The organism is Micromonospora sp. NPDC093243, assembly GCF_044753725.1.
Taxonomy (GTDB): Bacteria; Actinomycetota; Actinomycetes; order Mycobacteriales; family Micromonosporaceae; genus Micromonospora.
This window is the reverse complement of sequence record NZ_JBIVNT010000011.1, coordinates 1-57,671: the sequence shown is the minus strand read 5'-3', so window position 1 is coordinate 57,671 and position 57,671 is coordinate 1. Positions and strand designations below refer to the sequence as shown.

The window sequence follows — 57,671 nt, the reverse complement described above, 5'->3', positions numbered from 1 at the left end:
CGTCCTCGACGCCGGCTCCTTCGCGCTCAGCGCCGCCCTGCTCGCGGTCATCAGGGTGCGGCACGTGCCGCAGTCGGCGCGCCGGTCGCTCACCGCCGACCTCGTGCACGGCTGGCACGAGGTACGCGCCCGGAGCTGGTTCTGGAGCAGCCTGCTGGCGCACGGCGTGTGGAACGGCGCCGCGGCGGTGCTGATCACCCTCGGCCCGGCCGTCGCCGTGGACCGGCTCGGCGGCGAAGGCGTCTGGCTGCTGATGCTGCAGGCCGGGGCGGTCGGCATGCTCGCCGGGTCGATGCTCGCCGGTCGGCTCCGGCCCCGCCGGCCGGTGCTGCTGGCCAACCTCGGGCTGGCCGGATACGCCGCACCGCTGGTCCTGCTCGCCGTCGCCGCTCCCGCCCCGGCCGTCGTCGTCGCGTACGGGATCGCGCTGGCCGCCCTGGGCTACCTCAACCCGGTCTGGGAGACCGTGGTGCAGAGCCAGTTCCCGCCCCGTGTGCTGGCGCGGGTCACCTCGTACGACTGGCTGGTGTCCCTGGGGGCGACGCCGGTCGGTTACGCCCTCGCACCGCTCGCCGCGCGGGCCTGGGGCGAGCCGGCGCCCCTGGCCGCCGCAGGCGTGCTGGTCCTGATGGCCTGCGCCGGCACCGCCCTGGTGCCCGGCGTACGCCGGCTGGCCTGGCCCGCGCCGGCGACGCCGGAACCGACCGGCGCGACCGTCGCCGCGCGGTGACGCCCGCAGCCCGTGGCCGATCCGTGACCCTCCACGGCGGAGGTACGGGCACCACGGACCGACCGGCGCGGGCCATGATATGGACGTGGCCGAATCCGTAGCCGACCTGGACCACCCGCGTCAGCCGGAGCCCGCACCCGGCGGCGCACCGCCCGACCCGGGCCCACGCGCCCGCGGTCCCTGGCTCGTCGCCGGCGCGGTGAGCGCCGTGCTGTTGCTGCTCGCCAACCGCTACGGCTACCACCGCGACGAGCTTTACTTCCTGCTCGCCGGCCGGCACCTCGACTGGGGCTACGTCGACCAGGGCCCGCTGGTCCCCGCGTTGGCCCGGCTCGCCGACGCCGTCGCGCCGGGCAGTCTGCTGGCGCTGCGCACCCCGTCGGCGCTGATCGCCGGTGGGTGCGTCCTGCTCGTCGCGGCGATCGCCCGGGAGTTCGGCGCCGGCCGGGGCGCGCAGAGCTTTGCGGCGTTCCTCGCCGGCTCCTCCGGCCTGGTGCTGGCCAGCGGCCACCTGCTCAGCACCACCACCGTCGACATGCTCGTCTGGCTGGGCGCGGCGCTGTGCGCGGTGCGGCTGCTGCGCACCGGCGACACCCGGTGGGCAGTCGGCATCGGGCTGGTGCTCGGCCTCGGCATGCTCAACAAACTGCTGCCCGCGCTGCTCGCCGTCGGCCTGCTCGCCGGGGTGGCGATCGCCGGGCCGCGCCCGCTGCTGCGCGACCGACGGGTGCTCGCGGCCGCCGGCCTGTTCCTGCTGCTCGCCGCCCCGAACCTGATCTGGCAGGCCGCGCACGGGTTCCCGCAGCTATCCGTGGCCGCCTCGATCGCCGAGGGCGACAGCTCCTACAGCGGCCGGCTCGACGCGCTCACCCTGCAGTTCGTCATCATCAGCCCGTACGCCGTGCCGATCTGGGTCGCCGGGCTGGTGGCGCTGCTACGCCGGCCGGCCTGGCGGGCGTACCGGGCGATGGCCTGGGCCTGTCTGGTGGTGATCGGCGTCGTGCTCGTCGCGGGTGGCAAGGGCTACTACGACGCGCCGTTGCTGCTGGTGCTCACCGCCGCCGGCGCGGTGGTCACCGCCGCCTGGGCCGCCCGTGGCGCGAGCAGCCTGCGCCGAGGGCTGCTGGTCCTCGGCGTGCTGCCGCTGGTCGCCCCGAACGCGGTGCTGCTGCTGCCCACCCTGCCCGCCGACCGGCTGCCGGCCTTCGTCGTCGAGGTCAACTACGACGCCGGCGAGACGATCGGCTGGCCGGCGTTCGCCGACTCCGTCGCCGCCGTGCACCGGGCGCTCCCCGCCGAGCAACGGTCACGGGCGGTCATCCTCACCGGCAACTACGGCGAGGCCGGCGCCCTCGCCCGCTACGGCCCGGCCCGCGGCCTGCCATCCGCCTACTCCGGGCACAACAGCATGGCCGACTTCGGCCGTCCACCCGCCGACGCCGACGTGGTGATCGCCGTCGGCTGGGAGCGCCCCGAGCGGCTGCGCGACTGGTTCACCGAGGTCGACCTCGCCGGCCGGGTCGACCAGCGGGTCGACGTGGAAAACGAGGAGAACGGTGGCCCGATCTGGGTCTGCACCGGGCTGCGCCGACCGTGGGCGCAGATCTGGGAGTCCGAGGTACGCCACGCCGGCTAGTCACCGATTCCCGCGCGGCGTCGGCACGATCGCGCCGCCGGGCGGGAATCGCCGATCCCGGGACGGGTAACGCGCCCCCCGCCGATAATCCTCGGGGACGCGGCGCCGCGGCCGAGCGGGTGACCGGGCGCGCCACGGCCGCGCCGGCGCCGTCGCGGTACGCGGTGCCGGCGTCGCCCCGCGAGGAGGAAGCGACGGGGCGATGCCGGATGCGGCGGGAGGCCGGGCATGACGACCGGAGGCAGCACCGAGCTGGTGCGCCGACCGGACGGGTCGGCCCGCGCGACGTTGCTGGAGCTGCTCTTCGACGTCGTTTTCGTGGCCGCCCTGGCGCTGGTCTCGATGCTGGTCGCCGAGCGGGAGTCGTGGATCGGCGGCGGGCAGATCCTGCTGACCCTGATGGCGATCTGGTGGACCTGGTCGATCACCGCGACCACCACCGACTTCTACGACCCCGACCAGCGCCCGCTTCAGGCCATCCTGATGGTGACCATGCTGGGTTCCGTGGCGACGGCCGCGGCGCTGCCGCTGGCGTCCGACGGACACGCGCTGATCTTCGCCGTCGCGTACGTGATCCCGCACCTGGTGCGGGGGGTGATCCTGGTCAGCGTCCTGCGCCGGCACCGGCACCGGCTGGCCGAGCAGCGCGCGGCGCGGTTCCTCTTCTGGTTCCTGGTTTCCGGGGGCTTCTGGATCGCCGGGGCGCTGCTGCCCGACCGGCTGCAGTGGCCGCTCTGGATCACCGCGGTGGTCATCGACTACCTCTCGGCCGCGGCGCGCTATCCGACCCCCGGGCTCGGTCGGGTACCTGCCGGGCAGTACTCGCAGACGAGCGAGCACCTGGGCGAGCGGTACCAGCAGTTCATGATCCTGGCGCTCGGCGACATCATCCTGGTGCCCACCCTGGAGATCAGCTCGGCGGGCTTCGCCGCCGCCCGGCTGGCGGCCTTCCTGGTCGCCTTCATCACCATGCTGCTGCTCTGGCAGATCTACGTCTTCGGGGCCAACGCCTTCCTGCACACGTCGTCCGCCCAGCTTCTCGGCCGGGCGACCCGGCTCGGGCCGTACACCCACCTGGTGATGGTGGTCGGCATCGTGTGCACCGCCGCCGGGTTCGACCTGGTCATCATCCGGCCGACCGGGGACACTCCGGTGCGCTGGCTCGTCCTGCTCTTCGGGGGACCTGCCGTGTTCCTGATCGGACGCACCCTGTTCACGTACTTCATCACCGGCGTGCTGGCCTGGCACCGGACCGCCTGGCTGCTGCTCGCGGCGCTGATGCCCTGGGCAGGCGGCTGGCCGCCGGTGCTGGTCGCCGTCGCGGCCGTGCTGGTGCTGGCCGGGATCGCGGTCGGTGACGTGATCATGAGCCGCTCGATGCCGCCCGTCCTGCGTGGCCGACCGGGCTGACCGGGTCGCCGGCCCGCCGGATCACTCTCCGGTCGCGCCGCCGGCCAGCTCCGTCACGATGTCGAGGTGACCGAGGTGGCGCGCGTACTCCTGGAGCAGGTGGAACAGCACCCGCTCCAGCGTCGCGGGCTCCGCGCCGTCCCACCGCGGGCCCGGCGCGCCGACCTCCGCCAGATCGTGCGCCGCCACCACCGCGCTGGTGTGCGCGCCCTGCGCGCGCAGCGCCGCCACCAGCTCCGCCGTGGTCTCCTCGGGCGCGACGTGCCAGCGGTCCCCGCGGCGGTCGCCCCACGGCTCGGCGACCGCCGCGCCCTGGAACCCCCACTCGATCCAGCGCAGCTCGACGTAGCGCAGGTGCTTCACCAGCTCCAACGGGGTCCACCCCGACGGCAGGCTGCTGCGACGCAGCTCCGGCTCGGGCAGCGTCGACACCTTGGCCAGCACCGATTCCCGGAAGAAGTCCAGGTAGCGCAGGAAGACCTCGGTGCAGGTGTCGGCCGGAACGGTGGGCGAGGGGAAGGGCGTCGTCATCGCGTCTCCAGGGTGGTTCAGCCAGCCGGCAGGTCGCGGGCCCGCTGCTGCACGCCCGCCCGGCCGTACGGGTAGTCGCCCACCGCGGGGGTGCTCGCCTCGTCGAGCAGCCGGGTCTGCTCCGCGTCGAGCAGCAGGTCGGCGGCGGTCAGGTTGTCGTCGAGCTGCGTGGTGGTCCGCGCCCCGAGGATCACCGAGGTGACCGCCGGTCGGGCCGCCAGCCAGGCCAGCGCCACCGCCGACATGGACGCGCCGCGCTCGTCGGCGACCTGGCGTACCGCGTCGATGATCCGCCAGGTGCGCTCCTGCGCGTTGCGCGGCGCGTACGCCTCGACACCGCGCTTCGGGTTCTCGCCGAGCCGGGTCGCCCCGACGGGTGCGGTGTCGCGCCGGTACTTGCCGGTCAGCCAGCCGCCACCCAGCGGTGACCAGGGCAGGATGCCGATGCCCTCGTTCTCGCAGACCGGCACCAGCTCGAACTCGACCTCCCGGGCCAGCAGGTTGTACTGCGGCTGCAGGGTGACGATCGGGGTGAGGTTGAGGTGCTGGGTGAGCAGGGCGGCCTTCTGCAACTGCCAGCCGGTGAAGTTGCTGACCCCCGCGTAGCGGATCTTGCCCGCGCTCACCGCGTCGTCGAAGAACCGCAGCGTCTCGGGCAGCGGGGTCAGCGGATCCCAGGCGTGCGCCTGGTAGAGGTCGACGGCCTCGACCCCGAGCCGCCGGAGGCTGGCGTCCAGGGCGCGGGTCAGGTGCACCCGGGACAGACCGGCGTCGTTCGCGCCCTGGCCCATCGGGAACCGCCCCTTGGTGGCGATCACCACCCGGTCCCGCACGCCGGGTCGGGCGCGCAACCACTTCCCCACGATCTCCTCGGAGACACCGGCGGAGTAGACGTCGGCGGTGTCGACGAAGGTGCCGCCGGCCTCGACGAACCGGTCCAACTGGGCGAAGCTGCCCGCCTCGTCGGTCTCCGCGCCGAAGGTCATCGTGCCCAGACAGAGGGTCGACACCACCGTGCCGGTGGCGCCCAGGGTGCGGTAGCGCATGTCTTCCTTCCGGTCGAGGGACGCGCCGATCCTCGCACCCGGCTCGGACGCCCGCCGGACCGCCCCGCCGAGCACTAACCTGATGACGTGGCGCAACGACGTCGTGGCCTGCCGGAGCGGTACACCGTCGACCGGTCGCCCGGGGACGGCGGGCCAGCCCGCCCCGGCGTGGCGCCCGGTGCCCGCAGGTCGGCCGGCGTCGGGTTCGCGGCGCTCTACGGCGAGTTGGCGCGACACCCGTGGCGACAGCCGGACGCCGACCAGGACCCGTACTTCCTCTTCTACACCTCATCGCTGGCGATGGGATGGCTCGACGACATCGGCGCCACTGTCCGGCAGACCGCCGGGGGTTTCCAGGAGAACGAGCTCGGGGCGGCCGGTCTGTGGGGCATGAACGACGCCGGGGAAGCTCACCCGCTCGCCGCTCCCGGGTCGTCACTGGTCGCCTGGTTCCAGGTGGGGTTCGAGCTGGTGCCCGGCGACCGGCCGCTGCCCGTGCAGCCGTTCCTGCGCTGCGCGGGCGACGCGGTGGCCCGGATGGGCACCCTGCGGCTGCGGGCCGTGCAGATGTTGCTGCCCGTGCAGGGTCTCGATCCCTCGTCGCGCCCGCCGTACGCCCCGATACCGTCGCTGCGTACCGCCGGCTGGTTCACCGGCGGCGACCCGGGGTCGAGGACGCCGGTGCGGGTCACGTTGGACAGCGGCCAGGCCGCGTCCATCCCGTCGGCGGCGCCGCAGATGCGGGAGCAGATGAGCCGGCTGGACCAGGACGTGTTCGGGTGCGAGTCGCTCTCCCTCATCGATCACGACCCGCTGACCGTGCGGCCGCCGTTCGACGACGCCCTCTGGAACGGTCCGTCCCGGCACCGGGCGACCTTCCACGGGACGCTCGCCGAGTGGTCGCTGGACGCGCTCGGCTGGCTGGGCGGCTTCCTCGCCGACCTGAGCGCCCGGCACGGGGTCAGCACGCCGCTGCTGGTCACCGCCAGCCGGTCGTAGCCGGCGGAGTTCCCTTCCGGGGCGACGCTCAGCGCTCGCCGAGGTCGGTGCAGTGGGCGATCGTCGCGTCGTCCGGCGCTACCGCGTGGCGCGCCTCGGCCTGCCGGACCCGACGGATGATCTCGGCAGGTCCGCTCGACGCCAGGACGGTCATGACTTCCGGCCAGTCGGCGAGCCCGAACCGGTCCACGATGCGGGTGGCGCCATTGCTGAGCAGGACGGCGCCGGCCAGCTCGGCGACCGGGCAGCTTCCGGTGAGCGCCTCGTCCGCCGCCCGCGGGTCGTCCTTGGCCAGCCAGAAGCCGCCCGGCCGGTTCCGGTTGGCGCGCAGGTCGCGCAGGAGCCGGTGGTACGCGGCGCTGCCCTCGGCGACGGCCGCGAGCGCGGCCTCGTACGACCGGCTGATGATCACTTCGCGGGGGTCGGTGACGACGAGCGGGTCAGCGGCTGCCCGGTCGAGCACGACGGTCGAGTCGCCGAGCACCAGGTGCTCGGCGAGGCCGTCCGACACGCGCAGAATGGCCACGGTCGCCGACGGGCTGATCGGGTCGGCGACGTCGCAGGTGTCGCGGTGATCGTCCGTCACCTGCTCGATGGCCTCGGCGAGCAGCGCCGACAGGCTACGGCCCCGCACGAGCGACAGGAGGCCGAGGAGGCTGCCGCCCAGACGGCCGGCGTACCAGGCCACGCCGTGCCGGCAGATCGACTCGGTGCCGGGAATGCCGGCGCCATCGATCAGCACCGCCGCCGTCGGTACCGCGCCGGTGAAGTCCTCGTTCGTGCGGCCGGTCCGTGCCGCGACGCTCGTCATCGTCACCCGCATGTCGCCAACGCTCTCCCCTGGACCGGACGCCGACCTCGACAACGCCGATGCACCTGGGCCCTGCCCTTCAGAGCCGCCGGACGCGCAGCACGCAGGTCAGCATCGGGAGGGTGAATTCGCCGTCCGCCGTCTCCGGTCTGCTCGCGAGGAAGGCGCGGATCCGGCCGAGCGTGGCCGCGTGTTCCTGTTCCGGCATGACCAGCATCCCCGCCCTGGTGGCGAGTGTCGCCACCAGTGAGTCGGCGGTGCGCCGCTGCCCGTGCGGGAACTCGGCCTGCTCGGGCGAGCCGAACCGGGCGGGCGCGCCGGTCTTCGGAAGGTGCGCGTCGGCCGTCTCGACGCGCCAGCTGGTGGGCGTGTCACGCGGGCCGATGGCCGCGCTCGGGCTGACCCTCGTCAGCCCGGCCACCCAGTCGACCCGGTCGTCCATGACGTTCCACAGGCCGGCGAGGATGCCGCCGGGCGCCAGGACCCTGGCGATCTCCGGTCCCGCGACGGCCATGTCGAACCAGTGCATGGCGTTACCGGCCAGCACGGCGTCGACGGACGCGTCCGGCAGCGGTATCGCCTCGGCGCTACCCGGCAGCGCCCGGACATCCGGCAGGGCGCGACGTAGCTCGGTGAGCATCGCCGGGTCAGGCTCGACCGCGGTGACGTCGGCGCCCACCGCAACGAGCGTGGCGGTGAGCTTGCCGGTGCCGGCGCCGAGGTCGAGCACCCGCAAGCCGGGCGCGGGCTCGAGCGCCCAGCGCACCGCGGCCTGCGCGTAGTCCGGCCGGTGCTCGGCGTACGCGGTGGCCGCCGAGCCGAACGACGAGGCGTGCAGGAGCCATTCGTCCTGTTCCATGCGATTACCCTATCGGCGCCACGCGTCCGGTCTCCTACCGTCGTGCGGGGTCAGGACCCGCCTCCCACATCGCCCGGGTCATCTCATACTCCACCTCACCCAGATCCGCTCCCGGCGGCGGATCATCCCAGAGCGGAAAGTACGTGCGCACGTAGCGCATGCCGACGGCCTGCATCACGCCCCGAGACCCGGCGTTCACGGTCATGGTCTGGGCGATCACCCGGCTCTGCCCGACGGTGTCGAAGGCATGCCGCAGCAAGGCGCGGGACGCCTCGCTGGCTAAGCCTTTCCGCCAGTACCGACGGGCGAGGCGGTAACCCAGTTCCGCGACGGTGGGATCGTCAGGTTGGTCGGGGCCGTGCGCCGGAGGGAGCATCATGAGCCCGACGAACTCGCCCTCGTCCGCACGGGCCGGCGGTGCCGAGCCATGCGCGCCGTCGTCGGAGGCGAACGCCATCCAATAACCCAGGCCGTCCACCTTGTGCGCGAGGGCCATCCTCTGCGCATGGGAGGCGACCACCTGGTCCCTGGATCGCGCCCGGCCGCTGAGGTAGCGAAGCACCTCCGGATCGGAGTCGAGCTGGATCTCCAACTCCAGGTGCCGGTCGGCAAGCGGGACCAGCAGCAGACGGTCAGTGCGCAAGATCAGTTGGGGCATGCGGCAACGATCGCATGATGGCGTCCGCGAGCTGGACACGACCATCGCCGCCGATCGCGTTGATGGACCGCATCGCCGACCTCCAGGCGGAGCACCCCCATCAGCGCGCCGCGCTCCCGACGGCCGCCGGCCCGGCCAGCACCTGGGTCAGGCCCGCCGGATGCTCGAGAAGTACCGCGTCCAGCTCTGGGCCCAGCAGCTCGGCACCGCGCAGACGGTCAGCGATGCCCGCATCCGCAGGATGCTGAGGCCGTAGCCGGCCCTACTCAGCGTCCTGTGCCTCGATCAGGTCGAGGTCGCGGACACAGAAGCCGTGGTGCTCGAAGGTCTCGTTGAGCACCGTGCCGAGGCACTGCCGCACCGAGCGGCCCCGGGCGTACGGCGGCCAGACATCGTCGTCGGGCACCGGCGCTCGCCCTGCGAGCTGCACAGAGGTGACCTCGTCGAGCCAGGCCTCGAGCTCGGCGGCCTGTCCGTCACGCACGCTCACGATCTCGTCGAGGGTCGGATCCAGCGAGAGGTCAAGCCCGTGCGCTGCACGGTAGGGCTCGACGGTCGTCCCGATGCCCATCGGCGTGAACAGCTCCGTCGAGCCCAGGCAGCAGCGGCGGAACCACGAGTCGTGGACGAAGACCAGGTGGCGCATCGTCTGCACAGCCGACCACTCGTCGTTCACGCTGCGGCGCTCGATGCCGGGCGTACGGCGGATTCGCTCGATCGTGGCGGCCCAGCCGGCATGGAGCTGACGCGATGCCTCACGCAGATCGGCAGGGTCCTCGGAGCGAATCAGCACCCGCACCGGATGACGCCGGTCGAGCTCTGCCTCGACGTACTCGGTGACCTCGACACCGTTCACCACGAGGTTGGTGATGAGCCCGTCGATCACGGCATCCTGCATGACGACGCCGATCAGGCGTGCCCCGGTCAGATCGCACTCGCGGAACTCCGCACCCTGCAGATCTTCGTCGACGTACCGCGTCATGCTCCGCATACTAGGTCCGAGCACCGACAAGCCAGCCTCCCCGGCTTGGTCGGGCACGGTGCCATCAGACACCAGTGCGATCGGTGCTGCGGGGATCGATGACCCGGCCGGCGGCGTAGATGTCACCGGCACGTGCGGTGTCTCGCCACGGCCGGGCCTTGTTCAGTGCGATCTCAAGCGCGGGGTCGCCGCGGTCAAGGTCAACGCAGATCACATCAGGTCCATTCGGACGGGCGTGCCGCAGCAAATAGCCGTGCGGGCCGACCACCGCCGACGGCCCGGCCGGCGCGCACCCGGCGGGCAGAGCGATGCTGACCCAGAACCCGTTCACGGCAGCGTGCCCGCGGGCGATGACCTCGAAGATCGGGTCCTCGGAGAACGTGGAGAAGAGCACGCAGTCCACGCCGAGAGACCGCTGCTCCATCCACAGCTCGGGGAAATTGACCTCGATGCAGACCAGGCACCCGAACCGGAACCCGTCCACCTCAAAGGTGCAGGCGTGGTCGCCGGGCGTGTAGAAGCCGGTGATCTCAGCGTGGGACAGCAACCGCTTGTCATATCGGTCGGCCAGTTCGCCACGATCGTTGATCACCCACAGCGAGTTGTGCGGTCGATGATCGCCGGACAACCGGTGGTTGCCTCCCACCACGACCCAGACACCGAGCTCCGCTGCCAGGGCCATCGTGCGGTGCAGCTCCTCGGTAACCGGCGCCCAATCGATACGCCATCCGGCGTAATACGGTTTCGCAACGCCGGCATAGCCGGACAGCGCGCCCTCGCCGAGGTGAACCAGGCGTGCCCCCAGGTCAGCGGCCTCGCGCATCGCGGCTCGGATCGCAGCACCGTTTGCAGCCGGATCCGTGGTGACCTCCGTTTGCGCGACGGCAATCCGAATCTTTCCAGTTCTGCTCACCGCGGCACCGTAACGGCTGGACGGTTGGCGCCGAGGCACACCGCACATAACTGTCATTATGATGTAGTGGCGTTATGTCCGGACTGTCCGTCCACATTATCGAATTACGATTACCGGTAATCCGATAATGTGGACGCAGAGCGCGCCGCTTGGTGTCCGAGGACACCAAGCGACGCGCTCTGTGGTCAGCCGAGCCCGTCGAGGACCGGGACCAGCTGCTCCTCCTCGTACGCCAGGTGGCGTTCGAGTTCGTCGGTGAGCCGCTCGACCTCCCGGCGCACCTCGGCCGGGTCGGCGGTGACGTCACCGACCACCGTCTGGAGCCGTTCGATCAGGACGGCGACCTGGCCGTGCTCGGCGCGTAGCCGCTCCAGGGTCGGGCCGAGGTCGGGACGCTGCGCGGCCAGCCCGACGAACATCCCGTCGTCCTCGTGGGTGTGGTGCTGGTGCAGCCCCTGACAGACGGCCAGGCAGTTCACCCGCAGCTGCACGCCCAGCCGCGGCCCCGACTCCCCGGCCTCGCGGCGGATGATAGCCAGCTCACGGCGGAACGCGTCGTGGATCCTGATCAGGGCCGCGCCCCAGGACGCCGCCTCCGGTGGCCCGCCCGCGACCTGCTCGAGCGCGACCACCGGGATCACCCGGCTCGTCTTCTCCTGGTACGCGGCCCAGCCCGGGTCGGCCTCGACCGCTCGGGCGAAGACCTCGTCGCGCTCCGACCCACCGAGGACCACGGCGCGGGCCTGGTAGGTGAAGATGCCGTCCTCGACCGTGACCTGCGGATCGGCCTGGATGTTGCGGAACCAGTCCGGATGCTGTGGCGCACCGCCCGCCGAGGCGATGACCAGAATCCGGCCGCCGGTGTCGGGCAGGTATCCGACCGGGGTGGTGTGCGGCGCGCCGGTACGCGCTCCGGTGGTGGTGAGCAGGACCAGTCGGGCGCCCACGAAGGGGCCGCCGACGCGGCCCCCGTTGGCGCGGAATTCGTCGATGATCTGTTGGTTGAACTCGTTCGGCATGCTCCGCTTTCAAATGTTCGGCGGTAGACAGGAAGCGCCGACGCCTCGCGCTGCGAGCGCGTGGGCGGCACGGCGTGGAGATGGAGGCGCGGCCGTTGCGGCCGCAAGCCGTTGCGCGACAGGGGCCCGGTCGGACACCGGGCGGCAGGCGACGGCGGGGATGGCGGGCCACGGGCCCGCCGCACGGTCACCCGGCGGCCGGGTGCCTCACTCGGTCGTGGCCAATGGCCGACCCGGCAGTCACGTCGACGACCCTAGTTCGCGTACCGCCACGGGGCAACGGCAATAGCGCGACCGCCCGCGCGACGTGCTCGAGGCGATCACCGCCCCTCGGCCCGTCCGTAGTTCCAGACCAAGGACAACGCCAAGAAGTGAGGGCTGATCAAGCTCTGCCGCGAGCCACAGCGTGCCGTCCGTTTGGTGACGGTCGATGCTCAGGCGGTGGATTCGTGGCGACTCAGGACGTGTTCTCGGCGGAGGTGAGTCTCTTGGCCATGATGTGCTCCCGACGCAGGCCGTCCGGCATGAGGTCGCCGGTTTCACCCGTGTCACGGAAGCCGTTCCGCTGGTAGAGCGCCCAGGCGTTCCTGTTGCCCTCCACCACGGCCAAGCGCAGCGTCCCCGCGCCCACCAGCCGAGCCCACTGCTCGACCGCCCGCACGAGGTGGTCGCCCACGCTCCGGCCACGTCCCACCGGCGCCACGTACATCGAGATCAGCTCGACAACGCCGTCCTGATCGGTCGGCACCCCGCTGGCCATGCCGACGGGCTGCCCGTCGAGCGTCGCGACAACGTTGTACGAGCCGGGGATGGCCAGCCGACTGCGCCAGCGTTCCTCCCGGTCGCCGTCGCCCTGCCAGTCGGCGAGTTGGGAACCGAAGGCGTACGCCGCCTCCGCCAGCGCGGCGAGCCGCAGTTCCCGCCAGACCTTCCAATCGCCCTCGGTCAGCACACGCGTCTCGATCATGCCGCGAAGGCTGCCTCAGGTGTGGGGACCAGGCAACCTGGTTCCCGTCGTAGGGGCAGTGCGTCGGTTCACTTATCTACCGCTGACTGGACCGGCCATCAACGGAATACAAGACCAGGCGGACGGGCCCTTTCGGCAGGTGAAGCCGGGCGGGCCGGGTGGCCCGCCGCGGCTTCACCCCCGTTAGTCCCCGGCCATCACGGTGAAGGTGAAGCCGGCGCTCGTCGTACGGCGCAGCGGAATGTCGCACTTGATCCGGCGCAGTACCTCGGGCCGGCTCAGGCCGAGCCCGTGCGCGATGAGCCGTTCCGGGCGCACCGGTACCGGATCCTCGAAGACGACCTGCACCTGGACCGGCCACGCCTCGTCGAGCCATGCCGGCGGGATGTCCAGCCGCCAGGCCCCCGTCCAGTCCAGCGCGAAGCGGTTGCGCCGGGCGAGCAGCGGATCCAACAACCTGGCAGCCACCAGTTCCGGATCGTTGACGCCGTAGCCGTGGAGCTCGGCCGGATCGAAGGATCTGACCGGCGTTCGCTCGTGCACGGTGAGCTTGCTCGTCCGATCGCAGGATACGCAGCGGACCAGTAACCACACGTCCAGCAGCTTGCCGTTGGCGTTGACGCGGAACCTGCCCTCGCCGGTGGTGGCCGACTCCGAACGGCAGTCCACGCACCGCATCGACAGGAGGGGCAGCCTGGTCCGACGAACGATCCAGGGCAGCACGATATGAGGTTGTGAAGACATGATCTCTGATCTCTCTAGACCTGACACGAGACCGATCAGGCGCGGCCTCGAACGCTGTTTGACCGGGCGCACAAGGGCAGCCCGGCGTAGCCGACGAGAGCGTCGGCTACAGGTGAGCGGAAAAAGGTGTCAGGTCTAAAGAGCAGGCGGGGTCACGCGGTTGTGTCCTCTGTCCTCACTGGGATGGGGTTGGAGGGCAACCTACGGGAACGCGGAAAGAAGGCTCAAACGGTTTTCGCCGGGAGGGTCCGACCGTCTCGGTCTGATCAGTCAGGGCAGAATCTCGACGTACCCGTCGGTTCCGTGCACGCGGATCCGCTGCCCATCGGCGATCAGCCGGGTGGCATCCGCCACACCGACGACGGCCGGCAGTCCGTACTCCCGTGCGATCACCGCGCCGTGAGTCATCAATCCCCCGACCTCCGTCACCAAGCCTGCGATGGCGACGAAGAGGGGCGTCCAGCTGGGGTCCGTGTGGGCCGTGACGAGGATGTCGCCCGGCTCGAGATCGGCCCGTGCCAGGTCCAGGATGACGCGGGCCCGCCCTTCGACGGTCCCAGCGGAGACCGGTAGGCCGATCAGCGCGCCGGCCGGCACGTCGTCGCGTCGGTACGCCCCGGCGATGCCCTCGCCATCCGACGTGAGCACCCGGGGCGGTGTGAGCGCCTGATACGACCTGAACGCCTCCTTGCGCCGGCCGATGAGTTGGTCGTCAACCCGGTTCGTACGCACGACGTCGTGGAGCTCCTGGAACGTGAGGTAGAAGATGTCTTCCCGCTCACGAAGCACGTGGGCCCGCACGAGGCGTTCGGCTTCTTCCCACAAGGCCTGCTTGTACACGAAGTAGCGGCTGACCATGCCGTACTTCGGATACTCCCGGTACCCGATGAAGGTCCGGACTCGGTCGATCATCCGCTTCGTCTCGTCGGCCTTGCCCTCCCCGTCCGGCAGGGCCCGCAAGCGTTCCAGCAGCTCCTGCTCCTTCTCCCAGGCCTCCTGCCGGCCCTGTTCGAAGCGCCGCTCGCCGGCTCCCGGCTCGAAGTTCCTGATGTTGCCGAGGATCATGGGCACGAGCGTGGAGGGGCGTTCACGCCAACGCGGCCGCGTGATGTCGATCTCGCCGGCGCAGCGCATGCCGTACCTGTCGAGCCAGGCCTCGATGGCGTCGCGCGCTTCCCGCCCGCCCGCGAGCTTGGGCAGCTCGTCCAGGAAACCCTCGTCCTCGACGTGCTGCAGAAAGGCCACCACCTCCGGATGTGGGCGGATCACGTCAGCGACGCCCAGCAGCGCCAGCCCCATCTCCGACGTGACGTTGTGGGGCACGGACTGCGTGAGCGTGTCCGCCACGTTCTTCTCGCCCAGCCACGCCTCCAGCTGCTCGTTGAGCCACCAGGTGGCCTCCATCGCCGACATGAACACCTGATGGCTCCGCGGATCGAACAGGATCCGCCTCAGCTCCTGCATGTCCGCCTGGATGAAGTCGAGCAGCGCCTGTCCGGACTTCGTCCGGATCTCGCTTGCCGAGGCGGCGACGGAGGCCTCGCTGCGCGCGATCAGCTCGGTGACGATGGCCGGATCGGTCTCGATCGGGGCTGGCGCGCCGCCAGCCAGTGGCCCGGGGGGACCCTCGTCAGGCAGCGGCCGGATGAAGCCGTCGCGCTCGAGGATGGTCTGCAGCGCGTCCCCGGTCAGTGGATCGCCTTTTCCCACGAGCTCCAGGAAGCCGGCGCGGCTCGTCGGCGAGGCCAGCCGCTGGGTGACGTCGACGAACAGGCGGCCGCCGGCCTCGGCCATGGGCGCCGGGGTCGTCATCTGCCAGAAGGAGAGCCCGAGGGGCTTCATCGGGTCGGTCATCATCTGCTGATGGCCGACGGAGAGGTAGACGCGGTTCTCCCGGTCGCCGGACTCGGGGATGGGGAACAGGGTGGTGATCGGCCGGCTCTGGACGATCCAAAAACCGTCGTCGACCAGGCACCATTCGATGTCCTGGGGCCGGCCGAAGTGCGCTTCGATCCTCCGGCCGAGCCGCGCGAGCCGCACGACCTGCGCATCCGTCAGCGCCGGCTGGTCCTGCCGCTGCGGTTCGATCGCCTGTTCCTGCGTCCCGCCCGCCGGCGCGGCGTGGATGGCGAGCTGCTTGGCGCCGACCGTCCTGGCGACGACCTCGCCGTCGCGGACCTGGTAGACGTCCGGGTTCACCAGGCCGGAGACCAGGGCCTCGCCGAGGCCGAAGCTGGCCTCCACGGAGGCGACCTTCCGGTTGCCCGTGACGGGGTCAGCGGTGAACAGGATGCCGGCCGCCTGCGGGAAGACCATCTGCTGCACGACAACGGCCATGTGGACCATGCGGTGGTCGATGCCGTTGCGCTGGCGGTAGGTCACGGCCCGCTCGGTGAACAGCGAGGCCCAGCACCGGCTGACGTGCTGGAGGATCGCCGCCGGCCCCACGACGTTCAGGTAGGTGTCCTGCTGGCCGGCGAAGGAGGCCGTCGGCAGGTCCTCTGCCGTCGCGCTGGATCGGACGGCGTAGGCGGCCTGCTCGCCGAGCTGGGCGAGAGCGCTGGTGATCGTCGTCGCGAGATCGCCCGGGATGGCGATCCCTTCGATGGTCCGGCGGATCTCCGCGCTGAGCGTGCGGATCGCCTCCCGGTCGTCCGGGCTCAGGCGCGACAGCTGATCGAGCCGATCGTCGATCGAGGGCGCTTGCGCCATGATCCGCCGGAAGGCGTCGGTCGTCACGCAGAAGCCAGCCGGCACGCGGACGCCGTCAATCCGCGACAGCGCCCCCAGGTGAGCGCCCTTGCCGCCAACGACGGCGACCTGCGTCCGGTCAACCTCGTGAAGACCCACCACGTACTGCTCGCTCATCGCGACACCTCCGTGGCAGCCGTGCTCCGTCGACCTGCGCTGGCCGATCAGATCCCCCGCGCCTTCAGCTCCAACGCGCACGTCGTGCCCCCGTGTCTTCGTCCGCTCCTGGTCCAGCCGACGATTCTGCAACGCGACCCGGGTCTTGCGGCAAGCCCCCCAGTCTGCTATATGTTCAAAGTGGCAGGGAGTAGACCTCCTTGCCTTTCCTTTTGGCCGTCCAGGCCCACGGTCTCCTCCCCCGATCCGACCTCCCCGGTCTCACGGGATCGTTCGCGATGGAGCGGGTACGTCGGTCGCGGCGCTGGCGTAGCGGCGGGCCAGCTGCCCGAAGGCGTCCCTGAGCTCGGCCGGACCGACGACCTCGATGTCGGCGTCGAACCTGCCGATACTGGCGGCCAGGCCCCGCCAGGACCACGAAGCCAGGACGAGCCGGCACCGATTCGGCCCTAGCTCCTCGACGACCCCGTCGCGGGTGTAACGGGAGACGGCGCTGGCGGGCAGGTCGAGGATCACCTCGCCGCGGCAGGGCCAGTCGCCGGTGCGTTCGGAGCCCTGGAACCTGCTGGCCACGAAGGCGGCCACCTCGCCCCCGGGCAGCTCGCGCGGGGTGAAGCGGGGCCCGGTGGGGGTACGCGGGGTGATCCGGTCGGCCCGGAAGGTGCGCCAGTCCTCGCGGTCGAGATCCCAGGCGACCAGGTACCAGCGGCCGCCCCAGGTGACGAGGTGATGGGGCTGCACCCGCCGCGGCGGGCGCTGCGCGCTGTCGCCGGGCACCGCCGGTGGGGACGCCGCGGTGTAGTCGAAGCGCAGCACCTCGCGGGCGTGCACGGCGGCGCTGACTGCCATCAGCACGCCACTGTCGACCTTCGGGTCCGGTCGGGTCGACGGTTCGACGGCGGTCACCTGGAGGGTGTCGATGCGGTGGCGCAGCCGCGCGGGCATGACCTGCCGGACGGTGTTCAGCGCCCGCACCGCGGCTTCCTCGATGCCGGCACCGGTGGTCGTGGCGATCTGGAGTGCGATGGCCAGCGCGACGGCCTGCTCGTCGTCGAAGAGCAACGGTGGCAGCTCCCTGCCGGCGTTGAGCCGGTAGCCACCGTCGGGACCCTTGACGGCCGCGATGGGATAGCCCAGCTCCCGCAGCCGGTCGACGTCCCGGCGCACGGTGCGCGGGCTGATCCCCAGCCGCTCGGCCAGCAGCGCCCCCGGCCAGTCCCGGCGCGCCTGGAGCAGCGAGAGCAACGACAGCAGTCGCGCCGAGGTCTTCAGCATGAATCTCATCCTGCCCCGAGAAGCGGCCAATTCCTGGCCGCTTCTGCTGCGACTGTTGTCGCGTGCCAGTCAACGACCGCAAGCTGAAGGGGGCGCACGTCGTGACCGCCCCCGCCCCGTCGACCCTCGACCGCCCGACGAGCTGCTCCGGGATGAGCCGATGACCGTTCTCGACACCCGGGCGCTCAACCGCGCGTCGCTCGCCCGACAGCTGCTGCTCGATCACGCCGACGTGCCGGTCCTCGACGCCGTCGCGCACCTCTGCGGCCTGCAGGCGCAGGAACCGCAGGAGCCGTTTGTCGGGCTCTGGTCCCGGCTGCGCGCGTTCGACCCGGCGGTGCTCTCAGACCTGTTGACCCGGCGCAGCGTGGTGCGGACCCACCTGATGCGCCGTACCGTGCACCTCCTCACCGCTGGCGACGCCCTGGCCTGGCGGGCCCGCCACGACACCATGCTGCGCCAACGGGTACTCGGGACCTACCGCGACGAGCTCGCCGGGGTGGACCTCGACGAGCTGGCCGCCGCAGGCCGGGCGGTGATGGCCGACGACGAGCCCCGCTCGATGACCGAGCTGGCGCGGGTGCTGGCCGAGCGTTGGCCGCAGCCGGGAGCGCGGGCGCTGGGCGAGATGCTGATCGCCGCCCTCGTCCCGATGGTGCAGCTGCCGCCGCGCGGGCTGTGGCGTACGAGGGGCGGAGTGCGCAACGTTCCGCTCTCCTCCTGGCTGGGGCGCGAGATCGACCCGCCGGCTCCGGACGGCTCCGATCCGGTCGGCGAAGCGCTGGTGCGGCGCTATCTCGCCGCGTTCGGTCCCGCAACCACGGCCGACCTGCGCGCCTGGTGCGGGCTCGCCGGACTGCCGGCCGCGGTGGCCGCGATCCGCCACGAGTTGGTCAGCTTCCGTGACGAACGGGGTCGGGTGTTGCTGGACCTTCCCGACGCGCCCCGCCCGGACCCCGACACCCCCGCGCCGGTGCGGTTCCTGCCGGCGTTCGACAACGCGCTGCTCGGCTACCAGGACCGCACCCGGATCGTCGACGACGCCCACCGCGGCCTGTCGGTCGCCGGCGCGCGCGTCGTCCTGCTCGACGGCCGGGTCGCCGCGACCTGGACGGTGACGGCTGGCACCGTGACGGTCACGCCGCTGCGCCGCTTCACGCGAACCGACCGCACGGCGGTGGCCGAGCAGGGGCAGGCCCTGGCGTCCTTCCTCTCGGACAAGGACAGCGACCGCGTCGAGATCGCCGCGTCTCCCGGCTGAGCGCTCGCCCCGCGCGCTGCGGACCGGGTCACCGCCGTGCCGCGACCTCGGCGAGGGCGCGGCACGGCGGGTCGGGGGTCAGGCCACGTCCGGCGCGCCGGTCTCCCGCAGCCGACCGCCGTCGAGCCGCAGCCACCGCTCCACCTTGATCTCGTGCAGGAACCGTTCGTCGTGGCTGACCACCACGAACGCCCCCCGGTACGCCCCGAGCGCACTTTCCAGCTGGGCCACGCTGACCAGGTCGAGGTTGTTGGTCGGCTCGTCGAGCAGCAGCAGCTGCGGCGCCGGCTCGGCGAAGAGTACGCAGGCCAGGGTGGCGCGCAGCCGCTCGCCGCCGGAAAGCACGCCGACGGGCAGGTGTGCCCGGGAGCCGCGGAACAGGAACCTGGCGAGCAGGTTCATCCGCTGCGCCTCGGGCATCGCCGGGGCGAACGCGGCGAGGTTCTCCGCCACGGTGCGGTCGAGGTCCAGCAGGTCCAGCCGCTGCGACAGGTACGCGACCCGGCCGTCGGCCCGCTTCAGCTGACCGCCCTGCGGCTCCAGGTCGCCGTTCATCAACCGGAGTAGGCTGGACTTGCCGGCGCCGTTCGGGCCGGAGAGCGCGACCCGCTCCGGCCCCCGGATGGTCAGGTCGATGCCGTCGCCGCCGAAGAGCTCCCGCTCACCGTGACGGATCCGCAGGCCCTCGCCGGTGAAGACCGTACGACCGGCCGGGACGCTCGTCTCGGGCAGCTCGATCGCGATCTTCTGCTCCTCGCGCAAGGCGCGGCTCGCGTCGTCGAGCCGGGCCCGGGCGTCGCTCACCCGGGCGGCGTGCGTCTCGCGGGCCTTGCCCGCCGACTCCTGCGCGCCCCGCTTCATCGTCCCGGCGAAGATCTTCGGCAGGCCGGCGTTCTTCAGGTTCCGGGAGGCGTTGCTGGCCCGGCGCTCGGCCCGCTCGCGGGCCTGCTGCATCTCCCGCTTCTCCCGCTTGACCTCCTGCTCGGCGTTGCGGACGTTCTTCTCGGCGACCTCCTGTGCGGCGCGGGTGGCCTCGGAGTACGCGGTGAAGTTCCCGCCGTGCAGGTGCAGCTCGCCGCGGTCGAGTTCGGCGATGCGTTCCATCCGGTCCAGCAGCGCGCGGTCGTGGCTGACGAGCAGCAGACACCCGCGCCACTCCTCCAGTACGCCGTAGAGCCGCTGCCGGGCGTCGACGTCGAGGTTGTTGGTCGGCTCGTCGAGCAACAGCACGTCGGGACGCTTCAGCAACTGGGCGGCGAGGCCGAGCGAGACCACCTGCCCACCGCTGAGCGTGTGCAGGCGCCGGGTGAGGGGAACCTCGCCCAGGCCGAGGCGGTCCAGCTCGGCGCGGGTGCGTTCCTCGATGTCCCAGTCGTTGCCGATGGTGGTGAAGTGCTCCTCGCTGGCGTCACCGGCCTCGATGGCGTGCAACGCCTCGATCAGCGGGGCGATGCCCAGGACCTCGGCCACGGTCAGGCCGCCGGAGAGCGGCAGGGTCTGCGGAAGGTAGCCGAGCACGCCCTGGACGGACACGCTGCCGCCGGTGGGCTGGTACTCGCCGGCGATCAGCTTGAGCAGTGTGCTCTTGCCCGCGCCGTTCGGGGCGACCAGGCCGGTGCGGCCCTCGCCCACGGTGAAGGAGAGCTCCTCGAAGACCGGGGTGTCGTCCGGCCAGGAGAAGGAGAGGTTCGAGCAGATGATGGATGCGTTGGACATGCCACAGGCCTCAGGAGGTGGTGGGCGCGCCACGGCGGCCGCCCAGCGGGTGGAAAGAGACGACGGAATGGCCACGGCGGCTGCGCTGTCGCGCGCCGGCCAGCGGCCGAGCACGTCCGGTATCACCCGGAGATGTCGTCGTCACCCACCATGTCTGGTCCCCCTGGTCCCGATCTTCGCTGTTCCCCACGATAACAGCCGGCGGCGTCATGGGGAGGCGGGCTCAGCCGTCGGCGTCGGCCCGGCGTACGTGGCGGTGCCCGTCGCGCGGGAACGGCGGCTGGGCGGGCAGCACCTCCTGGAAGCGGAAGCCGGTCTTCTCGGCCACCCGGCAGGAGGCGGGATTGTCCACCTGGTGCAGCAGCTCCAGCCGGCGCAGCCCGGCGTCGGCGAAGCGGGCGAACGCCCAGCGGCTGACCGCGTCCAGCGCCCGGCCGGCGACGCCCCGCCCCCGCGCCGGGGCGGCTGTCCAGTAGCCGACCTCGGCGTCCGGGCGTCCCTGGGTGACCCGCTTGAGCACCACGTTCGCCACCAGGCGCTCGCCGATCCCGGGGTCCGGTTCGAGAACGGCGAAGCTGAGTTGGTCACCGTCGCGCCAGCCCTGCCGCATCCGGGCCAGCCACCGGTCTGCCTCGACCGTGGTGGTGACCGGCAACCGGGTCCACCGCCGGAGCACCGGATCCTGATAGGCGGCCAGTAGCGCGTCCCGGTCGTCGTCGCGCCAGGCGCGCAGGATCAGCTCGGGCGCGGACCGGGTCGCCGGCGCCCGCAGGATGATCGACACGTTGCCCAGTGTGCCTGCCGGCGGGTCGCCGCTGCTGCCCCGCCTGGGCCTGCCGCGGACGGGGTGTGGCGGCCGGAGTGCGCGCTGCGGGCTCAGGCCGCGGTGCGGCGACGCCAGGGCAGCCAGGCCAGGCGGGGCGTGCTCGCCGAGCCGGTGGCCGGCGGGGGCGTCGGTCGCGCGGCGGCGGCCTGGCGCTCGTCGCGCCAGCGGCGGACCACCTCGTCGACGTTGACCGGCCGCACCACCACCTTGGGGCCGGTCGGCATCCGCAGCCACGCCATGACCTCGGCGTTCAGCACGGCGCAGAAGGCCCGCACGGCCTGCTCGGTGGGCAACTCGCGCACGTCGTGCGGCACCCGCTCGATCTTGCGACGCAGCTGCAGCGGGGTCGGGAGCAGCAGCTCGCTGGGCAGCTTCTCCCGCTCCATGAAGCTCTTGATCCACCACGACTCGTCGTAGGGCTGGTTCCGGCCGGGGATCGGCTTGCCCGCGCCGGGCAGGTTGTCGAATTCGCCGCGCTCCTGGGCGGAGCGGATCTGCGCCTCCACCGTGGCTTCCCACATGTTCGTCATCCGGCGGCACCTCCCTGACACACGGTAACGCGATCGGCCTCGCGGCCGTTCCCGCATCCGGGCCGGTCAGACGGCGGCCGTCGGGCTGATCCCGCGCATGGCCGCGACCGCGAGGTCGAGCCCGACCCGGTAGTAGTGCGCCGGGTCGGTGCAGTAGGCCAGGGTGTCGGCGGCGGCGACGACGTTCGGGTAGCGGCGGGCGGGAAGCCCGGCGATGGTGGCCCGGCGGGCGGAGATGGCGTCCTCGGGGCTGTCCTGATCGGGTTGCGGGTCCACCCGCGGCTCAGCGGTGACCAGCGCCACCAGCGCGCAGATGCTCTGCCGGCCGACCTCGGCCGCCTGCGGCACGTCGAATCCGCCCTCGCGCAGCAGCGCGAGGCAGCGCTCCGCCAGGGCGAGACCCGGGGTCGAGGTGAGGATCCGGGGCAGGGTGAGTCGGGCCACGCTCGGGTGCGGGCGCAGGGCGTCGAGGAAGGCCGCCAGCACCGACCGCATCTGCTCGTGCCAGGGGCGCTCGTCCGGCTCGGGGAGGACGACGTCCGCGAGCAGCCGGTCGGCGAGCGCGTTGAGCAGGTCGTCCTTGTCGGTGAAGTGGCGGTAGAGCGCCATCGGGGTGACCTGGTGCTCCTGGGCGAGGCGGCGGATGGTGACCGCGTCGAGCCCCTCCGCGTCCGCGACGGCGAGGGCGCTGGTCACGATCTTCTCCGGGTCGAGGCCCCGGGGCGCCCTTGTGTTCTGCCTCATGCTCGCCACCCGGCCAGTGTACTACGTACACATCCCGGTATACGTTGTAGATGTACGGCGTAGATCGAATCCGTGTACCGGTTAACAATCCCGAGGTAGGTAATGCGACGCAGCCCCTGGGCCACCCTGGTCGTACTGGCACTCGCCCAGTTCGTCGTGGTGCTCGACGTGACGATCGTGAATGTCGCGCTCCCGGACATCCAGGCCGACCTGAACTTCTCCCCCGACAACCTGCAATGGGTGATCAGCGGCTACACGCTGCTCTTCGGCGGCTTCCTGCTGCTCGGCGGACGGGCCGCCGACCTGCTCGGCCCACGACGGGTCTTCATCGCCGGACTCGCCCTGTTCGGCGTGACATCGCTCGCCGCCGGCCTCGCCACCGACCCGAGCCTGCTCATCGCCGCCCGGGCCGTACAGGGCCTCGGTGGCGCGCTGCTCTCACCCGCGGCGCTCGCGATCCTCACCGTCACCTTCGCCCACGGGCGGGAACGCAACATCGCGATGGGTGTCTGGGGTGGCCTCGCCGGGCTCGGCGGGACGCTGGGCGTGGTCGCCGGCGGCGTCCTCGTCGACTCGTTGAGCTGGCGCTGGGTCTTCTTCGTCAACGTGCCGATCGTGATCGCCCTGATCGCCGTCGTGCCGGCCGTCGTACGCCGCATCGAGGCTCACCGTGACGGCGCCCGCACCTTCGATCTGGTCGGCGCCGTACTGAGCACCGTCGGCCTGCTGCTCCTCGTCTTCGGCGTGGTACGCGCCGAGTCCAGCGGATGGGGCTCGGTCCAGGTGTCGGGCAGCCTGATCGGCGGGATCGTGCTCCTGGTCGCGTTCGCAGCGGTCGAGGCGCGCTCCCCGGCGCCGCTGGTACCCCTGCAGCTGTTCCGCTCGAGGGCGCTGAGCGTGTCCGGCGGCTCACTCGCCCTCAACGGCGCCGCCTTCCTGTCGATGTTCTTCCTGACCGCGATCTACCTACAGCAGGTGCGGGGCGACTCCGCGTTGGAGGCCGGCGTGCACTTCCTGCCGATGGGTGTCGCCGCGATCGTCGGCGCGGTCGTCGCGAGCGCTCTGGTCTCCCGGATCGGCACCCGGACGATGCAGCTGGTCGGCACGGCCCTCAGCGTCGCCGGGCTGCTGTTCCTCTCCCAGGCCGGTGCCGACGGCGGCTACGCGAACGAGTTGCTGCCCGGGCTGCTGCTGTTCGGTTTCGGCATCATGTGGGTCGGGGTACCGGCTCAGATCGCCGCGGTCTCCGACGTCGTGCACCACCACGCCGGCGCCGCCTCGGGCGTGGTGAACGCCGTCTACCAGGTCGGTGGAGCGCTGGGGCTGGCGGTCGTGACCACCATGTCGGTCGGCCGGACCACCGACGCGCTCGCCGAGGGAGCGTCGCAACAGGCGGCCCTGGTCGAGGGCTTCCACCGAGGACTCCTGGTCGCTGCCGCGTTCGCCCTCGCGAACCTGGTCGTGACGCTCGGCGCGCCGCAGCTACGACCGAGCGCCGACGAGGTTGCCGAGGCCTCCGTCGCGGCCTGACACCCAGGCTGTCGGCGCCGCCCACGCGGCGCTGTCCCCGAGCCGCGCCACTCTCCCCGGTGGCGCGGCTCGGGGCTGGTCGGTTGCCGTTGGGTGCCCGCAGGCCACGAAGCCGTCGGTGGCTCTCGGCCGGGACCGACGCGACGCGTAGCGTCGGCCCCGGCGGTCGACGACGGGGGGTTCGGGCCATGGTCGGTACGGGTGCGCTGGTCGGCATGGTGCTGGTGGCGCTGGGTCTGGTGCTCACGCCCGGCCCGAACATGGTCTACCTGGTGTCCCGCTCGGTGACCCAGGGCCGCCGGGCCGGGCTGATCTCGCTGCTCGGGGTGGCTGCCGGCTTCGGGGTCTACCTGACGGCCGCGGTCGCCGGGCTGGCCACCGTGTTCGTCCTGGTGCCGGCGCTGTACACGGCGGTGAAGCTGGCCGGCGCGGCGTACCTGCTCTGGCTGGCCTGGCGGACGCTGCGCCCGGGCGGGCAGTCACCCTTCAACCCGGCCCCGCTGCCCCCCGACCGGCCCCGGCGGCTGTTCACCATGGGCCTGGTCACCAACCTGCTCAACCCGAAGATCGCGATCCTCTACGTGTCGCTGCTGCCGCAGTTCGTCGATCCGCAGCGCGGGCACGTCGCCGCGCAGAGCCTGCTGCTGGGCCTGACCCAGATCGCCGTGGCGCTGACCGTCAACGCGCTGATTGTGCTCAGCGCCGGCACGCTCGCCGGGTTCTTCGCCCGCCGCCCGCTCTGGCTGCGGGTGCAGCGCTGGGTGATGGGCACCGTGCTGGGCGCCCTGGCGGTGCGCATCGCCGCCGACCGGTCCCGTGCGGCGGTCGCCACGCCCTGAGCTGTCGCGCGTCGCACGCCGCGCCGGGCCGCCGCCTGACGGTCAGCCCGGGGCGTCGCGGTGGCGGCGGAGCATCCCGGCTGCCAGCGGCGCGGCGTCCAGGTCGCCGGCGGCGATCCGGGCGGCCACGGTACGGCGTACCAGCCGGTCGGCCAGCCCGGGGGCGTGCCGGGCGAGCGCCAACTCCAGTCGACCCCTGGTGGTGGTGGGCACGTCCCGGGGCGCCCGACGGGCGGTGGCGGCGCGCTGGATGGCCTTGACCACGCCCTGCACCGGCTCCAGCCGGGACACTCCCTGCAGTGACAGCCCGGCCCTGACGGTGCTGTCGTGGATCGACGACTCCACCATGCTCGGGTAGACGACGCTCACCCCGACGTGGGTGCCGACCTCGTGGCGCAGCGCGTCGGCGTAGGCGACCAGGGCGCGCTTGCTGACCCCGTAGGCGGCGGCGAGCGGCAGTGGCAGCACCGCCATCCGGCTGGCCACGAAGATCACCCGTCCGCGTGCGGCGATCAGGTCGGGCAGCGCCGCGGCGGTGGTCCGCCAGCAGGCGAGCAGGTTCACCTCGAGTTGGTGGCGCACCACCTCGTCGGGGGGCAGCTCGGCCGGGGCCGGGCCGCCGATCCCGGCGTTGTTGATCAGCAGGTCCAGCCCGCCGAGCCGGTCGACGGCGTCCCGCACCGCCGGCGGCACCGCGCCCGGGTCGGTCAGGTCGCAGCGCAGCACCGTGATGTCGCTGTCCGGTGTGGGGTGCAGGTCGAGCCCGACCACCCGGGCTCCGGCGGCGCTGAACGCGGCGCAGAGGTGCCGGCCGAAGGTGCCGGTCGCCCCGGTGATCAGGACCCGTCGGCCGGCGAGCCGGGTCACGAGCGGGCTCCGGAGCGGGCGCGCCGGGCACCGGCGGTCAGCTCGCGGCCCAGCTCGGCCAGGTACGCGTCGAAGTCGACCCGCATCGCCGGCCGGCGTTGCCCCCAGCGGGCGGTCGCGGCCCGCAGCTCGGCCCGGCAGGCGGCCCGTTGCGCCTGCGGCTCGGGCAGGGTGTACCGACCGGCGAGGTGCGCGGCGACCAGCCGGGCCTGCGCCTCGACCAGGGGAAACGCCGCCCCGGTCGACTGCATCAGGCCGACGAACGTCAGGCCCGGGGCATCGGGGTGGAACACGTGCCGGTACAGCGGCAGGGTGTCCGCGCCGCCGGCGAGCAGCGCCCGGTCGAGGAACGGGACGTCCACCCGGTAGCCGGTGCACCAGACGACCAGGTCGACCTCGTCGCTGCGGCCGTCGGTGAACTGCACCCGGTGGCCGTCGAAGCCGGCGATGCCCGGGCGCGCCTCGATGTCGCCGTGGGTCAGCCGGGACAGCAGCCCGTCGGAGAGCGTCGGGTGGTCCTGGAGGAAGCCGTGGACCGGCGCGGGCAGGCCGTAGCGGGTGGGGGCGCCCACGGCGGTGGTGAGCATCGCCTGGCTGATCCGTTGCCGCAGCCGCCAGGGCAGCCGCCGGGCCAGTGCCCCGTTGAGGGTGTCCGACGGGCGCCCGAGCAGGTACTTCGGCACCACCCAGACCCCTCGGCGCAGGGAGAGCAGGGTGCGGGTGGCCGCGTACGAGGCGTCGACGGCGATGTCCATCGCCGAGTTGCCGCCGCCCACGACCAGCACCCGGCGACCCGCGAGCTGCTCCGGGCCGCGGTAGTCGTGGCTGTGCAACTGGGTGGCGGCGCAGGTGCCGGGGTAGGCGGGGTCGGGTGGCCTGGGCACCCGGTTGTGGCCGTTGGCGACGACCACCGCGTCGACGGTGACGCTGACCGGCCCGTCGGGTCCGCTGGCGTGCACCGTCCAGGTGCCGTCCGGATTGTGGACGACCCGCTCGACGGTGTGCCGCAGCCGGACGGCGTCGAGCAACCCGAAGCGCTCGGCGTAGCCGGCGAGGTAGCCGGCGATGCGGGTGTGGTCGGGGTAGTCCGGCCAGTCGTCGGGCATCGGGTGGTCGGCGAACTGGGTGCGGCCCCGGCTGGTGTTCAGGTGCAGGGTCCGGTACGCGGGCGAGCCGGGCGAGCCGTACACCCAGAGGCCACCGACCTGGTCGGTGGCCTCGAAGCAGACGGCGTGCACGCCGGCGTCGGCCAGGGCCTTGAGGGTGGCCAGTCCGGCCGCCCCGGCGCCGATCACCGCCGCTGTCGGCTGCGTGCCCATCCGCGTCTCCCCGGCTAATCCAACGTCTGATGGATAATCGTCGGGCGGGGTCCGTCCGTCAAGGGCCGGCGGGGCCGTGCATCCGGTCCAGGAAGTGGTGCACGAAGACCCGGAACTCGCGCCGCTCGCGGGCCGCCGACGAGCCCGCCGCCTGAATGGCCACCACGTGACCGTGCACCGCCCAGACCAGGCTGCGGATGGTGATGTGCGGGGTCGGCTCGACCAGTGCGCCCGCCGACGCGGCGGCGGTGAGCAGCTGCGCCACGAGCTGGTACAGCGGGGTGGCGTACCGCTCGTCGAGGTCGGCGTGCCGGTGCGGCTCCAGCCAGCGGCGCAGCCACAGCGCGGTGGTCTCCGGCCGCTCCTCCAGGAAGTCGACGAAGGTGTCGACGAGGTCGTGCAGCGCCCGCCGCGCCGCCTGCGGCCCGGCGGCCAGCGCCGATCGGGCCCGCTCCGCTGCGGCCTCGAGCACCTCCCGCTCCGCGGCGAAGACCCACGCGAAGCAGGCGTCGTAGAGCTGCGCCTTCGTACCCATGTGGTGCGAGACCGTGGCCACGTCGACGCCGGCGGCCGCCGCGACCTCCCGCAGCCCGACGGCGTCGAAGCCCCGCTCGGCGAAGAGCGCGGTGGCCACCGTGAGCACCACCTCGCGGGTCGGTCGCGTCTCGTCGCGCCGGGGTCGGCCCGGGCGGCGTCGGGGCATGGTCATGGCCGCCATTCTCCCCCTACAATCCATCAACTGTTGGATTGGCGGGCGGGCGTGCCCGGACGGGAGACGGCGATGACCGGGCTCGACCAGCAGCCGACCACCGTGGACGCGACCACCCTGCCCCGCGGACCACTTGTCGGTTTCGCCGCCGGTTCGCTCGGCATGGGTGTCTGGGTGACCGTCCCCGGCCTGCTGCTGCTCTACTTCCTCACCGACGTGCTGGCGGTCGCGCCGTGGCTGGCCGGCCTGGCCCTGCTGGTGCCGAAGGTCGCCGACGTGCTGCTGCATCCCTGGGTCGGGCACCGGTGCGACGTCGAACAGGCCCACCGCGGCGACCGGCAACGGTTGCTGCTGCTCGGCTGCGCCCTGCCGCTCGCCTTCGCCGCGCTGTTCGCGGTGCCCGGCGACCTCACCGGCGCCCCCGCAGCCGCCTGGGTTGCCGTCGTCTTCGTCGCCGGCAACCTGCTCTTCGCCGCCTACCAGGTCCCCTACCTGGCCACCCCCGCCGACCTGCGGATCGGCTACCACGAACGCACCCGGCTGATGGCGTTCCGGATGGTCGTGCTCACCCTGGGCATCCTGCTCTCCGGGCTGCTCGCCCCCCTGCTCACCGGCGGCGACGCCGCGACCCGGGGCGGCTACCAACGGATGGGCCTGTTGCTCGCGGTCGGGATGCTGGCCACCATGCTGGTCGGGGTCGTCGGCATCGGCCGGCTGCGCCGGGTCGCGGCGGCGACGGCGCCGGCGCACGGTGGCGGATGGCGGGCCCTGCGGGTGGCGCTGCGCGACCGGCAGTTCCGCTGGCTGGTCCTCGCCTACCTGGCCATGTCCACCACCACCCACCTGGTCCTCGCCGCGGTCCCCTACTACGCCGAGTACGAGCTGGGCCGTCCCGGGCTGACCACGGTGCTGGTCGGGGCATTCGTCGCGCCGGCGTTGCTGGTCACCCCGGGGTGGCTTGCGGTGGCCCGTCGGGTCGGCAAACAGCGGGCGTTACTGGCCGCGCAGGGCGCGTTCGCGGTCGGCTCGCTGGTGCTCGCGCTCGGCCGTCCGGCCGGCCTGCCGGTGCTGGTGGCCGCGGTGGCGGTGCTCGGTGTCGCGTTCGCCGGCATGCAGCTGCTGCCGTTCTCGATGGTGCCGGACGTGATCCGGGCCGCCGGCACCGTCGGCGCGGGCACCTACACCGGGGTCTGGACGGCCACCGAGGCCACCGGCGCGGCGCTCGGCCCGTACGCCTACGCCCTGTGCCTGGCCGGCGGCGGTTTCGTCGCCTCCGCGGCCGGCGAGACGGTCGTCCAGCCGGACTCGGCGCTGGCCGCCGTGCGCTACGGCTTCGGTCTGCTGCCGGCGGCGGTGATGCTCGCCGCGCTGCTGCTGCAACGCAGGTACACCCTGGACCGGGCCGCCCGCGCCGGGAACTGAGCCTCGCGTCCCAGGGTGCCCGAGCGTCGACCCCGCGCGGCCCTGATCGCCCGGCGGCCGCCGCGAGCTGGCCCGCCCGCGCGCCACTAGACTTCAGCCTCGATGGACGCCCAGCCCACCCCCACCGACACCCGCCCCTGCGCCCACTGTGGACGGCCGGTGCCGCAGCGCGTCGGCGCGGGCCGGCCGTTCCGCTACTGCCGGGACAACGACGGCGACTGCCAGCGCGCCTCCCGCAACAGCCGGCTGCGCCACCGCAACGCCCCCGGTCTGCCCGGGCAGGTGGCCCGCACCTGGGAGGCGGTGGACCGGCTCGACCAGATCGTGGCGTCGCTGTCCGAGGCGCTGCACGCCGAACTTTCCCCGGCCGGGGTGGAGCGGCAGCTCGCCGAGACCCGCGCCGAGGCCGCCACCACCGTGGCCGCCGCGCAGGCCGAGCGGGACGAGGCACGCCGCGACGCCGAGGACGCCGAGGCGAGCGCGGCGCAGGCCCTGGAAGCGGCCCGCGTCGCGCTCGCCGAGGCCGACGAGGCCCGCACGGCGGCCGACCGCGCGCGCGAGCAGGCCGACCGTGACGCCGAACGCGCACGGCAGGCCGACGCGGCCCGCGACGAAGCGCGGCAGACGGCCAGCGCCGCCGAGGCGCTGCGGGTGCAGGCCGAGCGGGACCGCGACGCGGCCCGGCAGGAGCTGCGGACCGTGCGGACGGAGCGCGACGCCGAGCGACGCCGGGTGGGCGACCTCGCCGCCGAACGGGACAGCGCCCGCGCCGACGCCGAACGGGCCACCCGCGCCGCCGCCGAGGCCGCCGCACGCGCCGAGCGGTGGCAGGGCGAGGTCGAGGACGTCCGCCGGCAGATCGAACAGGCGCGCACCGACGCCGTCCGGGCCCGCGCCGGCGCGGCCGACGCCGTGCGGGCCCGCGAGCAGGCCGACCGGGCCCGGGACCGGGCCGACGCTGACGCCCGCGCGGCCGACGCGGCGCGGCAGGAGGCGCAGACGGCGGCCGGCCAGCTCCGAGCCGAACTGGCCACCGCCGCCGCGCAACGCGACGCGCTCGCCGGCGAACTGGCCGCCGCCCGGCAGGCCGCGGCGACCGCCGAGAACCGGCTCACCGAGCTGACCGTACGGCTGGGCGCCGCCGAGTCCGACCTGGACCTCGCCCAGCAGCGGGTCGCCCAGCTCGCGGGCCAGGTCAGCGACCTCGCCGCGGCGCTGGCCCGGCTGGGAACCGGCCCCGCTGCGGGCGCCGGGGCCGACGTTCCGGTGGGCTGAGCAACCAGCTGCGTCCATGCCTGGTCACCCTCCGTTCATCAACCGTCTACCGTCCATTCAGATATTTACTGGTGGCGATTATCGGGAGGGCACCGTCGGCAACCTCCCCTAGCATCGGCCTTGACCGATACGGCTTCAACGTGTTCACGGGGGGACGCACGTGCCGGCCAGGCCGAACGAGTACGTCTTCGCTGCCTCTTTCGCCCAGGAATGGATCTGGCTGGCCAGCCAGATCGGGACCGACGCTTCGGCCTACAACCTTCGCGCACCCGTTCTGCTGCCGGCCGGCACCGACGCCGAGGTGCTGCGCGCCGCGCTCACCGAGCTGACCCGCCGGCACGAGCCGCTGCGCACCGCGCTGCGACCCGGCGAGGGCGGGCTCACCCAGGTGGTCCGCGCCGAGGTGCCGATCCACGTCGAGGAGAGCGACCTTCGCGGGCTACCCGAGGCGGCCCGCGCCGCCCGGCTGGCCGAGCTCACCGCCGCCGACCTGGCCGCACCGTTCCCGCTGGACGAGGCGCCGCTGTGGCGGGCCCGGCTGGTGCACCGGCCGGAGCGCCCCGCGCTGCTCTTCACCGCGCACCACACGATCTTCGACGGCAGCTCGACGCCGATCCTCATCGCCGAGATCGAGGAGCTGTGCCAGGCGTCGCTGCAGCGGCGTGCGCCGCGCCTGCCCGCCCTCGACATCCAGTACGCGGACTGGGCGGTCTGGCAGCGCGAGCAGGCCGACAGCGCCGCCGCGACGGCCGAGCTGGCGTACTGGCGGCAACGGCTCACCGACGTGCCGCCGGTGCACGGGCTGCTGCCCGACCGGACACGCACCGCCTCGGCCGCCCGGCCCGGCGCGGAGGTCACCTTCCCGGTGCCCGCCGGGCTGCGCGACGCGGTGGCCGAGGTCGGGCGCGGGCACGGCGCGAGCAGCGCCATGGTGCTGCTCGCCGGCTACGCCGCGCTGCTGCACCGGCTCACCGGTGACACCGTGCTGCTCGTCGGGCTGCCGGTGGCCGGGCGGAACCGCCCGGAGCTGGCCCCGATGATCGGCATGTTCGTGAACACCCTGGTGCTCCGGCTCGACGTCGGCGGCGACCCGAGCTTCGGCGCGCTGCTCGGCCGGGTCCGGGAGACCATGCTCGCCGCCTGGGAACACCAGGATGTGCCGCTCCCCCGCCTCGTCGAGGTGCTCAACCCGCCCCGGCTGCCCGGAGTGCAGCCGCTCTACCAGCTCGGCTTCAACTACCTCGGCGAGGTGGGGCTGAGCACCAGCAACGGGGTGGCCCGCGAGGAGCTGCTGCTGGAGGTCGGCGACTCCACCGGCCGGCTGGAATACCGCAGCGACCTCTTCGCCGCCAGCACCGCCAAGCGGATCGTCGAGCGCTACCTGACCCTGCTGCGCGCCGGGCTGGCCGAGCCGCAGCGGCCCCTGTCGGCGCTGCCGCTGCTGCCCGAGGCCGAGCGGGAGCTGCTCGTCACCGGCTGGGCCGCCGGTCCGCCCGCCGCGCCGGCCGACCGCACCGTGGTCGACCTGATCCGCGCCCACGCCGCCGCCACCGCAGACGCGGTCGCGATCCGCGACGCCGGCCGGTCGCTGACCTACCGGCAGCTCGACGAGCGCTCCGCCCGGCTGGCCGCCCGGCTGCGAGCCTGCGGCGCCGGGCCGGAACGTCTCGTCGGGGTGGCGTTGCCGCGCGGCGCCGACGTGGTGGTCGCGATGGTGGCGGTGCTGCGCGCCGGCGCCGCGTACGTGCCACTGGACCCGGGATATCCGCCGCGGCGGTTGGCCGACCTGATGGCCGACACCGCCGCCGAGGTGGTGCTGACCTCCGCCGCGGTGGCCGACGCGCTGCCCGCCGGGGCGTACCGGGTGCTGCGGGTGGACGACCCCGACGCCGGCCCGGCCCCCGGCGACCGCGAGCCGACCCCGGTGCCAGCGGGCGGCCTGGCCTACGTGCTGCACACCTCCGGCTCCACCGGGCGACCCAAGGGCGCGATGATCGAACACCGCTCCCTCGCCGCGCACGCCACCTGGTTCGCCGACCGGCACGGCATCACCCCCGCCGACCGGCTGCTGGTCCTCGCCTCGCCCAGCTTCGACCTGTTCGGCCAGGAGGTCTACCCGGCGCTGGTCGCCGGCGCCACCCTGGTGATCGCCCCACCGGCGGGAGCGCTCGACCCGGACGCGGTGCTCGACACCGTCCGGGCCGAACGGGTCACCCTGCTCTCCTGCGTGCCGACGGTGCTGCGGCACCTGGTCGCCCACCCCGGCCTCGCCGCCGCCGACGAGCTGCGGCAGGTCGTCTGCATCGGCGAGCAGCTCGACGGCGACGTCGCCGCCGGCCTCGCCGCGATCCACCAGGTGCCGTTGCACAACCTCTACGGGCCCACCGAGACGACCATCGCCGTCTCCGCGTACACCGTGGCGCCCGGCGCCGCCCGGCCCGGCCCGGTGCCGATCGGCGTGCCGATGCCCGGCGCCCAGCTGTACGTCCTCGACGAACGCGGCGACCCGGCGCCGGTCGGCGTACCCGGCCACCTGCACGTCGGCGGCGGCCCGGTCGGCCGCGGCTACCTGCGCCGCCCCGCGGAGACCGCCGCGGCGTTCGTGCCCGACCCGTTCGGGCCGCCCGGCGCCCGGCTCTACCGCACCGGCGACCGCTGCCGGTGGCGCGCCGACGGAACGCTGGAGTTCCTCGAACGCCTCGACCGGCAGGTGAAGGTCAACGGCGCCCGGGTGGAACTCGGCGAGATCGAGACCGCGCTGCGCGCCCAGCCCGGCGTCCGGCAGGCCGCGGTGGCGGTACGCCCCGACGGGCACGGCGGGCAGCGGCTGGTCGGCTACCTCACCGGCCACGTCGACGCGGCGGCGCTGCGGGCCGCGCTGCGCGACGTGCTGCCGCCGCACCTGGTGCCGACCGCCTTCGTCGCGCTCGACGCGCTGCCGCTGATGCCCAGCGGCAAGCTCGACGTCGCGGCGCTGCCCGAGCCGACCGGCGCCGGGGACGCGCCGGCGTCGTTCACCGCCCCGCGCACCGGGGCGGAGGAGCTGGTCGCGGCGGCCTGGACCGAGGTGCTCGGGATCGACCGGATCGACGTGCACGACAACTTCTTCGACCAGGGTGGGCACTCGCTGCTGGCCAGCCGTGCCGTCACCCGACTCGGCGTCCTGCTGGACCTGGACGTACCGATCCACCTGCTGTTCGCCAACCCGACGGTCGCCGAACTGGCCGTCGAGGTGGAGCGCCTGCTGATCGCCCGGCTCGACGAGCTCTCCGAGGACGAGGCGGCCGCGCTCCTCGCCACGCTGGAAAGGTAGCCCCCTCATGTCGGTAGCCCCGGAGTCGGCGGCCCCGGAGATGCCCCTCTCCGCCACGAAGCAGGCCCTGCTGCAACGGCTGCTGCGCCAACCGGCCGGCGCGTCGGTCGGCAGCCTCGACCGGGCACCCGCCGACGCGCCCCGGACCCTGTCGTACGCCCAGGAGCGGCTCTGGTTCATGGACCAGTTCGCGCCGGGCGCCGCCGCCTACCACGTGCCGGTGGCGGTGTGGCTCGACGGTGACCTCGACCCCGACGCGCTGCGCGACGCGCTCGCCGACGTGACCGCCCGGCAGGAGAGCCTGCGGATGCGGTTCCCGGCCACCGACGACGGCCAGCCGAGCGTGCTGGTCGCCGAGCCGGGGCCGGTGCCGCTGCAGCGGCGGACGGTCACCGCCGACGACCCGGACGACGCCCGCCGGGAGGCCCTGGAGCTGGCCCGGGAGCACGCGGCGGTCCCGTTCGACCTCGCGACCGGCCCCCTGCTGCGGGCCCTGCTGGTCGACTACGGCGACCAGCGTCGGCTGCTGTCGCTGGTGACCCACCACATCGTCAGCGACGGCTGGTCCATCGACGTGCTCGTCGGTGACCTGCTCACCGCCTACCGGGCCCGCCGGGCCGGGGCGGCGCCGGCCTGGCCGCCGCTGCCGGTCGGCTACGGCGACTACGCCTACTGGCAGCGGCACCGGCCCGGTACGGACCGTGGGCTCGCGCACTGGACGCAGCAGCTGGCCGACGTGCCCGCGCTGGAGCTGGCGACGGACCGGCCGCGCCCGCCGACGCAGCGCTTCGACGGCGCCACGCACCGCTTCGAGGTGGACGCCGCGCTCACCGACGCGGTCACCGCGCTGGCCCGCCGGCACGACGCGACGCTCTACATGATCCTGCTCGCGGCCTACCAGGTGCTCCTCGCCGGGCACGCCGACCAGCGCGACTTCGCCGTCGGTTCACCGGTGGCCGGGCGGGGCCGCCCCGAGTTGGAGGGCCTGGTCGGCATGTTCGTCAACATGCTGCCGCTGCGCGCCCAGCTCGACCCGGACGAGTCGTTCGGCGACCTGCTCACCCGCACCCGGCAGCGGGTGCTGGACGGCCTGACCCACCAGGAGGTGCAGTTCGAGCAGCTGGTGGCGGAGCTGGACGTGGCCCGCGACGTCAGCCGGTCGCCGCTGTTCCAAGTCACCTTCGCGCTGCAGAACTACCAGATGCGCGACCACGGCGCCGCAGGCGACGGGCCGGCCGTGCACTGGGAGGTCCTCGACCTGGCGGCCACCCGCTTCGACCTGGAGCTGCTGGTCGTGCAGACCCGCGCCGGCGAGCTGTGGTGCGAGTTCAGCTACAACAGCGTGCTGTTCGACGCCGCCACCGTCGGCCGGATCGGCGAGCGGTTCGTACGGCTGCTGCGCACCGTGGTCGCGCACGCCGACGCGCCGCTGCGCGGCATGGACCTGCTCACCGACGCCGAGCGCACGCAGGTGCTCGACGACTGGGGCCGGCGGGTCGCCCGGTTCCCGGTCCAGCGGACGCTGCACTCGCTCTTCGAGGAGCAGGCGGCGCGCCGCCCCGACGCGGTCGCCCTGGTGCACGGCGACGAGCAGCTCAGCTACGCCGAGCTGGACGCCCGCGCCGAGCGCCTCGCCGGGCGGCTGCGCCGCCTCGGGGTCGGCCCCGGCACCCTGGTCGCGCTGCACCTGCGCCCCGGAGCGGGCACCGTGACGGCGATCCTGGGCGTGCTGAAGGCCGGCGGGGCGTACGTGCCGCTGAACCTGGCCTACCCGCGCGAACGCCTCGAGTTCATCCTCGCCGACACCGCCGCGCCGGTGCTGGTCACCGACGAGAGCTCCCCCGCCGAGCTGCCCGGCTACGACGGTCGGGTGTTGTGGCTGGACGCGCCGCAGGACGACCCGGCGCCGGCGCCGGCCGACCCGCACCGCCCGGTCGGCCCCGCCGACCTGGCCTACGTCATCTACACCTCCGGCTCCACCGGCCGACCCAAGGGTGTGCTGGTGGAGCACCGGCAGGTGGTGCGGCTGCTCACCGCCGCCGAGGCGCACTTCGACTTCGGCGCCGACGACGTCTGGGCCCTGCTGCACTCCTACGCGTTCGACTTCTCGGTCTGGGAGATGTGGGGGGCGCTGGCCTCCGGCGGGCGGCTGGTCGTGGTGCCGCCGGACGCGGTCCGCGACCAGGAGCGGCTGCTGGACGTGCTCGCCGAGCAGCGGGTGACGGTGCTCAACCAGACCCCGGCGGCGTTCCGCGCGCTGCGCGCCACCCTCACCGAGACCGAGCGGTCCTTCGCCGATCTGTCGGTGCGGACCATCGTCTTCGGCGGCGACGCGCTCTACGTGCGCGAGCTGCGACACTGGTTCAGCCGCTACGGCGACAGCACCCCGGTGCTGGTCAACATGTACGGCATCACCGAGACCACGGTGCACGTCACCGCGCAGCGGCTGCGCCGCGCCGACGTGCGCCGGGGCGCCGCCTCACCGATCGGGCGGCCGCTGGACGACCTGCGCGCGTACGTGCTGGACGGGCACCTCAACCCGGTGCCGGTCGGGGTGCCCGGTGAACTCTTCGTCGCCGGAGAGGGACTGGCCCGCGGCTACCTGAACCGGGCCGGGCTGACCGCGGAGCGGTTCCTGCCCGAGCCGTTCAGCGGCGAGGCCGGCGCCCGGATGTACCGCACCGGCGACCGGGTGCGCTGGTGCGCCGACGGGACGTTGGAGTACCTCGGCCGAGTCGACCGCCAGGTGAAGATCCGCGGCTACCGCATCGAGCTGGGCGAGATCGAGGCCACCCTGCAACGCCACCCCGACCTGCGGGCCTGCGCGGTCGTCGTGCAGCCGGACGGCACCGGCGACCGGCGACTGGTGGCCTACGTGGTCCCGGCCGACGACGCCCACCGGCCCACCCCCGCGCAGCTGCGCGAACACCTCGCGCGCAGCCTCGCCGACTACCTGGTGCCGGCCGCGTTCGTGCTGCTCGACGCGTTGCCGCTGACCCCGAACGGCAAGCTGGACCACCGCGCCCTGCCCGACCCGGACCTGACCCAGCAGGAGACCGAGCGGGAGTTCGCCGCGCCGGGCACCACCAACGAGCGGCTCATCGCCGAGGTGTGGACCGAGCTGCTGCCGGTGCCGCGAGTCGGCATCGACGACGACTTCTTCCTCCTCGGCGGGCACTCGCTGCTGGCCGCCCAGGCCGTCACCCGGATCCGGCGTGCCCTGGCCGCCGGCGGCGGCACCGGCGCGGTGTCCCTGATGGACCTGTTCCGCTGCCGCACCGTACGCGAACTTGCCCGGCTGCTCGACGAACCGGCCACCGACGACCAGCCGGCCCGGCTGCTGCACGAGCTGACCCGCCCGGTCCCCGACGCCGGGCACGTCCGCTCGCTGGTCTGCGTCCCGTACGGCGGTGGCAGCGCGGCGGTCTACCAGGCCCTGGCCGACGCGATGCCGCCCGGGCACCGGCTCTACTCGGCGGCGATCCACAACCAGGAGGCCGGCGGCAGCGAGGACACGCTGCCCTTCGGCGACCTGGTCGACGCCGCGGTCACCGAGATCCTGCGCGACATTCCCGGGCCGCTGGTGCTCTACGGGCACTGCGGCATCGGCAGCGCCCTCGTGGTCGAGGTGGCCCGCCGCCTGCAGGCCGCCGGGCGTCCGGTCGAGGCGGTGTACGTGGGCGGCATCTTCCCGTTCGCCCGCCCGCGCGGCGTGCTGTCGCGGCTGTCCCGGCTGGCGGAGCTGGAACGCTTCCGCAGCAACCGCACATTCATCAACCGCCTCGTCGGCCGGGGCGTCGACATCGAGGAGCTGGGCCTCGACGAGGTCGACCGGGTGATCCGCAACATGCGCCACGACACCCGCAGCGCCGAGGACTACTACAGCGGCCTGCTCGACAGCCGGATCGACCGGATCGACGCGCCGGTCATCTCGGTGATCGGCGAGCAGGACCCGGCCACCGACTACTACGAGGAACGCTTCCGGGAGTGGGACTTCCTCTCCGACACCTGTGCGCTGGTGGTGCTGGACGAGGGCGGGCACTACTTCAACCGGTACCGGGCCGCCGAGCTGGCCGAGGTCGTCACCCGTACCCATGTGGCGCTTGCCGACGACGACGCCGCCGCCCTGACCCGCGCGGCCCGCGGCCCGGACAGCGACTGGTGGCTGCACGGCGTGCACCGGGCCGGCGCGCAACCCGAACCCGCCGCGGCATCCGGCGGCGACCGGCCACCGGGCGGGGATCCGCCGCCGCGCCGCCGGCCCGCCGAGCCGAGCATGCCCCGGTTCCTCGGGGTGGCCACCGGGCAGATGGTCTCGCTGATCGGTTCGGCGTTCACCCAGTGGGCCATCCCGATCTGGATCTACCTGAGCACCGGCTCGGTCATGCAGCTGGCGCTCTTCGTGACGCTGGCCCTGGTGCCCGGCCTGGTGATCGCCCCGCTCGCCGGCGCGGTCGTGGACCGTTCCCACCGCAAGCGGGTGCTGATCGCCGGTGACGTGGCCGCCTGGGCCACCCAGTTGGCGCTCGGGGTGCTGCTGTGGACCGACGCCCTGCAGATCTGGCACATCTACGGCCTGATGGTCGGCCTGTCGGTGGCCACCGCGTTCCAACGCCTCGCCTACGTCGCGTCCGTCCCGCAGCTGGCACCGAAGCGCTACCTGCGGCACGCCATCGGTGTCGTCGAGATGATCAACGGCGCGGGGACGCTCTTCGTGCCCCTGTTCGCCGCCGGCATGCTCGCCACCATCGGGCTGGACGGCATCCTCGTCATCGACATCGTCAGCTACGCGGTCGCGGTGCTGGTCACCGCGTCGATCCGCTGGCCGGCCCGGTTGGGCTGGCACCGGCGGGAGACCCTGACCGCGGAGATCGCCAACGGCTTTCGCTTCTCCTGGGGGCACCGCCACTTCCGGGCGATGCTGCTCTTCTTCCTGGTGCTCAACGTGTTCCTGGCGCCCCCGTTGATCCTGCTGAGCCCGCTGGTGCTCTCGTTCGGCGCGCTGGCCGACGCAGCCCAGGTCTCCTTCGTCTCGGGGCTGGGTGCGACGCTGGCCGGGCTGGCGGTGGCCCTGTGGGGCGGGCCGTCGCGGCGGCCGATGCACGGCGTGTTGCTGGCCATCCTCGCCATGGCGGTGGCCTGCGTGGTGATCGCGGCCCGCCCCGACCCGCTGCTGGTCGCCGTCGGCGCGTTCGGTCTCACCGCCGGGTTGACGCTGACCACCGGCATCTACCGGGCGATCGTCCAGGTCAAGATTCCCCAGCGCTACCACGGTCGGGCCGCCGCGCTGAACCAGATGATCTCCTGGTCGACGTTGCCGCTGGGCTTCGCGGTGGTGGCGCCCGCCGCGACCGCGCTCTTCGAGCCGATGCTGATGCCCGACGGTCGACTCGCCGGCAGCGTCGGGCGGCTGATCGGGGTGGGTGAGGGGCGCGGCATCGCGTTCGTCTTCCTGCTCTGCGGGCTGGTCATCGCGGTGCTGGTGGCGGTGGCCGCGCGGATCCGGGCGATCGCCCGGTTCGACACCGAAGCCCCGGACGCGATCGCCGACGACCTGGTCGGGGTGGAGTCGTTGCGGCACCGGCGCGAGCCGGTCGGGCCCGGGCCGGTGGTGCCGTCCCGGCCGCGCGCCGCCCCGGAGCGAAGCGGAGCGGTGGCGTGAGCGAGCGCAGCGAGCGCAGCGAGCGAACCATCGGGCACAGCAGCGGGGCGGTGGCGTGAGCGACCTGGACACGCCCGCGGTGGCGACCACCGGCCCAGTCGACATCGACGTGATCATCTGCGCCGCCGACCGCCGCCGGGTGCTCGGCCACCGCCTGGGGGCCGAGGTGACGCTGCCCCGGCTGCGGCTGACCGAGGCGTGGCCGCCGCCGAGCAGCCAACTGCCCGCCGCGATCGCCGCCGAGACCGGCCTGCGGGTGGCGCTGCTCGAACCGCTGGACAGCACCCTGTTCGTGGCCGAGCCGCTCGACGGGGAACCATCCCAGGGGTACGCCTGGCACGACGTGGCCGCGTTCGACGGCGGCCCGGTGCGGGCCTGGTGGCGCCGGCCCGCGCCGGAGCAGGCGCCACCCTGGTATCGGGCGGGCTGGTTGACCGCCGCCACGGACTGGTGCGACACGGCGCTGGCCGGGCGGGGCGTACGCCGCACCGGGCCGGCGGCCCAGATTCGGCACTGGACGACCTCGACGGTGCTGCGGGTGCCGACCACCGACGGGGCGGTGTTCCTCAAGGCCTCCCTGCCACACCTGGCCGCCGAGCCGCGGGTCATCGCCGAACTCGCCCGGTGGTGGCCGCGCGCGGTGCCCGAGGTGCTGGCCCACCGCGACACGCACGGGTGGTGGCTCAGTGCCGACTTCGGCGCCCAACCGCCGGCCCGCGACGGCGCCGCCGCGCTGCGCAGGCTGGCCGAGATGCAGACCGCCAGCGTCGAGCGCACCGACTCGTTGCGGGCCGCCGGCGCCGGGCTGTCGACGTTGGACGACCTGGCCGCCCGGGTGCCCACGCTGACCCGCCGCGGCGAACTCTGGGACGCCGCCCGCGCCGGCGCGGACCGGGCCGCCCTGACCGGCGTGGCGATGTGGTTGCAGGACCGCTGCGCGGAGCTGGACGAGTTCGAGCTGCCGCTGACCCTGGTGCACGGCGATCTGCACCCGGGCAACGTGGCCGGGCGCGCGGACGGGCCGCTGCTCTTCGACTGGAGCTTCGCCCGCGTCGCGCATCCGCTGCTGGACCTGGGCGGGTGGCTGCACGCGGTGCCCGAGCCGCTGGCGCGCCGGCAGGTCGGCGCCTACCTCGACGGGTGGCGTCACCTCGCCGCTCCCGCTGAGCTGCGGGAGGCGTGGCAGGTCGCCAAGCCGGTCGCCGCCCTGGCCGAGCTGGCGAAGTTCGCCGACCTGATCGACGCGACGCCCGGGTACGAGTTCGACTACCTGCCGATGGCGGGCCGGTGGGCGCGGCGGATCCTCGACGCGGCGGCCGGGCGCGACGCCCACCTGACCGGCTGGCTCGACCCGCACCCCGGCTGAGCGCCGGCAGTCCCACGAGACGGTCCCGGCCGCTGGGGGTACCGGTGCCCGGGCGGCGCGGACGATGATGGTGGGGTGGGAAAGACACATGAGCGCATTGAGGGCCGGCTGCGCAGCTTCATCGAGGAGCAGCCCATCTTCTTCACCGCCACCGCGCCACTGGCCGGCGACGGCACCATCAACCTCTCCCCCAAGGGGCTGCGCGGCTCGTGGGCGGTGCTCGACGAGCAGACGGTGGCCTACCTCGACTTCGCCGGCAGCAACGCCGAGACGATCGCGCACCTGCGGGAGAACGGCCGGATCACGCTGATGTGGTGCGCGTTCCAGGGCCCGCCGAACATCGTGCGGGTGCACGGCCGGGGCGAACCGGTGTTCCGGGACGACCCGCGCTGGGCGGGGCTGCTGGGCCACTTCCCGGACATCGACACCAGCGAGCACGGGCTGCGGGCGATCATCGTGGTGCGCGCCGAGCTGATCCGGGACACCTGCGGCTACGCGGTGCCCTACCTGAGCTACGACGCCGACCGTGACCTGCACGGCAAGCGGTTCGCCCGGGAGGACGACGCGTCGCTGAGCGCCTACTTCGCCAAGAAGGAGCACGTGGCGCAGAGCATCGACGGCCTGCCCGGGTTGCCGCTGCCGCTGCCCCCGACCCCGGCGGCCTGACCCGCCGGGTCCGCGAGCCGAAGCTCGGCGGCTTCCCGGGGGCTCTCAGGGTGGCCAGGTCAGGAGCCGTCGCGCAGGTCGGTGAGGCGGGCGGCCGCGAAGCGGATCTCGTCGAAGGTCACCTGGCAGCCCTCACCGGTCGGCGCCTGGGCCTCGAAGCCGATCCGCTCGGGCGCCGGGCCGCCGTCGAGGGCGAAGTAGCGGATCATCTGCCACACCGTCCCGTCGACGGAGGCGTGGTAGGCGTAGGCCCGGCCGATGCGGGAGATCCGCAGCCACACCGATCGTCCGGGAACGACGAAGGAGTTCGCGTCGTCCGCGGTGCCGCGGCACACCACGGACACGATCATCGGCTCCCCGGCGGGCGAGAACTCGAAGCAGAGCTTGCCCCAGTTCCGTTCGTCGACCCAGGTCATGAGCACGCCGGCGTCGTAGGTCGCGGTGAAGTCCACGCTGACGCGGGCGCTGAGCTGGAAGTCGCCCTCCGGCGCAAGACCGAGCAGCGTCGCCGCGTTGAGCGTGCTGGCGTTCTCCGCGCCGGTGGCGGCGCCCGGGTCGACGAAGATGTCGGTGCGCGCCGCCGCCGACACCGTCACGGCGCCGGTCGCCTCGTCGAGTCGCCACTGCCCGGCGGGCACGAGTGCAAACGGGATCCCGGGCACGTTCAGCTGGTTCACCACAGCACCAGACCGTACCGGAGGCGCGCACGCCGGTGACGCGCGTCGCCGCCCGGGCGCAACCTGCGGGCCGCCCGGGCGGTTAACATCGCCGGTGACATCGGAAACACCGCACCGTTCCGACCCGGCCGGAAGTGATCGCGCCGGGCTATCGTGACGGCCGGCTACCCTTGTTCAGGCCCGGCCGTGGGCGGCACACGCCCTCGGGCGGGAATGGCCCACCGGGGACGGACCGTTACACCAGAAGACCAGCACCACGAACGAGGGGAAGTCGATCATGGGCGAGCGTATGCTGCGCGGAAGCCGCCTGGGCGCGGTCAGCTACGAATCCGACCGCAACACGGAGCTCGCGCCACGTCAGACCCGCGAGTACCTGTGCGCCAAGGGCCACCAGTTCGAGGTGCCGTTCGCCGTCGACGCCGAGGTCCCCACGACCTGGGAGTGCAAGTTCGACGGCAGCGTCGCCCGGCTGGTCGACGGCAACGAGCCGGAGCAGAAGAAGGCCAAGCCGCCGCGTACCCACTGGGACATGCTGCTGGAGCGCCGCTCCATCGCCGAGCTGGAGGACATCCTCGCCGAGCGGCTGCAGGAAGTGCGCACCCGCCGCGGCCGGGCCTGACCCGTACGAGACGACACGGCGCCCCCGGGAAGCTTCCCGGGGGCGCCGTCGTGTGCGCGCTCAGCGCTCCACGATCTCGCCTTCGATCGCCCGGCCGCCGTCGACCACCACCGGCTGCTCCGGTTCCGGACGGGGGGCGCTCTGCGGCTCACCGCGGCGTACCCGCACCCGGCGGGGCCCGAACAGGTCACCGGCGACCATCGACGACACCCGGCGCTCCGCGGCCCGCTGCGCGCCGCCGCGAGCCAGCCGGCGCACCGGCGGCACCAGCAGCAGCAGCCCGACGGCCCCGCTGACCAGGCCGGGCACCGCCAGCAACAGGGCGCCCAGCAGACCCACCAGACCGTCGGTCACCTGCCGCCCCGGCGGCTGACCGGCCTGCGCGGCGGCTTGGAAGCCCCGCCACGCGCGCATCCCCTCCCGGCGCAGCAGCACCAGCCCCAGCAACGACGCCGCGAACACCAGCAGCACCGCGAGGCCGAACCCGACGGCCCGGCCGACCAGCACGAACACCGCCAGCTCCAACACCACCGCGACCAGCAGACCCAGTGGTACGAACCTCAGTCCTCGGCGCATCTCACCTCATCGGTCATCCCGGGGCGCCCGACGGGCCGGTGTCGCCCCCGTCAAGCATGACACGACCGGGCTCAGGGCCACCGGACCTGACCGTTGGGGGTGCCGTGCAGGCCGCGGCGGATCGCCTGCCGCCGGTCCTGCACCGCCCACGTGGTGATCCGCCACAGCGCCTCGGCCACGATCAGCGGGCTCATCTTGCTGCTGCCGCGTTCGCGCTCGGCGAAGGTGATCGGCACCTCGACGATGCGCATCCCGGCCCGGTGCGCCAGCCGGGACAGCTCGACCTGGAACGAGTAGCCCTGCGAACAGACCGATGTCAGGTCGATCGCGTCCAGCGCGCTGCGCCGGTAGACCCGGTAGCCGCCGGTGGCGTCGGAGACCGGCATGCCCAGCGCCAGGCGCGCGTACAGGTTGCCGCAGCGCGACAGGGCCAGGCGGCGCAGCGGCCAGTTCACCACCTGCGCGCCGCTGGTCCAGCGCGAGCCGATCACCACGTCGGCCTGCCGGGCGGCGTCCAGCAGGGCGGGCAGGTCCTCCGGGGCGTGTGAGCCGTCGGCGTCCATCTCGACCACCGCGTCGTAGCCGCGCTCGCGCGCCCACTCGAACCCGGCCAGGTACGCCGCGCCCAGGCCCTGCTTGCCCTCGCGGTGCAGCACGTGCACGTGCTCGTCGGTGCCGGCGAGCGCGTCGGCGATCACCCCGGTGCCGTCGGGGCTGTTGTCGTCGGCGACGAGGATCTCCACCGCCGGGGCGGCGCGGCGTACCCGGGCCACGATGTCGCTGACGTTGTCGGCCTCGTTGTAGGTGGGGATCACCACCAGCACCCGGCCGACGCCGCGCACCCCCGTGCTACGCCGTCGCGTGTCGGTCGCCACGTTCACGGTCCCCCTCCGCTCCCGCCGGCGTACCGGCTGGTCCTATCCGGGCTGCCCGCGCCGGCGGCGCAGCACCGCCGCACCGGCCAGGGCGGCCAGGGCCAGCGCGGCCAACGCCACCTCGGGCCAGTACCCGAGCCGGGTGGCCAGGGTGCGCCCGTCGGCGAGGTGCACCTGCCGCAGCACCACCTCGCGGGTGTTGAACCCGGTGGCGTCGCTTACCCGCCCGTCCGGGGCAACGAACCCGGACACACCGACCGTGGAGGCCATCAACGCCGGCCGGCCGTGCTCCACCGCCCGCAGCCGCACCATGGCCAGCTGCTGGCGGGCCTCGGCCACGTCGAAGGTGGCGTTGTTGGTCTGCACCACGAGCAGCTGCGCGCCGCCGGTGACGGTGTCGCGGACCACCTCGTCGTAGGCCACCTCGAAGCAGATCACGTCGCCCAGCACGGCGGGGCCGGTGCGTACCACGCCGGGGGTGCTGCCGGGCACGAAGTCCGCCCGCACCCGGTCGACCTGCTTGCTCACCATCCGGGCGAGGTCACGCAGCGGCACGTACTCGGCGAACGGCACCGGATGCCGCTTGGTGTACAGCTGATCCAGGTCGGGGCCGGTGCCGGGGCGCCACAGGATGCCGGCGTTGCGGACCTGCCCGGCGCCCGGGCCGAGCAGCACCGCGCCGACCAGGATCGGCGCGCCGATCGCGTCGGCGGCCTGGGAGATCCGCGCCCCCGCGGTCGGGTTGCGCAGCGGGTCGATGTCGCTGGAGTTCTCCGGCCACACCACCAGGTCCGGTCGGGCCCGCTCGCCGGCGGCGACCCGCGTGGCCAGCTCGATGGTGGCGTCGACGTGGTTGTTCAGCACCGCCTGCCGCTGGGCGTTGAAGTCCAGGCCGAGCCGCGGCACGTTGCCCTGCACGATCGCCACGGTGACGGCCGTGCCGCCGCCGGCGCGGCCCACCGGCACCAGCAGCCCCACCGCGCAGACCAGCACCGCGCCGAGGGCCAGCCCGGCCGCCGGCCGCCACCGCGGGGTACGCCACACTCCGGCGTCCCACCGGCGCCAGCCGGCGGCCACCAGCAGCCCGCCGGCGAGCGCTACGGCGAAGGTGACCAGCGGCGCGCCACCGATCGCGGCGAGGCGCAGCAGCGGCGCGTCGCCCTGGCTGAACGCCAGCCGCCCCCACGGGAACCCGCCGAACGGGGTCCGGTCGCGCAGCGCCTCCTGCCCCACCCAGAGCACCGCGGTCAGCGGCGCCCAGCTCCAGCGCAGCCGGTCGGCCAGCGGCGACACCCAGGCGGTGGCGGCGCCGAGCAGCGCCAGGTAGCCGGCCTGCAGCAGCGACAGAAGCACCCACGGCAGGTAGCCGGTGTGCAGGTTCGTCCAGGCCAGCAGCGGCGCGAAGAACGCTACCCCGGTCAGGAAGCCCAGCCCGGCGCCGGCGCGCAACCGCCGCCGGTGCGCGGCCACGGCGAGCAGCGCCACACCGACCGGCGCCAGCGGCCACACCCCGTACGGGGGGAACGCCAGCAGCAGCGCCAGCCCGGCCGCCACCGCCGCCGGCACCGCGACGCGCAGTGGCAGCGGGCGGGGCGGCTCGGCGCCGGACGGCGGGGCCGGCTCGGCGCGCATCTCGTCCCGGTCGATGGTCGTCACGGGCGCTTCACCACGATCACGGGGGTGAAGGTTACCCGGCCCACCCGGCCGGGCGCCCGCCGCCGCCGAGGCGGGGCGGGTCCCGGCGACGGGCGGCGCCGCGCGGTCAGGCCGGGCGGCGACGGGCCACCAGCACCGCGTCGTGGATGGTGATGTCCCGCCCGTCCGGGTCCTTCGCCGCGCGGGGCCGCGCCTCGGCGGCCCGTACCTCCCAGGCGTCCGGGTCGAGCGCCGCGGCGAGCTGCTCACCGGTGTACATCATCTCCGGCAGGTGCATCCGGTGCGCGGTGGTGCGCAGGTCCCGCGGGTGGTGACCGACGATCAGCAGGGTGCCACCGGGCGCCACCGCGGCGGCCAGCCGGGCGAACAGCTCGCCCCGCTCGTCGCCCGGCAGGTGCATGAAGTGCGCGCTCACCAGGTCGTAGCCGGCCTCGGCGGGTGGCTTCTCCCGCAGGTCGCGGTGGGTCCAGTCGATGCGGGCGGCCACCTCGGCGCCGGCCGCGTCGGCGTGCGCGGCGGCCCGCTGCAGCGCCACGGTCGAGATGTCCACCGCGGTGACCTGCCAGCCCCGCTGGGCGAGCCAGACGGCGTCGGCGCCCTCGCCGCTGCCCACGTCCAGGGCCCGGCCCGGGGTCAGCTCGGCGGCCTCGGTGACCAGCTGCGCGTTGGGCCGGCCGCTCCACACGCTCGGACGCGACCGGTAGCGCTCCTCCCAGGCCTCCTCGGTGAACATGGTGGCGATCTGGTGGCGGCGGGCGCGCACGGCCTCGCGGGTGTCCTCGGCGATCAGGTCGGCGTTGATCGCCGCGCCGGCGCCCAGGCCGGCCGCGGCGGAGGTGATCACCTGGGCGCGGACGTCGGCGACGTTGCCGGCCACCCACACGCCCGGCACGCTCGTCGCGCCGGTGGCGTCGGCGGGGATCTGCCGGCCGATGACGTGCCCGCCCAGCTGCACCTCCTCCGGCTGCAGGCCGAGCGCGGCCAGCACGTCGGCGCGGGCGGTGAACGTGGGCGTCACCGCGACCGCGCCGAGTTCGATCACCTCACCGGAGGCCAGCCGCACCCCGCTCAAGGCGTCGCCGGTGACCAGCAGTTCCGCCACCGGCTCGTCCACCACGGTGATCTCCCGCGCGGCGAGCTGCTCGGCCTCCTCGGCGGTGGGCTCCGGCGCGTCGTGGCGCAGCAGCACCACCTGGGGGCTCCACTGCCGCCACAGCAGCGCCTGGTGCACCCCGAACGGCCCGGTGGCGAGCACCCCGATGCGCTGCTCGCGCACCTCCCACCCGTGGCAGTACGGGCAGTGCAGCACGTCGCGGCCCCAGCGCTGCGCCACCCCGGGCACGTCGGGCAGCTCGTCGGCCAGGCCGGTGGCCACCAGCAGCCGCCGGGCCCGTACGGTGCGCCCGCCGTCCAGGCTCAGCACGAAGCCGGCGCCGTCGCGGGCGGCGGAGGTGACCCGGCCGGTGACGATCTGCCCGCCGTAGCCGGTGACCTCGTCGCGCCCGGCGGCCAGCAGCTGACCGGGCGCGGTGCCCTCCCGGGCGAGGTAGTTGTGCACGTGCCCGGCCGGTGCGTTGCGTGGCTCACCGGAGTCGACCACCAGCACCGAGCGGCGGGCCCGCGACAGCGTCAGCGCCCCGGACAGCCCGGCCGCGCCGCCGCCGACCACCACCACGTCGTAGCTCTGCTCCACCTGATTCCCCCTCGTTCGTCGTCCCGCCCACGCTGCACCCGACCCGGCCACCGCGACAAGTATTGTTGCCGTTATGGCAAACGATGAGGCGGCGGTGCTCGCGGCTGTCGGCCCGCGGCTGCGGGCGCTGCGCAAACAACGCGGCACCACCCTGGGTCAGCTCGCCGAGGCCACCGGCATCTCGGTCAGCACCCTGTCCCGGCTGGAATCCGGCGGGCGCCGCCCCACCCTGGAGCTACTGCTGCCCCTCGCCCGCGCCCACCAGGTGCCCCTCGACGAACTGGTCGGCGCGCCGGCCACCGGCGACCCGCGGGTCCGCGCCAACCCGATCGTGCACCACGGGGTGACGTCCCTGCCGCTGACCCGCCGCCCGGGCGGCCTGCAGGCGTTCAAGCAGATCCTGCCGGCGGGCACCCCCACCGGCGACACCGAGCAGCAGACCCACGAGGGCTACGAGTGGCTCTACGTGCTCTCCGGGCGGATACGGCTGCTGCTCGGCGAGCACGACCTGATGCTGGCCCCGGGGGAGGTGGCCGAGTTCGACACCCGGGTGCCGCACCGGATCCACAACCCGGGCCCGGACACCGCCGAGGTGCTCACCCTCTTCGGCCCGCAGGGCGAACGCCTGCACGTGCGGGCCCGCCCCCGCAGCCGCTGAACTTTTCACCCGGGAACGAAAATCGGGGCGCGGCTCGCGCCGCGCCCCGATGCTCCCAGGCCCTCCCCGGCCGGTGGGGCGAGGATGCGGCACGCCGACCTTCGGACCGACCAGACGCGGACTGGCTGCCCCCGCCGGGCCGTTGTCTACTGGCCGTGCACCTCACCCTGCCCGTACACCGGTAACCGCGGCCGGTTCGCGCCGCCCCGCCGACCCCCGCCCGCTGGACCTGGCCGCCGCGACGAAGTGCACCGTGTCGCTCGGCCAGCGGACGAAGGGACGAAGCGAACAACAGCCGCTTCCCGTAGTAGGACTCAAAGACGGTACGTGCTGCACCCCCGGCGCTGTCAACCCACCCCCGACGAGTCGCCTGCGCCACATCGGCGTGTCGCGCCGGCGAGTCCCGTCCGCCCCGCCGTCGGCACCGCTTCACCGCCCGTTCACCGCCCCGCAGCCGGCCCCGGCGCGGTGACCCACCACAATGCTCGCCCCGCCGCCCCCACACGGCCGGGCGACGGTCAGTCGTTGAGGTTGCGGGCCAGCACCGCGACCGCGGCCGCCGGATGCTCGGCGGCCAACAGCCCACCGGCGGCCAGCACGTAGCGGGCGTCCACCACCGCCCGCGCGGCCCGCGGCAGCGCCCACCCGCCGGCGTGATCGGTCAACACTGCCGTGAGCACCTGCGCCGCGTCTCCTGCCGGCGCGTGCCGCAACACCCCGCCCGAGCCCACCAGCAGCCGCACATCGCGCAGGTCCCGCCCGCCGCGCTCCCCCGTGCCGCCGCCGCGGGCGTGCCGGCGCAACGCCACCGTCGCGGCCAGGGCCGCGATCCGCCGCTCCGCGGCCCGCTGCCCGTCGTCGGCGGGCAGGAACCCCGGCTGCGCCGCCCGCACCGCCGCCGCCCGCGCCAACTCCGGCTCCTCCCCGGGATCCAGCAGCCGCTCCTCCGCGGCGGCGCGCACCACACCGGGCGCGCTCCACCGCATGCCCAGGTCCCCCTCCACCGTGCGGGCCCGCCACAGCGTGCCGGCGACCTCCCGCCCCGGCCCGGTGGCCCGCTCGTCCGGGGTGAGCACCGAGTACACGTCCGTGGTCGCGCCACCGACGTCCACCACCGCCAGGTCCCCGCCCACCCGGTCGGCGAGCATCTCCACGCCGGTCAGCATCGCGTCCGGAGTGGCCGCCCGCACCAGCCCGGCGAACCGCCCGCCCCGCGACAGCCGCTTGCCGCCGATCACGTGCCGCAGGAACACCTCCCGGATCGCCGCGCGCGCCGACGCGGGCGCCAGCACCCCGATGCGGGGCAACACGTTCTCGGCCACCGTCACCGGCACCCCCGCGCCGGCCAGCAGCCCGGCCAACTCGTCGCGGACGTCAGCGTTGCCGGCCAGCACCACGGGCACCCGCCAACGGGCCCGCGCCAGCCGGGTCGCGTTGTGCGTCAACGTGTCGGCGTCGCCGCCGTCGGTGCCACCGACCAGCAGCACCACGTCCGGGCGGGCCGCCCGCAGCGCCGCCAGCTCCGCCGCGCCCAGCCGACCCGCGGCCACGTGCACCACGTTCGCCCCGGCCGACAACCCGACCCGCCGGCCCGCCTGCGCGGTCACCAACTGCTCGTAGCCGAGCACCGCCAGCCGCAACCCGCCCCCCGCCGACGAGCACACATACCAGGGCGCGTCCCGAACTCCCAGGCCCGCGGTGGCCGCCGCGACCGCGGCGTCCAGGCCGTGCAGCACGTCGGTGGTGACCGTGGTGGGCGCCGCGGCCGCCGCGACCAGCGCACCGTCGGCCAGGTCCACCACCGCCACCTTCGTGTACGTCGACCCGACGTCGGCGCAGACCGCGACGTTCACGCCGCCGGCGGAACGACCACCGTGCCGGTCGCGGTGACCGCCACGATCGGCGGGTCGAGGACCTCAGCCGCCGACTCCGACCGCTCCGGGCGACCCCGGCACACCACCCGCGCCTCGAAGTCGAGGGTGCGGCTGCGGCTGCCCACCCGGGTCACCGTCGCGGTCACCTCCAACACGTCCCCGGCCCGCATCGCGGCCCGGAACTGCACGTCCGAATAGGACGCGAACAGCCCCTCGTCGCCGTCCGTGCGGATGCACACCTCCGTGGCCACGTCACCGAACAACCCCAACGCGTACGCCCCGTCGACCAGGTTGCCGGCGTAGTGGGCGTGCGAGTACGGCACGTACCGCCGATGCGTCACCGTCAACCCGAGCCTCGTGTCGCTCATGCCGCCGCCTTCCTGTTCGCCACCAACGCGTGCACCAGATAGCTGGCCACCTCACCCGGGGTGGTGCCCCGACCGAAGATCTGGTCCACGCCCAACTCCTCGGCCATCGTCTCGTCGAAGCGGGGCCCACCCACGATCAGCAGCGGACGCCGACCGGCCGGCATCGCCTCCCGGAACGCCGCCGACATCTCCCGGGTGTTGTGCAGATGCGCGTCGCGCTGCGTCACCACCTGCGACACCAGCACCGCGTCGGCCTTCTCCACCCGCGCCGCCTCCACCAACTCCGGCACGCTCACCTGCGCGCCCAGGTTGGTGACCTTCAACTCCCGGTAGTACTCCAGGCCCTTCTCACCGGCGATGCCCTTGACGTTCAGGATCGCGTCGATGCCGACGGTGTGCGCGTCCGTGCCGATGCACGCCCCGACCACCGACAGCTTGCGCCGCAGCCGCTGCTTCACCAGCGCGTTGACCTCCTTCGCCGACAACAGCGGAAAGTCGCGCTCCACCACCTGCACCGCGGCCAGGTCCACCAGGTGGTTCACCCGCCCGTACACCACGAAGAAGGTGAAACCGTCGCCCATCTGCTTCGCGTGCACCAGCATCGCCGGGTCCAGGCCCATCCGGTTGGCCAACTGGATCGCCGCGCCCTCGGCCCGCTTGTCGTGCGCCACCGGCAACGTGAACGACACCTGCACCATGCCGTCACCGGTGGTGTCCCCGTACGGCCGCACGACCTTCTTCTCCACAGCGCTCACTCGCCCGGCCCTTCCAGGATCTCCGTGGCCGGGTTGTAGTAGTCACCCTCGTGGCGCGCCACCCCGGCCAGCCCCTTGCCCCGGTCCGCGGGCCGCTTCATGATCCCGAACGTGCCCTCGGCGATCGCCGTCAGCAACGACTCATCACCGATGCGCTCCAACAGATCCAGCGCCTCACCCAACACCCGGTTGGCCCGCTGCTGGATGAACCCGCCCGGCGCCGGCACGAAGTCCTCGTGCAACCCACCGGCCGCGCCCAGCACGTAGCGGACGTTCTGCAACGCGATGTCCCGGTCGGACAGCCACGGCGTCACCACCGCCTCGGTCATCATCCCCACCAGCAGGATGCCCTGACCGGTCATCGCGCCCACCAGGTTGAAGAACCCGTCGAGCAGGTTGCCCCGGAACACATCCCCGGTCATGTGCTTCGTCGGCGGCATCCACTTCAACGGCGCGTCCGGGAACAACTCCCGCGCCAGCAACGCGTGCGCCAACTCCAACCGGAACGACTCCGGTAGATCCGGGTTGATCTCGAACGCGTGCCCCAACCCCAACTGCCAGTCCGCCAACCCCGCCTCGTGCGCGAAGAACTCGTTGAGCAGCTGCGACACCGTCACCGTGTGCGCCTCCTCCACCGCGTCGGCGGTGGTGAGGTAGTTGTCCTCGCCGGTGTTGATGATGATCCCCGCCCGGGCGTGCACCTGCCGGGAGAACCGCTGGTCGACGAACGTACGGATCGGGTTGATGTCGCGGAACAGGATCCCGTACATCGAGTCGTTGAGCATCATGTCCAGCCGCTCGAGACCCGCCAGCGTCGCCATCTCCGGCATGCACAGCCCCGACGCGTAGTTCGTCAGCCGCACGTAGCGACCCAACTCCCGCGACGACTCGTCCAACGCCGCCCGCATCAACCGGAAGTTCTCCTGCGTGGCGTACGTGCCGGCGAAACCCTCCCGGGTCGCCCCCTCCGGCACGTAGTCCAACAACGACTGCCCCGTCGAGCGGATCACCGCGATCACGTCCGCGCCGGCCCGCGCCGCCGCCTGCGCCTGCGGAATGTCCTCGTAGATGTCGCCCGTCGCCACGATCAGATAGATCCACGGCCGCTGCCGCGGATCCCCGAACCGCTTCACCAGCCGCTCCCGCTCGGCGCGGCGCCGGTCGATCAACCGCACCCCCGCGCCCACCGCCCTACGGGCAGCCCGGCGGGCAGCCGTCGCCGCCTTGCCGCTCGGCAGCTCGAAACGCACCGACCCGGCCGCCGCCTTCTGCGCCAGCAGCGTCACATCGGTGATCTGCTCCCGCGCCAGGGCGTCGAACACCGGCAACGCCACCCCGTGCCCCAGGCCGACATCCGCCACCACCGCGTCGACCAGCCGGTTCACCCACGGAATGCCGTCCGGGTCGGCGCCGGCCACCCCGGCCAGCCGCAGCACCGCCCGCTCCACCGACACCGTCGTGTGGCTACGCGCCAGATCCACCACCGGCTGCCCGGCCCGGCGCGCCAACTCCCGCGCCCGGCGCACCAGCACCGGATCCAGGTCAAGCTTGCCCGTCACGCCGACACCTCGACAAACCCGATCACGACGACCCTTCCTCATAGATCACGTCCCCGCGCAGCACCGTGCGCCGACACACCGGCAACGGCGTCGGATCGGCCGGACCCCGCAACTCCGGGTCCTCAGCCAGCAGCACCGGCAACCCCCGCTCCACCCCCGCCGGCGTCGACCACACCGCGAACGTCGCCGGAGCGCCCAACGCCAGCACCCCCTCGTTGTCCAGGTGCACCGCCCGCCACCCACCCCGGGTGTGCGCCGCGAACGCCGCCCGCACACTCATCCGCTGCGCCGGGTTGTGATGCGCCGCCGCCGCCCGCACCGACCCCCACGGGTCCAGCGGCGTCACCGGCGAATCCGAACCGAACGCCAACGCCACCCCGACCGAATGCATCGCCCCCATCGGGTTCGACGCCAACGACCGGTCCAACCCCAACCGCGACTCGTACATCCGGCCCGCGCCACCCCACAACCGGTCGAACGCCGGCTGCATGCTCGCCACGATCCCGTACTCCACGAAGCCCGCGATCAACCGCTTGCTCATGATCTCCGCGTGCTCCACCCGGTGCCGGGCCGCGCGCACCCGCTCCACGCCCAACGTCCCGGCCGCCGCCGCGAAGCCCTCCAACACCGTGCCGATCGCCGCGTCACCGATCGCGTGGAAGCCGCCCTGCAACCCGTGCGCCGCGCAGTCCAGCAGATGATCACGCACCTGCTCGACGGAGAGATACCCGTGCCCGCACGAATCCCCGTCACCGTACGGCTGCGACACGTGCGCCGTCCGCGAGCCCAGCGCACCATCGGCGAACAGGTCACCCCCGGCGCCCACCGCACCCAGCTCCCGCGCCCGCGACGCACCGCCCAACTCACCCCAGTACCCGTACACCTCGGGCAGCCCGGCACCGGAGATGCCCAACAGCCCGGTGAAGTCCTCCTCGTCGGAGATCTCCGGCCCACCACACTCGTGCACCGCCGCGATGCCCAACGACGCCGCGTGCGCCAACGCCACCCGCTGCGCCGCCACCCGCTGCGCCCGACTCACCGAGGCCTGCGCCGCCGCCCGCACCACGTGATGCGCGTCTCGGCGCAACCACCCCGACGCGTCGTAACCCGCCGCGTCCACCACCTGCGGCACCGCCGCCAGCAACGCCGACGACACCAACGCCGAATGGATCGACGCCTGCGACAGGTACACCCGCCGGCCGCCCGCCGCCCGGTCCAACGCCGCCGCGTCCGGCAACTCCCGCACCGGCCACGTCGACTCGTCCCAGCCGTGCCCCAGCACCACCGCGTCGCCCGGCAACCCCGCCGCGAACCCGGCCACCGCGTCCAGCAACTCCCCCGCCGAACGCACCCCGGACAGCTCCAGCCCCGACAGCGCCAACCCGGTGTCGCTCGCGTGCACGTGCGCGTCCACGAACGCCGGCGTCACCAACGCACCGGCAAGCTCCACCACCCGGTCCGCCGGCGGCGCCTCCGCGTCCGCCCCCAACCAGGTGATCCGCCCGTCGGACACCAGCAACGCGGTCGCGCTCGGATCGGCGGGGCAGTGCAGCACACCGCCGCGGTACAACGTCGAGGGGTTCGTCATGACCTCAGTCTGCCGCCAACCGGGACTCGAAGAGCCGACGCACCCCCGGCTCGGCCCGCAGCAACCCCAGCGCCAACTCCGCGTGACCGGGCACGTACCCGTTGCCCACCAGCATCGTCACATCCGCCGCCAGGCCCTCCGCGCCCAACGCCGCCGCCGCGAAGCTCGTCGCCATCGAGAAGAAGATCACCGTGCCGCCGTCCGCGGTCGCCAGGACCGCACCGTGCTCGCAGCCCGGCACGTCCACGCAGACCACCGTGACGTCCGCCGGCACCCGCAGCGCCGTGGTCACCGCCGTGGACAGGGCCACCGGATCCCGCGCGTCGGCCAGCGCCACCTCGTCGGCCAGGCCGGCCGCCAGCAGCGCGTCCCGCTCCGCCGCCACCGGCACCACCCCGACCGTACGGGCGGCGCCCGCCCGCCGCGCCGCGGCGAGGGACAACGACCCGCTCTTGCCCGCCCCGCCGATCACCGCCACCGTCACCGGCCGGGCGTCCCCCTCGCGCGCCCGGTCGGCCACGTACCGCGCCACCACCCGCCCGGTCAGCGCCGGCGCCCCACACACGTCCAGAACCGCCAGGGACAGCTGCGGATCCTCGTCCGCCGGCAGCACCGCGGCGATCGAGCGCGCGAACAGGATCGCGTAGCCGTCGCAGGGCACCTGCTCGCTGCGCCCGTCCCAGCGAGCCAGACCGTCGGTGATCATCAGCGGGGTCAGCGTCAGCGACACCAGGGTCGCCACCCGCTCCCCCGGCTTCAACCCCAACGGCGAGCGCCGGCCCGCCTCGTCCACCGTGCCGATCAGCATCCCGCCCGACCCGGTCACCGGGTTCTGCATCTTGCCCCGGGTCGACACGATCTCCAGCACCTCGGCGCGCACCGCGTCACCGTCACCGCGGTGCTTCTCCCACAACTGCCGGAAGCTCGCCGCGTCCAGGTTCAACCGCTCCACCCGGATGCGCACCTCGTTCGCGGCGATCTGCGGGCTCGTGTCGAGCCGCCACGCCCCCTGCGGCAGCACCCCCGCCGGTTCCAGCACGCGATGCAGTCCCACCGGTGACGTCACGCCGACCTCCCCTGTCAACCGCTCGAAGCCCCGGTCAGGACTCGCATCGCGGGAAAACTTACGGCAGACTAATTTCTTCACCGGATATTTTCCAGTAGCCTTCGGGACCGCTGATCAACCGAGACGCACAAGGAGGGGCCGTGACCCAGACCCAACCGGTGGAGACCATCCCCGCGGCCCGCCCCGCGCCGATCGCGGTCCCCACCGCCGGACAGCCCTACGAATACCGCCGCGCACCCCTGGTCGAACCCGACTGGACCCGCTTCCCCGGCTGGCGCCACATCACCCGCGACCAGTGGGAATCCGCCCAGTGGCAACGCGTCAACTGCGTCAAGAACATCAAGCAGCTGCGCGCCGTCCTCGGCGACCTCGTCGACGAGACCTTCTACGCCGACCTCGAGGCCGACCAGAAGGCCCTCGCGACCATGTCGATGCTGGTCCCGCCGCAGATGCTCAACACCATGGTGCCGTTCGCGCCGATGAGCACCGAGGCGTTCCTCGCCGACCCGGTCCGCCGCTACATGATCCCGGTCGCCTCCGACCGGCGCACCGACTGGCCGTCACACCCCTACGCCAGCCGCGACAGCCTGCACGAACACGACATGTGGGTCGCCGAGGGCCTCACCCACCGCTACCCCACCAAAGTCCTCGCCGAACTGCTCTCCACCTGCCCGCAGTACTGCGGGCACTGCACCCGGATGGACCTGGTCGGCAACTCCACCCCCGCCGTCGACAAGCTCAAGCTCACCCTCAAGCCCGTCGACCGCTACGACGCCCACATCAGCTACCTCAAGGCCCACCCCGGCGTACGCGACGTGGTCGTCTCCGGCGGAGACGTCGCCAACGTGCCGTGGAAGAACCTCGAGTCGTACCTGATGCGGCTGCTGGAGCTGGAGACCGTCCGCGACATCCGGCTCGCCACCAAGGCCCTCATGGGCCTGCCTCAGCACTGGCTGCAGCCCGACGTCGTCGAGGGCCTGGAACGCGTCGCGCGCACCGCCGCCCGCCGCGGCGTCAACCTCGCCATCCACACCCACGTCAACCACGCCCAGTCGCTCACCCCGCTGGTCGCCAAGGCCGCCCAGACCGCCCTCGACGTCGGCGTCCGCGACGTGCGCAACCAGGGCGTCCTCATGCGCGGCGTGAACGCCACCGCCCCCGACCTGCTCGACCTGTGCTTCGCCCTGCAGGGCGAAGCGGGCATCCTGCCGTACTACTTCTACATGTGCGACATGATCCCCAACGCCGAGCACTGGCGGGTTCCCGTCTGGCACGCCCAGCAGCTCCAGCACGACATCATGGGCTACCTGCCCGGCTACGCCACGCCACGGATCGTCTGCGACGTCCCCTTCGTCGGCAAGCGCTGGGTGCACATGCTCACCGACTACGACCGCGACCGCGGCATCTCCTACTGGACCAAGAACTACCGCACCTCCATCGAGTCCGCCGACCTGGAGGCGCTCAACAAGCGCTACGCCTACTACGACCCGATCGACACCCTGCCCGAGGCCGGGCAGAGCTGGTGGGCCGCGCACCGCGACGACTGACGCCCGCCGGCGGAATCGGCCGTGCGCGACAGCGCCAACCGCCCGTCAAGCAGGCCGCCTGCCGCCCGTCGTCTGCCCGGGCGGCAGGCGGGTCGACAACGAGCTTGATGCCGCTGAGGTATCAATATGCCGCTGCGGCATCACGCTCGCGGGGAGTCTCGCCCCCGACGGCGGCGGGACTAGGCCGGGCCGCCGCGCGGGGCGTACATGATGACCGCGACACCGAGCAGACAGAGGGCCGCGCCGGCCAGGTCCCAGCGGTCCGGGCGGAACCCGTCCACCACCATCGCCCAGGCCAGTGAGCCGGCCACGAACACCCCGCCGTACGCGGCGAGGATCCGGCCGAAGTGGGCATCGGGCTGCAGCGTCGCCACGAAGCCGTAGAGGCCCAACGCGATCACGCCGGCCGCGATCCACCACAGCCCGCGATGCTCCCGCCAACCCTGCCAGACCAGCCACGCCCCACCGATCTCGGCGAGCGCGGCCAGGACGAAGAGCAGCAGCGAGCGGAGCACGGTCACGCCCGCGAGCCTAACGGCACACGAAGCGGGGGGGGGGGGGGGGGGGGGCCCCCCCCCCCCCCCCCCCCCCCCCCCACCCCCCCCCCCCCCCCCCGGCCCCCCCCCCCCCCCCCCCCCCCCCCGCCCCCCCCCCCCCCCGGGGGGAC

General features: G+C 73.5%; 48 protein-coding genes (1 of these 48 running past the window's edge). 17 read left to right on the top strand and 31 right to left on the bottom strand.

Annotated features, from left to right (window positions below; translation table 11 throughout):
* The 3 genes from ACIP9D_RS29865 to ACIP9D_RS29855 all read left to right on the top strand — a co-directional run.
* A protein-coding gene (locus ACIP9D_RS29865; protein ID WP_350874394.1) for an MFS transporter crosses the window boundary here: on the top strand, positions 1-730 show its 3' portion. It extends 509 nt beyond the left edge of the window; 730 of the gene's 1,239 nt are visible here — the last part of the coding sequence; its start codon lies beyond the left edge, outside the window; the stop codon is at positions 728-730.
* Positions 731-815: 85 nt separating this feature from the next.
* Entirely contained in the window at positions 816-2,366 is a 1,551-nt protein-coding gene (locus tag ACIP9D_RS29860) for a glycosyltransferase family 39 protein (protein ID WP_350874393.1), read from the top strand.
* A gap of 228 nt (positions 2,367-2,594) precedes the next feature.
* A complete protein-coding gene (locus tag ACIP9D_RS29855; RefSeq protein WP_350874392.1) occupies positions 2,595-3,776 on the top strand; it encodes a low temperature requirement protein A in 1,182 nt (393 codons plus the stop codon).
* 21 nt (positions 3,777-3,797) lie between these two features.
* Here the strand turns inward: ACIP9D_RS29855 and ACIP9D_RS29850 are convergent, their stop codons facing one another.
* Positions 3,798-4,307: a DinB family protein gene (locus tag ACIP9D_RS29850; RefSeq protein ID WP_350874391.1), complete on the bottom strand. Its 510-nt coding sequence runs from the start codon at positions 4,305-4,307 to the stop codon at positions 3,798-3,800.
* A 17-nt stretch (positions 4,308-4,324) separates the two neighbouring features.
* Positions 4,325-5,353: an aldo/keto reductase gene (locus ACIP9D_RS29845; RefSeq protein ID WP_350874390.1), complete on the bottom strand. Its 1,029-nt coding sequence runs from the start codon at positions 5,351-5,353 to the stop codon at positions 4,325-4,327.
* 87 nt (positions 5,354-5,440) lie between these two features.
* On the opposite strand from ACIP9D_RS29845, the gene ACIP9D_RS29840 reads away from it, so the two are divergent.
* Positions 5,441-6,352, top strand: a complete 912-nt coding sequence (locus ACIP9D_RS29840) for a hypothetical protein (RefSeq protein ID WP_350874389.1) — start codon at positions 5,441-5,443, stop codon at positions 6,350-6,352.
* 28 nt (positions 6,353-6,380) lie between these two features.
* On the opposite strand, the gene ACIP9D_RS29835 is transcribed toward ACIP9D_RS29840, so the two are convergent.
* From ACIP9D_RS29835 to ACIP9D_RS29825, 3 genes are all read right to left on the bottom strand, one after another.
* Complete coding sequence (locus tag ACIP9D_RS29835) at positions 6,381-7,175, bottom strand: hypothetical protein (protein WP_350874388.1); 795 nt, start codon at positions 7,173-7,175, stop codon at positions 6,381-6,383.
* Positions 7,176-7,242: 67 nt separating this feature from the next.
* Positions 7,243-8,022: a class I SAM-dependent methyltransferase gene (locus ACIP9D_RS29830; protein WP_350874387.1), complete on the bottom strand. Its 780-nt coding sequence runs from the start codon at positions 8,020-8,022 to the stop codon at positions 7,243-7,245.
* Between the two features lie 34 nt (positions 8,023-8,056).
* On the bottom strand, positions 8,057-8,680 hold the full coding sequence (locus ACIP9D_RS29825) for a GNAT family N-acetyltransferase (RefSeq protein ID WP_350874385.1): 624 nt from the start codon (positions 8,678-8,680) through the stop codon (positions 8,057-8,059).
* Here ACIP9D_RS29825 and ACIP9D_RS29820 point away from each other — a divergent pair.
* Complete coding sequence (locus tag ACIP9D_RS29820) at positions 8,679-8,936, top strand: DUF3418 domain-containing protein (RefSeq protein WP_350874515.1); 258 nt, start codon at positions 8,679-8,681, stop codon at positions 8,934-8,936. The genes ACIP9D_RS29825 and ACIP9D_RS29820 overlap by 2 nt on opposite strands.
* A 6-nt stretch (positions 8,937-8,942) precedes the next feature.
* On the opposite strand, the gene ACIP9D_RS29815 is transcribed toward ACIP9D_RS29820, so the two are convergent.
* From ACIP9D_RS29815 to ACIP9D_RS29785, 7 genes are all read right to left on the bottom strand, one after another.
* A complete protein-coding gene (locus tag ACIP9D_RS29815) occupies positions 8,943-9,662 on the bottom strand; it encodes a DinB family protein (protein ID WP_350874383.1) in 720 nt (239 codons plus the stop codon).
* A gap of 64 nt (positions 9,663-9,726) precedes the next feature.
* Positions 9,727-10,575, bottom strand: a complete 849-nt coding sequence (locus ACIP9D_RS29810) for a carbon-nitrogen hydrolase family protein (RefSeq protein WP_350874382.1) — start codon at positions 10,573-10,575, stop codon at positions 9,727-9,729.
* Positions 10,576-10,760: 185 nt separating this feature from the next.
* Positions 10,761-11,594 (bottom strand): nitroreductase/quinone reductase family protein, encoded by an 834-nt coding sequence (locus tag ACIP9D_RS29805; protein WP_350874381.1) that lies wholly within the window; start codon positions 11,592-11,594, stop codon positions 10,761-10,763.
* 457 nt (positions 11,595-12,051) lie between these two features.
* Positions 12,052-12,561, bottom strand: coding sequence for a GNAT family N-acetyltransferase (locus tag ACIP9D_RS29800; protein ID WP_350874380.1), 510 nt, complete (start codon positions 12,559-12,561; stop codon positions 12,052-12,054).
* Between the two features lie 183 nt (positions 12,562-12,744).
* Complete coding sequence (locus ACIP9D_RS29795; RefSeq protein ID WP_350874514.1) at positions 12,745-13,239, bottom strand: DUF1062 domain-containing protein; 495 nt, start codon at positions 13,237-13,239, stop codon at positions 12,745-12,747.
* Positions 13,240-13,575: 336 nt separating this feature from the next.
* Positions 13,576-16,173 (bottom strand): rifamycin-inactivating phosphotransferase, encoded by a 2,598-nt coding sequence (gene rph / locus ACIP9D_RS29790; protein WP_350874379.1) that lies wholly within the window; start codon positions 16,171-16,173, stop codon positions 13,576-13,578.
* A 261-nt stretch (positions 16,174-16,434) separates the two neighbouring features.
* Complete coding sequence (locus ACIP9D_RS29785; RefSeq protein ID WP_350874378.1) at positions 16,435-17,448, bottom strand: YafY family protein; 1,014 nt, start codon at positions 17,446-17,448, stop codon at positions 16,435-16,437.
* A gap of 160 nt (positions 17,449-17,608) precedes the next feature.
* Here ACIP9D_RS29785 and ACIP9D_RS29780 point away from each other — a divergent pair, with 160 nt between their 5' ends.
* Positions 17,609-18,709, top strand: a complete 1,101-nt coding sequence (locus ACIP9D_RS29780; RefSeq protein WP_350874377.1) for a winged helix DNA-binding domain-containing protein — start codon at positions 17,609-17,611, stop codon at positions 18,707-18,709.
* Between the two features lie 78 nt (positions 18,710-18,787).
* Here ACIP9D_RS29780 and abc-f read toward each other — a convergent pair whose 3' ends face one another.
* From abc-f to ACIP9D_RS29760, 4 genes are all read right to left on the bottom strand, one after another.
* Positions 18,788-20,425 carry a ribosomal protection-like ABC-F family protein gene (abc-f, locus tag ACIP9D_RS29775; protein WP_350874376.1) on the bottom strand — a complete coding sequence of 546 codons (1,638 nt, stop codon included), beginning with the start codon at positions 20,423-20,425 and terminating at the stop codon, positions 18,788-18,790.
* A 223-nt stretch (positions 20,426-20,648) separates the two neighbouring features.
* Positions 20,649-21,209 (bottom strand): GNAT family N-acetyltransferase, encoded by a 561-nt coding sequence (locus tag ACIP9D_RS29770; RefSeq protein ID WP_350874375.1) that lies wholly within the window; start codon positions 21,207-21,209, stop codon positions 20,649-20,651.
* A 92-nt stretch (positions 21,210-21,301) separates the two neighbouring features.
* Positions 21,302-21,781 (bottom strand): DUF1992 domain-containing protein, encoded by a 480-nt coding sequence (locus ACIP9D_RS29765; RefSeq protein ID WP_350874374.1) that lies wholly within the window; start codon positions 21,779-21,781, stop codon positions 21,302-21,304.
* A 66-nt stretch (positions 21,782-21,847) separates the two neighbouring features.
* On the bottom strand, positions 21,848-22,525 hold the full coding sequence (locus ACIP9D_RS29760; RefSeq protein WP_350874513.1) for a TetR family transcriptional regulator: 678 nt from the start codon (positions 22,523-22,525) through the stop codon (positions 21,848-21,850).
* Positions 22,526-22,627: 102 nt separating this feature from the next.
* Here ACIP9D_RS29760 and ACIP9D_RS29755 point away from each other — a divergent pair, with 102 nt between their 5' ends.
* On the top strand, positions 22,628-24,055 hold the full coding sequence (locus ACIP9D_RS29755; protein WP_350874373.1) for a DHA2 family efflux MFS transporter permease subunit: 1,428 nt from the start codon (positions 22,628-22,630) through the stop codon (positions 24,053-24,055).
* 188 nt (positions 24,056-24,243) lie between these two features.
* Positions 24,244-24,894, top strand: coding sequence for a LysE family translocator (locus tag ACIP9D_RS29750; RefSeq protein ID WP_350874372.1), 651 nt, complete (start codon positions 24,244-24,246; stop codon positions 24,892-24,894).
* Positions 24,895-24,936: 42 nt separating this feature from the next.
* Here ACIP9D_RS29750 and ACIP9D_RS29745 read toward each other — a convergent pair whose 3' ends face one another.
* The 3 genes from ACIP9D_RS29745 to ACIP9D_RS29735 are packed head-to-tail and all read right to left on the bottom strand — an operon-like array spanning position 24,937 to position 27,789.
* A complete protein-coding gene (locus tag ACIP9D_RS29745) occupies positions 24,937-25,761 on the bottom strand; it encodes an SDR family NAD(P)-dependent oxidoreductase (RefSeq protein ID WP_350874371.1) in 825 nt (274 codons plus the stop codon).
* Positions 25,758-27,080 carry an NAD(P)-binding domain-containing protein gene (locus ACIP9D_RS29740; protein WP_350874370.1) on the bottom strand — a complete coding sequence of 441 codons (1,323 nt, stop codon included), beginning with the start codon at positions 27,078-27,080 and terminating at the stop codon, positions 25,758-25,760. The genes ACIP9D_RS29745 and ACIP9D_RS29740 overlap by 4 nt, the downstream gene beginning before the upstream one ends.
* A gap of 58 nt (positions 27,081-27,138) precedes the next feature.
* Positions 27,139-27,789 carry a TetR/AcrR family transcriptional regulator gene (locus tag ACIP9D_RS29735; RefSeq protein ID WP_350874369.1) on the bottom strand — a complete coding sequence of 217 codons (651 nt, stop codon included), beginning with the start codon at positions 27,787-27,789 and terminating at the stop codon, positions 27,139-27,141.
* Positions 27,790-27,861: 72 nt separating this feature from the next.
* On the opposite strand from ACIP9D_RS29735, the gene ACIP9D_RS29730 reads away from it, so the two are divergent.
* The 6 genes from ACIP9D_RS29730 to ACIP9D_RS29705 all read left to right on the top strand — a co-directional run bounded on the left by ACIP9D_RS29730 (position 27,862) and on the right by ACIP9D_RS29705 (position 41,493).
* Complete coding sequence (locus tag ACIP9D_RS29730; RefSeq protein WP_350874368.1) at positions 27,862-29,211, top strand: MFS transporter; 1,350 nt, start codon at positions 27,862-27,864, stop codon at positions 29,209-29,211.
* A gap of 102 nt (positions 29,212-29,313) precedes the next feature.
* Entirely contained in the window at positions 29,314-30,486 is a 1,173-nt protein-coding gene (locus ACIP9D_RS29725) for a hypothetical protein (RefSeq protein ID WP_350874367.1), read from the top strand.
* A gap of 160 nt (positions 30,487-30,646) precedes the next feature.
* Positions 30,647-33,799 (top strand): amino acid adenylation domain-containing protein, encoded by a 3,153-nt coding sequence (locus tag ACIP9D_RS29720; protein WP_350874366.1) that lies wholly within the window; start codon positions 30,647-30,649, stop codon positions 33,797-33,799.
* A gap of 7 nt (positions 33,800-33,806) precedes the next feature.
* Entirely contained in the window at positions 33,807-39,461 is a 5,655-nt protein-coding gene (locus tag ACIP9D_RS29715; protein WP_350874365.1) for an amino acid adenylation domain-containing protein, read from the top strand.
* Positions 39,462-39,516: 55 nt separating this feature from the next.
* Entirely contained in the window at positions 39,517-40,827 is a 1,311-nt protein-coding gene (locus ACIP9D_RS29710; RefSeq protein WP_350874364.1) for an aminoglycoside phosphotransferase family protein, read from the top strand.
* A gap of 75 nt (positions 40,828-40,902) precedes the next feature.
* Positions 40,903-41,493, top strand: a complete 591-nt coding sequence (locus ACIP9D_RS29705) for a pyridoxamine 5'-phosphate oxidase family protein (RefSeq protein WP_350874363.1) — start codon at positions 40,903-40,905, stop codon at positions 41,491-41,493.
* Positions 41,494-41,552: 59 nt separating this feature from the next.
* Here the strand turns inward: ACIP9D_RS29705 and ACIP9D_RS29700 are convergent, their stop codons facing one another.
* The gene (locus tag ACIP9D_RS29700; RefSeq protein ID WP_350874362.1) at positions 41,553-42,173 is read right to left on the bottom strand and encodes a DUF1349 domain-containing protein; all 621 of its coding nucleotides are present in this window, start codon (positions 42,171-42,173) and stop codon (positions 41,553-41,555) included.
* A gap of 274 nt (positions 42,174-42,447) precedes the next feature.
* On the opposite strand from ACIP9D_RS29700, the gene ACIP9D_RS29695 reads away from it, so the two are divergent.
* Positions 42,448-42,789, top strand: coding sequence for an RNA polymerase-binding protein RbpA (locus ACIP9D_RS29695; protein WP_007460094.1), 342 nt, complete (start codon positions 42,448-42,450; stop codon positions 42,787-42,789).
* Between the two features lie 60 nt (positions 42,790-42,849).
* Here ACIP9D_RS29695 and ACIP9D_RS29690 read toward each other — a convergent pair whose 3' ends face one another.
* The 4 genes from ACIP9D_RS29690 to ACIP9D_RS29675 all read right to left on the bottom strand — a co-directional run bounded on the left by ACIP9D_RS29690 (position 42,850) and on the right by ACIP9D_RS29675 (position 47,589).
* Positions 42,850-43,365 (bottom strand): FxsA family protein, encoded by a 516-nt coding sequence (locus tag ACIP9D_RS29690; protein WP_350874361.1) that lies wholly within the window; start codon positions 43,363-43,365, stop codon positions 42,850-42,852.
* Between the two features lie 71 nt (positions 43,366-43,436).
* Complete coding sequence (locus ACIP9D_RS29685; protein ID WP_350874360.1) at positions 43,437-44,246, bottom strand: polyprenol monophosphomannose synthase; 810 nt, start codon at positions 44,244-44,246, stop codon at positions 43,437-43,439.
* Between the two features lie 36 nt (positions 44,247-44,282).
* Positions 44,283-45,872, bottom strand: a complete 1,590-nt coding sequence (lnt, locus tag ACIP9D_RS29680; RefSeq protein ID WP_350874512.1) for an apolipoprotein N-acyltransferase — start codon at positions 45,870-45,872, stop codon at positions 44,283-44,285.
* Positions 45,873-46,002: 130 nt separating this feature from the next.
* Positions 46,003-47,589, bottom strand: coding sequence for an FAD-dependent oxidoreductase (locus ACIP9D_RS29675; RefSeq protein WP_350874359.1), 1,587 nt, complete (start codon positions 47,587-47,589; stop codon positions 46,003-46,005).
* A gap of 73 nt (positions 47,590-47,662) precedes the next feature.
* On the opposite strand from ACIP9D_RS29675, the gene ACIP9D_RS29670 reads away from it, so the two are divergent.
* Entirely contained in the window at positions 47,663-48,247 is a 585-nt protein-coding gene (locus ACIP9D_RS29670) for an XRE family transcriptional regulator (protein ID WP_350874358.1), read from the top strand.
* A 518-nt stretch (positions 48,248-48,765) separates the two neighbouring features.
* Here ACIP9D_RS29670 and ACIP9D_RS29665 read toward each other — a convergent pair.
* Genes ACIP9D_RS29665 through ACIP9D_RS29640 form a run of 6 tightly spaced genes read right to left on the bottom strand, consistent with a single transcriptional unit; the run spans position 48,766 to position 55,445 of the window.
* Positions 48,766-50,100, bottom strand: a complete 1,335-nt coding sequence (locus tag ACIP9D_RS29665; RefSeq protein WP_350874357.1) for a glutamate mutase L — start codon at positions 50,098-50,100, stop codon at positions 48,766-48,768.
* The gene (locus tag ACIP9D_RS29660) at positions 50,097-50,489 is read right to left on the bottom strand and encodes a hotdog domain-containing protein (protein ID WP_350874356.1); all 393 of its coding nucleotides are present in this window, start codon (positions 50,487-50,489) and stop codon (positions 50,097-50,099) included. The genes ACIP9D_RS29665 and ACIP9D_RS29660 overlap by 4 nt, the downstream gene beginning before the upstream one ends.
* On the bottom strand, positions 50,486-51,244 hold the full coding sequence (locus tag ACIP9D_RS29655; RefSeq protein ID WP_350874355.1) for an OAM dimerization domain-containing protein: 759 nt from the start codon (positions 51,242-51,244) through the stop codon (positions 50,486-50,488). Before ACIP9D_RS29655 ends, ACIP9D_RS29660 begins: the two co-directional genes overlap by 4 nt.
* Complete coding sequence (locus ACIP9D_RS29650) at positions 51,241-52,803, bottom strand: lysine 5,6-aminomutase subunit alpha (RefSeq protein WP_350874354.1); 1,563 nt, start codon at positions 52,801-52,803, stop codon at positions 51,241-51,243. Before ACIP9D_RS29650 ends, ACIP9D_RS29655 begins: the two co-directional genes overlap by 4 nt.
* Before the next feature lie 22 nt (positions 52,804-52,825).
* Positions 52,826-54,391, bottom strand: a complete 1,566-nt coding sequence (locus ACIP9D_RS29645; RefSeq protein ID WP_350874353.1) for an amidohydrolase — start codon at positions 54,389-54,391, stop codon at positions 52,826-52,828.
* 4 nt (positions 54,392-54,395) lie between these two features.
* Positions 54,396-55,445, bottom strand: coding sequence for a zinc-binding alcohol dehydrogenase (locus ACIP9D_RS29640; RefSeq protein ID WP_350874511.1), 1,050 nt, complete (start codon positions 55,443-55,445; stop codon positions 54,396-54,398).
* Between the two features lie 152 nt (positions 55,446-55,597).
* Here ACIP9D_RS29640 and ACIP9D_RS29635 point away from each other — a divergent pair, with 152 nt between their 5' ends.
* The gene (locus tag ACIP9D_RS29635; RefSeq protein WP_350874352.1) at positions 55,598-57,004 is read left to right on the top strand and encodes a lysine 2,3-aminomutase; all 1,407 of its coding nucleotides are present in this window, start codon (positions 55,598-55,600) and stop codon (positions 57,002-57,004) included.
* A 179-nt stretch (positions 57,005-57,183) separates the two neighbouring features.
* On the opposite strand, the gene ACIP9D_RS29630 is transcribed toward ACIP9D_RS29635, so the two are convergent.
* Positions 57,184-57,525 carry a YnfA family protein gene (locus tag ACIP9D_RS29630; RefSeq protein WP_350874351.1) on the bottom strand — a complete coding sequence of 114 codons (342 nt, stop codon included), beginning with the start codon at positions 57,523-57,525 and terminating at the stop codon, positions 57,184-57,186.
* Positions 57,526-57,671: the final 146 nt, after the last annotated feature.

Coding starts and splice junctions, on each gene's coding strand:
- ACIP9D_RS29695 (WP_007460094.1), top strand. CDS start 42,448: ATGGGCGAGCGTATGCTGCGCGGAAGCCGCCTGGGCGCGGTCAGCTAC.
- ACIP9D_RS29845 (WP_350874390.1), bottom strand. CDS start 5,353: ATGCGCTACCGCACCCTGGGCGCCACCGGCACGGTGGTGTCGACCCTC.
- ACIP9D_RS29715 (WP_350874365.1), top strand. CDS start 33,807: ATGTCGGTAGCCCCGGAGTCGGCGGCCCCGGAGATGCCCCTCTCCGCC.
- ACIP9D_RS29830 (WP_350874387.1), bottom strand. CDS start 8,022: ATGGAACAGGACGAATGGCTCCTGCACGCCTCGTCGTTCGGCTCGGCG.
- ACIP9D_RS29785 (WP_350874378.1), bottom strand. CDS start 17,448: ATGCTGAAGACCTCGGCGCGACTGCTGTCGTTGCTCTCGCTGCTCCAG.
- ACIP9D_RS29750 (WP_350874372.1), top strand. CDS start 24,244: ATGGTCGGTACGGGTGCGCTGGTCGGCATGGTGCTGGTGGCGCTGGGT.
- ACIP9D_RS29800 (WP_350874380.1), bottom strand. CDS start 12,561: ATGATCGAGACGCGTGTGCTGACCGAGGGCGATTGGAAGGTCTGGCGG.
- ACIP9D_RS29690 (WP_350874361.1), bottom strand. CDS start 43,365: ATGCGCCGAGGACTGAGGTTCGTACCACTGGGTCTGCTGGTCGCGGTG.
- ACIP9D_RS29760 (WP_350874513.1), bottom strand. CDS start 22,525: ATGAGGCAGAACACAAGGGCGCCCCGGGGCCTCGACCCGGAGAAGATC.
- ACIP9D_RS29735 (WP_350874369.1), bottom strand. CDS start 27,789: ATGACCATGCCCCGACGCCGCCCGGGCCGACCCCGGCGCGACGAGACG.
- ACIP9D_RS29740 (WP_350874370.1), bottom strand. CDS start 27,080: ATGGGCACGCAGCCGACAGCGGCGGTGATCGGCGCCGGGGCGGCCGGA.
- ACIP9D_RS29825 (WP_350874385.1), bottom strand. CDS start 8,680: ATGCCCCAACTGATCTTGCGCACTGACCGTCTGCTGCTGGTCCCGCTT.
- ACIP9D_RS29780 (WP_350874377.1), top strand. CDS start 17,609: ATGACCGTTCTCGACACCCGGGCGCTCAACCGCGCGTCGCTCGCCCGA.
- ACIP9D_RS29730 (WP_350874368.1), top strand. CDS start 27,862: ATGACCGGGCTCGACCAGCAGCCGACCACCGTGGACGCGACCACCCTG.
- ACIP9D_RS29855 (WP_350874392.1), top strand. CDS start 2,595: ATGACGACCGGAGGCAGCACCGAGCTGGTGCGCCGACCGGACGGGTCG.
- rph (WP_350874379.1), bottom strand. CDS start 16,173: ATGAGCGAGCAGTACGTGGTGGGTCTTCACGAGGTTGACCGGACGCAG.
- ACIP9D_RS29645 (WP_350874353.1), bottom strand. CDS start 54,391: ATGACGAACCCCTCGACGTTGTACCGCGGCGGTGTGCTGCACTGCCCC.
- ACIP9D_RS29835 (WP_350874388.1), bottom strand. CDS start 7,175: ATGCGGGTGACGATGACGAGCGTCGCGGCACGGACCGGCCGCACGAAC.
- ACIP9D_RS29805 (WP_350874381.1), bottom strand. CDS start 11,594: ATGCCGAACGAGTTCAACCAACAGATCATCGACGAATTCCGCGCCAAC.
- ACIP9D_RS29820 (WP_350874515.1), top strand. CDS start 8,679: ATGCGGCAACGATCGCATGATGGCGTCCGCGAGCTGGACACGACCATC.
- ACIP9D_RS29795 (WP_350874514.1), bottom strand. CDS start 13,239: ATGCGGTGCGTGGACTGCCGTTCGGAGTCGGCCACCACCGGCGAGGGC.
- ACIP9D_RS29765 (WP_350874374.1), bottom strand. CDS start 21,781: ATGACGAACATGTGGGAAGCCACGGTGGAGGCGCAGATCCGCTCCGCC.
- ACIP9D_RS29850 (WP_350874391.1), bottom strand. CDS start 4,307: ATGACGACGCCCTTCCCCTCGCCCACCGTTCCGGCCGACACCTGCACC.
- ACIP9D_RS29815 (WP_350874383.1), bottom strand. CDS start 9,662: ATGACGCGGTACGTCGACGAAGATCTGCAGGGTGCGGAGTTCCGCGAG.
- ACIP9D_RS29725 (WP_350874367.1), top strand. CDS start 29,314: ATGGACGCCCAGCCCACCCCCACCGACACCCGCCCCTGCGCCCACTGT.
- ACIP9D_RS29670 (WP_350874358.1), top strand. CDS start 47,663: ATGGCAAACGATGAGGCGGCGGTGCTCGCGGCTGTCGGCCCGCGGCTG.
- abc-f (WP_350874376.1), bottom strand. CDS start 20,425: ATGTCCAACGCATCCATCATCTGCTCGAACCTCTCCTTCTCCTGGCCG.
- ACIP9D_RS29755 (WP_350874373.1), top strand. CDS start 22,628: ATGCGACGCAGCCCCTGGGCCACCCTGGTCGTACTGGCACTCGCCCAG.
- ACIP9D_RS29660 (WP_350874356.1), bottom strand. CDS start 50,489: ATGAGCGACACGAGGCTCGGGTTGACGGTGACGCATCGGCGGTACGTG.
- lnt (WP_350874512.1), bottom strand. CDS start 45,872: ATGCGCGCCGAGCCGGCCCCGCCGTCCGGCGCCGAGCCGCCCCGCCCG.